A 55,873-nucleotide genomic window follows, 5' to 3' on the forward strand; every position below is an offset into this window, starting at 1 on the left:
ATGCCGCGTGCAAGCCCCGAGACCACAACGATGTCAGCCGCGCCCAGTTCGCGGGCCATCGTGCTGGCCATTCGGGTGCCAAGGCTGGAGGCGTTGCGCGCACCAACCATCGCCACCATTGGCCGTTTGAGAAGTGAGACATCCCCCATCGCCCACAAGATGGGCGGGGCGTCATCAAGATCGGTAAGGGCTGCGGGATAGTCAGGCGCACCGCGACACAGCATTTTTGCGCCGATGCGCCGCGCGTTGGCCAATTCGGCGCGCACAACGCCTTCGGGACAGATTTGATAGCCTTTGACACCTGCCGATTGCGCGATCTGCGGTAGGGCGGCAAGTGCCGCGTCGGCGCTGCCGTGTTCCGTGAGGAGGCGATAAAATGTGGAAATGCCGACGCGGCGAGAGCGCAAAAGACGGAGCCACGAGACCTGTTGTTCTTCCGTGGTGGGTGGGAGTGGGGGGTGAAAGGAAGAAAGAGTGGGGGTCTCTTCGGTCATCCGTGGCTCCGTCAGCTTGCAGAATCAGGAATACCGTATGGGTGGTTAACAGGGCGTTACGATCCGCCTCGCTATTTTGGGGGAGGGGCAAAGGCGCGGGGGGCAGTGCGGTAGCATTCGCGCCAGAAAAAACCGCCGTATCCCGCGCCCAGGATCGGCAGAATGATCCAGCCAAAGGCGTTTGTCCCGAGGTTGCCCTGATCCATCCAGAGGGCCGCCGCCAGCCCAAAGCCCGCCCCAAGCACAACGGCGTAGCCCCATCCTGCCACGCCCCAAAGGGCGGCAAGGCGTGCGGCAAACACCGCCACACCGAGGGGCAACCACACCACAAAAATGCCAAACGCCAAGACATATGCCACGGTGCCGACCAATGTGAACGCACCCCCAAAGCGCGGGCTGTCTTCCAGCGATGTGACAGCCGAGGCACCCACGGTGGCCAAAAGGATGGCAAAGCCGAAAAACGACGGGATGGTCCAACTGCGCAACGCGGCATGCCACAAGATACGCCAGCTGAGCGCGGATCGTGCGGCGGGATCGGTGCGCAAAACGGGAGGCATCAGGACTTTTTGAACGCAGCAGGCGCGAGGCGGTAGCAGGTGATCCAATAGACCAAACCCATCACGCCGCCGATTGCCGTGATCGCGGCGAATGCCATCAGGTTTTCGGGCGTTACAGGGTTTTGACCATCCATGAGGATAAAGACGATTGCGCCCATGATACAGCCGAAGCCCAATGCAACCGCCCATCCCGCTGTTCCGTTTTTGAGCGCAAACACCATCGCCACGCTGCCAAGCAAAACAGGCGCCCAAGACACCACAAACGAAAAGCCGATTAAGATCAGCGGTGTGAGCAGCACGGATATCGCGGCTTCCAGCATATCGGGTATAACCGCGTCAAGCCCCAGAAAGTCGAGCACGAACATACAGGCATAAAACACAGCCAGCGCCACGATAGGCACGCCAAGCCAGGTGATCAGCATTGCGGACAGGTAATAAATGGGCCGCATGGCGTAGCGGTGCTCGGGCGGGGTTTTAAGGGCGGGGGGCAGGGGCAAGGGGTTTTTCCAAACGACAACACAGAAGATCAAACGGCCCTGCAAGTGTTTCCACGGTTTCAGGGCCGCGTGCAACCTCGCGCCAGCCGTGCTTGGCGTAAAAGGCAAGGGCGCGGGCGTTGTCTGGGATGCAAATCAGATGCGCTGTGATTATGCCGCGCTGGTGCAAAGTGGCCTCTGCGGCGCGGATCAATTGGCTGGCCGCACCGCTGCCGTGGGCGCGGGTTGCCAGATGAAGCTGTTCCAGCTCTGCGCCATTGAGCGCCACAAAACCAAGGGGGCCGCCATTGTGCCAAACCAAGACGTCGCCGCGTGCAATGCGTGGGCCAAGGCGGTCTTGGAAGCTTTGCAGTGTGCGCATCGCCTCTAACGGGGCGGGCACTTTGCCTGCGTGCCCTGCCATCCAGGCCTCGTGCCAGATGGGGGCCAGTCCCGGGATGTCATCACTGGTGGCCGTGCGGATCACGCAGCAGAGCCCCCGACCGTCAGACCACCGATCATCAATGTGGGTTGGCCGACGCCGACGGGGACCCATTGGCCTTGCTTGCCGCAGTTGCCCATGCCGGGGTCCAGCGCCATGTCATTGCCGATGGCGCGGATATGTTTGAGGGCCGTGGCCCCGTCGCCGATCAGTGTGGCACCTTTGACGGGCGCGCCGACCTGTCCGTTTTTCACCTGATAGGCTTCGGTGCAGGAAAATACGAATTTTCCGTTGGTGATATCCACTTGCCCGCCGCCAAAGCCCACCGCGTAGATGCCGTCTTTGAGATCAGCAAGGATTGCCTCTGGGGCTGTATCGCCCCCAAGCATGTAGGTGTTTGTCATGCGCGGCATGGGGATATGGGCGTAGCTTTGGCGTCGACCGTTGCCCGTGGGTTCAACGCCCATCAGGCGCGCGTTCTGGCGGTCCTGCATGTAGCCCACAAGGATCCCATCTTCGATCAGGGTGTTTTTGCCTGACGGGGTGCCTTCGTCGTCGATGGTGATGCTGCCACGGCGGTCAGGAATGGTGCCGTCGTCCAGCACTGTGACACCCTTGGCTGCGATTTGCTGCCCCATGAGCCCTGCGAATGCGCTGCTGCCTTTGCGGTTGAAGTCGCCTTCCAGCCCGTGCCCGATGGCTTCATGCAGCAAAATTCCCGGCCAGCCCGGGCCAAGCACGACGTCCATCACGCCAGCGGGCGCAGGGATGGCGTCCAGATTGACAAGGGCGATGCGTAAAGCCTCTTGCGCCACCGATTGCCAATGGGCGGGATCCATCAAGCCGTTCATCAAATAGCGTCCGCCGCCGCCCGCGCCGCCGCTTTCGCGGCGTCCGTTTTCTTCGACGATCACGCTGATGTTCAGCCGCGCCATGGGACGTGCATCGCGGGTCAGGTGGCCTTCGGGGCGCAAGATCTCGACCTCTTGGAAGGAGGCAGAAAATGTGGCGCTGACCTGGATGACGCGTTTGTCCAATCCGCGCACGAAGGCATCAATTTCGCGCAATGTGTCAATCTTGACGCCGAACTCTACGCCCGACATGGGGTTTTGATCCGTATAAAGTGTTGTGTTGGTTGCGCGTGGCGCATCGGCCAGCGTGCCGCCCCCATCGCCTACGGCCAGACGGGCGGTATCAACGGCACGGCCAATAGCGGCTTCCGAAATTTCCGAGGAATGTGCATAGCCCGCCACATCGCCGCGCACAGCCCGCAATCCAAACCCTTCGGAGGCATTGTAGCTGGCGGTTTTGACGCGCCCATCGTCAAACACGATCGCTTCCATGCGGCTGCGTTCCAAAAACAGCTCTCCGTCATCCGCGCCTGCGGTGGCGCTGCGCAGCTGCGACAGGGCTGATTCCTGATCGAGGAGCGTGTCAAAGGGGCGAAAAGGGGTGTCGGTCATCATGTGCCTCGAAAAAAAATGCGAAATTTGATCTGGATCAAAGAAAAGCGTCAGTCTGCCGCAACGCGTAATCTTGAGGTGTTCTTAAGGATATGGTTTTAACGCGTCTGAATACAAATGGATTCCGTTTGGCGATAGCTTGCCAGATGGACGTGGATAAGCGGCACGGTTTTGCCGCAAGACATACGGGAAGCAATAGATGCGTAAATGGACCCTTTCGGCCGCCCTTTTGGGCGCTATGGCAACAACTGCAGCATATGCCCAAGAGGTGGTGGGTGTGCCTGTTGATCGCGGCACAGGTTTCCAACCTGCTGCGACTGAACTTGCACGCGACCTGCAATGGCTTGATGGTATGATCAATTACATCATCTTCGCCATCACCCTGTTTGTGACCGGTTTGCTGGTTTATATCATGGTGCGGTATAACCGCCGCTCGAACCCCAAGCCCGCAACATTCACACATAATTCACCGATTGAGGTGGCATGGACGATCATCCCGATTGTCATTCTGGTGTTCATCGGGGCGTTTTCGCTGCCAGTACTGTTCAAACAACAGGTGATCCCAGAGGCCGACATCAATATCAAAGTGACAGGCTACCAGTGGTATTGGGGCTATGAGTATGTGGACGAAGGCTTTGCCTTTGACAGCTACATGGTCGGCCATCCTGCGACGATGACAGATGCCGCTGACGAAAATGGTGCGCAGCCGTATATTCTGGATGCCGCAATGGAAGAGATGCTTGGTGAATATGGCTACAGCCGCAACGAATGGTTGCTGGCCACTGACACGCAAGTTGTCGTTCCTGTTGGCAAAACCGTTGTGATGACGGTGACAGCCGCCGACGTGATCCATTCGTGGACCATCCCGTCGTTCGGCGTAAAACAGGACGCAGTGCCCGGTCGTCTGGCGCAGCTTTGGTTCAACGCAGAACGTGAAGGTCTCTATTTTGGCCAGTGCTCCGAGCTTTGCGGCAAGGACCACGCCTATATGCCGATCACGGTGAACGTTGTAAGCCAAGAGGAATACGACGCTTGGCTGGCAGAGGCGAAAGCTGAATACGCAGGCATTTTGCCAGCGGACCAATCTTATCAAGTTGCATCGAAGTAATCTTGTAGGGCGGGTTCAAACCCGCCTTACCCCATCAGGGGACAATAGATGACAGACGTAAGCTATCAGACGGCAAAATCAGCAGGCCAAACAGGCGAAGCCCAGTTTGGCGATTATTTTGCGCTTCTTAAACCGCGGGTGATGTCGCTGGTTGTGTTCACGGCCCTTGTGGGTTTGCTGGTTGCCCCTGTGGGCGTGCATCCCTTTGTCGGGTTTTGCGCCATTTTGTTCATCGCTGTCGGGGCAGGGGCATCGGGCTCGCTGAACATGTGGTGGGACGCCGATATCGACGTTGTGATGAAGCGCACAGCCAAACGCCCGATCCCCGCAGGCAAGGTGACGCCTGACGAAGCTTTGGGAATCGGTCTGGCGCTTTCGGGCTTTTCGGTTGTGTTGCTGTGGTTGGCGACAAACGCTTTGGCGGCCTTCCTGCTGGCGTTCACCATCTTTTTTTATGCCGTTGTCTATTCCATGTGGCTCAAACGCTCGACACCGCAGAACATCGTGATCGGTGGTGCGGCAGGGGCGTTCCCGCCCATGATCGGTTGGGTCGTGGCCACAGGCTCGATCAGTGTAGAAGCCGTTTTGATGTTCATGTTGATCTTCATGTGGACGCCGCCTCATTTCTGGGCTTTGGCGCTGTTCATGAAATCAGATTATGACGATGCTGGCGTGCCGATGCTGACCGTGACCCATGGGCGCAAATCCACGCGCCGCCATATCCTTGCCTATACTTTGCTTTTGTTCCCGCTTGCGATTGGCACGGCGTTTACCTCGATCGGTGGGCCGATCTATCTGGTCACTGCCGTGGTCTTGAACGTGTGGTTCCTGAAAGGGGCCTATGACATCTGGCGCCGCGATGAAACACAGGCCGAAGCCGACAACTACAAGGTCGAAAAGTCGGTATTCAAAGTCTCGCTGCTCTACCTCTTCCTGCACTTCGGTGCGCTGCTGGTCGAGGCGGTGTTGCGCCCCTACGGTCTGGGAGGCTGGTAGAATGGGATATTTTCGCGCCGACCACGAATTGCACGACCGCCGCAAAGGCCGCAACCTTGGCGTGGCGGCTGTGCTGATCGGGCTGATCGTGATCGTCTTTGGCCTGACATATGTGAAAATCACCAGCGGCGGCAGCCTCGAAGGGTTTGACCACACAGTGCGCCCCGCGCTTATCACGGAGGACACCCAGTGAGTGACACCCCTGAAATGACACCCAAAGAGCCGCTTCACAAAACCGTTGTGAAGCTGGTCGGCGTTGTTGTGTTTATGGGTGGCCTCGCATGGGCGTCGGTCCCTCTGTATGATCTGTTCTGCCGCGTGACAGGCTATGGCGGCACGACAAACGCCAGCGCAGGCAATACCGACGGTGTGCTGGACCAGACCATCAAGGTGCGGTTTGATGCCAGCCTTGCGCGCGATATGCCGTGGGACTTCAAGCCCGAAGTGCGCCAGATGGAATTGAAGATCGGTCAAGACGGTCTGGCCTTCTTTGAGGCCTACAACCCCACCGACCGCCCGATTGCAGGCACTGCAAGCTACAACGTGACACCCTATTCGGCAGGCGCATATTTCAGCAAAGTCCAGTGCTTTTGCTTTGAAGAACAAATCCTGCAACCGGGTGAACGGATGCAGATGCCCGTAAACTTCTATGTCGATCCCGACATCGTAAACGACCGCGAAGCGCGGTTCGTTCACACCATTACGCTGTCCTACACCTTCCACATGATGGACGAGCAACCCGACCCGAACGCACAAGCGGCCCTGACCGCAGAGCCCAAGCCAACAGCCAACTATCAATAAGACCAAAGGGGAACCTGACAATGGCCCACGTAAAGAACCACGACTATCATATTCTTCCCCCAAGCGTCTGGCCGTTTATCGGCGCGGTCGCGGGTTTCGTCATGCTTTTTGGCGCTGTTTTGTGGATGCACGACAGCGGCCCGTGGATGTTCCTGATAGGGTTGGCCGGCGTGCTTTACACCATGTTTGCTTGGTGGGCTGACACAGTTGCCGAAAGCCACGCAGGCGATCACACACCTGTTGTGCAAATCGGTCTGCGCTATGGGTTCATCTTCTTTATCATGTCCGAAGTGATGTTTTTTGTTGCGTGGTTCTGGAGCTTTTTCAAACACGCGATGTACCCGATGGGCCCACAATCGCCTGCCGTTGATGGCGTCTGGCCACCCGTTGGCATCGAAACCTTTGACCCGTGGCACCTGCCGTTGATCAACACGCTGATCCTTTTGTGTTCGGGGGCCGCGGCCACATGGGCGCACCACGCACTGGTCCATGAAAACAACCGCGAAGATATGAAATGGGGCCTGATCCTTGCCATCGGTCTTGGCGTCATCTTCACAGGGTTCCAGGCCTATGAATACACCCACGCGGCCTTTGGGTTTGCGGGCAACATTTACGGCGCGAACTTCTTTATGGCCACAGGTTTCCACGGCGCGCACGTCGTCATCGGAACAATTTTCCTGCTTGTGTGCCTGATCCGCTTGCAGCGTGGCCACTTCACGCAAGAAAAGCATGTGGGTTTTGAGGCCGCGGCATGGTACTGGCACTTTGTCGATGTGGTGTGGCTGTTCTTGTTCGCAGCAATCTACGTCTGGGGCCAATAACCCCGCCGGTAAGGTGGATTTCAATCCACCTTGCTTTTTAAAAACCTACCTGTAAGGCGCGGGATGATCTCGCGCCTTTTGGCTTGTAGAGGGTGATATGGGCAAACTGATTGCACCACTGATCTTTGGCGCAGCAGGGGCTGCGATCCTGATATCGCTTGGCGTCTGGCAAATGCAGCGCCTTGAATGGAAGCAAGGCGTTCTGGCCGAAATCCAAGCGCGTATAAATGATGCGCCAGTGGCCGTTCCGGTGCAGCCTGATCCAGAGGGTGATCGCTTTCTTCCGGTGGCAGCACAAGGCGAGCTGACGGGCGAGTATTTGCGCGTGCTGGTCAGTCAGAAGCGCGTCGGTGCGGGCTATCGCATTATTTCGGCGTTCGAGACCGAAGGCCGCCGCATTCTGGTCGACCGTGGATTTATGCCCGTGCAATCAGATGACACGCCCGCAGCGCAGGGGCAGGTTGCCTATGTGGGCAATTTGCATTGGCCAGAAGAGGTGGACAGCTACACACCCGCGCCTGATTTGGCGCAGAACCTGTGGTTTGCACGTGATGTGCCCGCGATGGCCGATGCACTGAATACCGAGCCTGTTTTGCTGATCGCGCGTGCGGCCACCCCCGCTGATGCAGCCATCGCGCCATTGCCTGTGTCGACCGAAGGGATTCCGAACGATCACCTGAACTACGCAATCACATGGTTTTCGCTCGCGATTGTATGGTTGGGGATGACAGCGTTTCTGGCATGGCGTATCAGGCGGGAACAGACGCAAAAGGCGACCTAACATGCACTACCATTCGACCCGCGGCGCAGCCCCTGTTCTGACATTTGAACAAGCCATGCTGACGGGGCTGGCCCGTGACGGCGGGCTTTATTTGCCCGAAACCATTCCCACCCTCAGCCATGCTGATATCGCTGCGATGGCGGGATTGAGCTATGAAGAGATCGCGTTTCGCATCATGCGCCCTTTCACGGGCGATACGTTTACCGACGAAGAATTCGCAGATCTGATCGCCAAAGCCTATGCGGGCTTTGGTCATGCCGCCCGTGCGCCGCTGGTCCAGCTGGCGCCCAATCACTTTTTGCTCGAATTGTTCCATGGCCCTACGCTGGCGTTCAAAGACTTTGCCATGCAACTGATCGGGCAGATGTTCGAATTTGCGCTGAAACGCAATGGCGAACGGGTGACGATCGTGGGGGCCACATCGGGCGACACAGGCTCTGCCGCGATGGAGGCGTTTCGGGGGCTTGAAGCAGTAGATCTCTTTATTCTCTACCCCCATGGCCGCGTGTCCGAAGTGCAGCGCCGCCAAATGACCACCCCGTCTGAGGCAAATGTGCATGCCTTGGCCGTTGATGGGGATTTCGACACCTGTCAGGGTGCGGTCAAAGATATGTTCAACGATTTCGACTTCCGCGAAAGCGTGAAGCTGGCGGGGGTGAACAGCATCAACTGGGCGCGGGTTCTGGCGCAGGTGGTGTATTATTTTTCCAGCGCCGTCAGCCTCGGCGCGCCGCACCGCCCGGTCAGTTTCACCGTGCCCACAGGCAATTTCGGGGACATCTTCGCAGGCCATATCGCCAAACAGATGGGCCTGCCGATTGAAAAGCTAGTGGTTGCCACCAACCAGAACGACATCCTGCACCGCACGCTTGAAACGGGTGTTTACAAGACCGAAGATGTTCAGCCATCGATCAGCCCATCGATGGATATTCAGGTCAGTTCAAATTTCGAACGTGCGCTTTATTACGCTTATGACAGCGATGGCAGCGCGGTTGCGCAACAGATGAACGACCTTAAGACCACCGGTGAATTCACGATCAGCCAAGGTGCGATCAGCCATCTGCGTGATCTTTTCGCCTCTGGCCGCGCGTCCGAGGCCGAAACATCGGCAGCAATCACACGGTATGTCGAGCAGCATGGCGAATTGCTGTGTCCCCATTCAGCCGTTGGCACCCATGTTGCCGAAAGCCATCTGGGCACCACACCGATGATCACACTGGCCACCGCGCATCCTGCCAAATTCCCCGATGCCATGCAGGCGGCGACTGGCATTCATCCGCCCCTTCCCAAGCGCATGGCGGACCTTTATGACCGACCCGAACGTATCACCCGCGTTGCGGGTGATCTGGCCGCCATTCAAACCATCATTAAGGAACGCATCTAAGTGACCGTTCAAACCCACCGCCTGCCAAACGGCTTTCGCATCGTGACCGAACATATGGATGGCCTGAAATCGGCATCTATCGGGATTTGGGTTCAGGCAGGCGGGCGCCACGAGACGCTTGCCCAAAACGGCATTGCCCACTTTTTGGAGCATATGGCATTCAAAGGGACGGCCAAACGCAGTGCGCTGCAAATCGCCGAAGCGATTGAAGATGTGGGCGGCTATATCAACGCCTACACGTCGCGCGAGATGACAGCGTATTACGCCCGTGTGCTGGAAAACGACGTGCCGCTTGCGCTGGATGTGATCGGTGACATTGTCCTTAATCCTGTGTTTGATGAGGCAGAGATTGAAGTTGAGCGTGGCGTGATCTTGCAAGAGATTGGCCAAACCCTCGATACGCCTGACGATATCGTATTTGATTGGTTGCAAGAGCAGGCCTATCCAGACCAACCCATTGGCCGCACCATTCTTGGGCCGTCCGAACGTGTCAGCAGTTTTACCCGCGATGATCTGTCCGGGTTCGTTGGCCAGCATTACGCACCGGGGCAGATGATCCTGGCCGCTGCGGGGGCGGTGGATCATGATGCGCTTGTGGCCGCGGCCGAAGCAATGTTTGGTCATTTGCCCGCACAACCTGCCAGCGTGATTGAACCTGCGGCGTTTCAAGGCGGTGAACGGCGCGAGGTCAAAGACCTTGAACAGGTGCATTTCGCGCTGGCCCTTGAAGGCCCGAACTACCGCGACCCGATGATTTACACCGCGCAGATCTTTGCCACGGCCTTTGGTGGTGGGATGTCCAGCCGCCTTTTTCAGGAGGTGCGTGAAAAGCGCGGGCTATGCTACACGATTTTTGCGCAAGCGGGGGCCTATGCTGATACGGGTCTTACGACTATTTATGCAGGCACCAGCGCTGATCAGATCGGTGAATTGGCCCATATCACGATGGACGAGTTAAAACGCGCGGCCTGTGATATGTCGCCCGAAGAGGTTGCCCGCGCCCGCGCGCAGATGAAAGCAGGCATGCTGATGGGGCTTGAAAGCCCATCGGCGCGGTGTGAACGGTTGGCGCGTATGATCTCGATCTGGGACCGCGTGCCCGATTTGAACGAGGCGGTTGAGCGTATTGACGCTGTGACCACAGGCGATGTCAAAGACTACGCAGCCAATCTTGCAACCTCTGCAGGCAGTGCGTTGGCCCTTTATGGTCCTGTCTCGGCAGCACCCCACTTGGATGATTTAAAGGCGAGACTGGCCGCCTGATATGCTCCGAACCCGTCGCAAAGTGATAATCGAAACCGAGCGGATGACATTGCGTCCGCCGACCCACGCCGATTATCGCTTTTGGACGGCACAACGCCGCGACAGTCGTGACTTCCTTATGCCTTGGGAGCCGTCCTGGGCCGAAGATCACCTGACGCGCAAAGCCTTCACCAATCGGGTTTACTGGGCGCAACGCTCAATCAACCAAGGTTCTGCGATGCCATTGTTTTTGATCCGCCGCGAGGATCAGGCGCTCATGGGGGCGATCACGCTCGACAATATCCGCCGCGGCCCTGCACAGGCTGGCACGCTTGGCTATTGGATCGGCCAGAATTTCGCGCGTCAGGGCTATATGCGTGAGGCGATCCAGGCGGTCACGCACTACGGATTTCACCAGCTTGATTTGTCCCGTTTGGAGGCCGCGTGCCTGCCAGAGAATGCGGCGTCGCGCGGGGTTCTTGAAAGCTGCGGTTTCAAATATGAAGGTGTTGCGCAAAGCTATCTTCAGATCAACGGGCGCTGGCGCAATCATGTGCTATACGCAAATTTGCGCAGCGACCGGCGCGGCAAAACCGACGTTGGATAACCCGCGCCAAGGGGCGCTATGACCAGTAGATCGCGTTGTCCCAAACGTCGGGCAGCACAATCGCACCGTTTGGCAGATCTGTGGCGTTCAGCGCCAGCCCTTGCCACGCCATCTGCCATTCGGATGGCATAGCAGGGTGGGCGCCGACCGCATGGTTGGCATGAAACCCAAAGCGCCCGTATTAGGCGGGATCACCCAACACCATAACGCCCTGAACGGCGCGGTCTTTCATGGCGCTCAGGCCCGTTTTGATCAAGGCACTGCCATGCCCTGCCTTTTGGTGGTCGGGGTGAATGGCAAGTGGTCCGAGAAGCGCGATGGGGTTCGGCCCCACATGGCAAGGCGAAAAACAAATGTGTCCGATGATCTGCCCCTGTTGCTCTGCAACAAAGTGCGCTGTGTCCACCGTGGCTGCTACATCGCGTACCAACTGCGTCAGATCTTCGTCAGGAAATGCGAAGGCGTAGAGCGTTTGAACGCCAGCATCATCCTGAGGTCGCAGGGCGCGTATCATTCGTGTGTCCTTCATGTGGGTTCCCAAGGCTGCGGTGCGGTGCAGTTGACCTTGCCAGGCGGTGAAATATCTCATCCATCATGAGACAGATTTTTTCAGCTCTAATCGCCTTGGTCCTGGCCCTGCCAGCCGCTGCCCAAGATCGTCGTCCATCCCATTGTATCGCATTGGCTGACGCAAGCGGTGCAACATATTTGCATAAAGCAAGTTTTGGCCAACCCGTGCCAGAGTTTTCTGTCCGAATTCACTATATCCACCACGCCAGCTTTTTGATCCAGACACGTGGCGGCATTGACGTAGCCACAGATTTCACGGGGTTTTTGGGCCGCACCGAATTGATCCCCGATGTCGTGACCATGAACCACGCGCATGAAACCCATTTCACACAGTTTCCTGACCCTGCAATCCCGCATGTCTTGCGCGGGTGGGCTACGGCCGATGGCGGCAACGACCATCACCTTGATCTGGGAGAGATGCTGATCCGCAATGTGCCGACCGACATCCGCTCGCGGTTTGATGCGGGCGTTGAACGCAATGGAAACTCCATCTTCGTGTTTGAGGCCGAAGGTCTGTGCATCGGTCATCTGGGCCATTTGCATCACGAACCCACAGCGCAGCAATATGCGGCCTTGGGGCGATTGGACGTTGTTATGGCGGCTGTGGATGGCGGGATGACCGTTGATTTGCCCACGATGATCCGCATCTTGAAACGCCTGAAATCGTCGGTGGTGATCCCCATGCATTGGTGGGGTGAAAGCAATTTGCAAAGGTTTATCAATGGTATGACGGATGAATTTGATGTTATTGATACCCAAGGGCCGTCTATCGAAGTCAGCTTGCGCAGCCTGCCTGATCGCCCGACGGTCATGGTGCTTCGCCCACAGATGCTGCGCGATGAAACGGCAGACTAACTTGGCCTTTCGCGCTGGCCGTGGCATCACGGGCAGATGACATATCTTGCCCCTGCCAGTGCCGATTTTGAAGCAACCGCGCGCGCAATTCTGCCGCCCGACACGTTTGCGGAGGTTGGAGCCCAATACCTTGAAGAGCCACGTGGCCGCTATGCGGGATCTGCGGGGCTATTGGCCAAACCAAGAACAACCGAAGAGGTTAGCAAACTGGTTAAACTGGCCCATGATCACGGGGTTGCCGTGATCCCCTATGGCGGTGGCACGGGATTGGTGGGTGGACAAGTGGCCGAAGATGGACCCGCCCCGTTGATCCTGTCGCTTGAGCGTATGACAGCCTTGCGTGCGGTTTACCCAAGCGAAAACGCGATGGTTGTCGAGGCGGGCATGATCCTTGCCGATGTCCAAAGCAACGCCGCGGCTTATGACCGGATCTTTCCGCTGTCGCTTGCCTCCGAAGGATCGGCACGCATCGGCGGGGTTTTGTCTACCAATGCAGGCGGCGTCAATGTGTTGCGCTATGGCAATGCGCGTGATCTTTGTCTGGGGCTAGAGGTCGTCTTGGCCGATGGCACAATTTGGAACGGGTTGACGCGCTTGCGCAAAAACAACACGGGCTATGACCTGCGTCATCTGATGATCGGGGCAGAGGGCACTTTGGGGATCATCACGGCGGCTGCGCTCAAGCTGCATCCGGTTCCTGCCAGCGAAGGCACCGCCTTTATGACCGTCAAAAACCCCAAAGCGGCACTTGATCTACTTGCCTTGGCCCAATCGCACATGGGCGGCGGTGTTTCTGCGTTTGAGATTATTCATCGCCAAAGTTTTGATTTTCTGACCGAGACCTTGCCCGACATTCGCCACCCGTTCGCGCAGACGCCCGAATGGTGTGTTCTGACTGAGGTGGGTTTGCCAGCGGGCATGGCACCTGATGGGGCCCTTGAAGGATTGTTCCGCCAAGCGGTTGATGCAGGTCTGGCCGACGATGGGGTCATCGCATCATCGCTTGCACAGCGGCAGGCCTTTTGGTCGGTGCGCGAACATATCCCCGAAGCCAACAGGCGGATCGGGTCGGTCAGCAGCCACGATATCAGTGTGCCGCTGTCGGCCATTCCCGAATTTATAGAGCGCGCAAACGCGGCGATTGCGTCTTTGGGTGATTTTCGGATCAATTGCTTCGGGCATGTGGGCGATGGAAACTTGCATTACAATGTCTTTCCCGTGCCTGGAAAAACCCGTGCTGACCACATGCAAGATCGCGATATGATCAAGAAAACGGTCCATGACCTTGTGCATGACATGGGCGGATCGGTCAGTGCCGAACACGGGATCGGGCGGTTAAAGGTTGATGATATGGAGCGGTATAGCGACCCTGCCAAACTTGCCATGATGCGTAGTATCAAGGATGCGCTGGATCCCAAGGGGATCCTTAACCCCGGCGCTGTCATCCGCCCGCTGCGATAAAAATAACGCCCTGCGAGGGGGGATCGCAGGGCGTTGAAATGTCATGAGCGATGCCCATGGGGGTGCAAGCAGCCGATCTCCCAATCAGCTTGTAAGGTGGATAACGCGATTCCCGTTACCAAACGGTTATCAATCGCCCTCGAAAGCGCAAAGTGCATGGATTTCCACGCCCATCTTTTCCAACAATGCCCGCCCCCCCAGATCGGGCAAATCTATCACAAAGGCGCAGCCGATGATTTCGGCGCCCATGCGTTCCAACAGCTTGATGCCTGCTTCGGCCGTGCCGCCTGTGGCAAGCAAATCATCGACGACCAGAACCTTTTCACCCGGTTGGATCGCGTCATCATGAATTTCCATAACAGCTTCGCCGTATTCCAGCGTATAGGCTTGTTCGATCGTTTTGCCCGGCAATTTGCCTTTCTTGCGGATCGGCACAAAGCCCTTGGACAACTGATGGGCAATCGCACCGCCCAAGATAAACCCACGCGCTTCAAGCCCCACAATCCTGTCAATGTCGCGCCCGGCGTATGGATCAAGAAGTTGGTCAATCGCGATGCGAAAACCACGTGGGTCCGCAAACAGGGTGGTCACATCGCGGAACATGATCCCCTCATGGGGGAAATCGGGGATGGTGCGGATGTAGTCGCGGACGGTTTTGCGGGGTTCGGCCATAAAGGGCCTCCTTGGTAACGAAAGTTAAAGAACGCGGCCAGCAACAGTGCGCAGCTTGGCCAGAAGATCGGGATCGCGTGCATCGGGGGCGGTCATTATAGCGTGGGTCAGGGCGGTTGCGCAGCCCTCTTTGCACGGCGATGGTTTGGCGTTCAAAGCCTGCGCAAGGTGACCAACCATCGCTTTGGCCTTAGCGGAATTGCCATGTAGGGTTTCGATAATTTGGGTCACATCCACTTCGCCGTGATCGGGATGCCAGCTGTCGTAGTCGGTAATCATGGCCACAGACGCATAGCAAATCTCGGCTTCTCGGGCCAATTTGGCCTCTGGCATATTGGTCATCCCGATGACGTCGCAGCCCCAGACATCGCGGTAGAGCTTGCTTTCGGCAAGCGTTGAAAACTGCGGCCCTTCCATAGCCAGATATGTGCCGCCCATATGGGTCGTGGCACCCGCCTGTTGCGCCGCTTGGCCGGCAATGTCGCGCAGGTCACCACAGGTTGGATGCGCCAAAGACACATGGGCAACGCAGCCCGTCCCGAAAAAGCTGCTTTCGCGGCCTTTTGTGCGATCTATAAACTGGTCGACGATTACGAAATCACCCGGCGCAAGCGCGTCACGAAACGAGCCGCACGCACTGACACTCACCAGATCGGTCACGCCCATCTGTTTCATCGCATCGATATTGGCGCGGTAGGGAACGGTCGACGGGGAATGCACATGCCCGCGTCCATGACGCGGCAAAAAGACAAAGGGCAGCCCACCAATTCTGCCGCGCAATACGGCGTCGGACGGCGGCCCCCACGGGGTTTCAACCGCGACCCACTCAGGGGCTTCCAGCCCGTCGAGATCATAGAGACCGGAGCCGCCGATTATTCCAAGGGTGCGTTGGGTCATTCATTCCGTCCGTCTTAGTCAGCCAAGTGTTGCACGCTTCATTCTAGCCCTTCCAGCGCCGCGTTGCCGCATCTGGACAAGTCCGCACGTTCCGCCTTATTCCCCAGGTCGTTTGAGCGCAAAGACCGAGGTCACCTGGGTGTAGTCTTGATACCCCATCCGCGCCAAAGGTGTGAATGTCGTGATGTCAAAACGGCCGTCCTTGATACAGGCGTCGCGCATATGCACGCCTGTTACTTCGCCAAAAACCGTGAAATTGGCCTCGCCAGCCAGCTGAACAATCTGGGTTACCTGACATTCCAAGGCCGCGGGCGCATCGGCCACACGGCTGCAGGCGATTGTTTGGCAAGCCACCCGATCCAGCCCTGCGTGCGTGAACTCATCAGTGGTGGCATCCCAAGGCCCGCTGGTGTCATTCATCGCGTCACGTGCTGCATATTCAACGATATTGATGCAAAAGACGCCCGTTTCACGCGCGTTGGCCACAGTGTCCTTTGTGCCATCGCGGTCCGCTTTGGCGCTGGTTGAGGCAAACATGACCTGCGGCGGTGTATAGGCCACCGCATTAAAGAAGCTATAGGGTGCAAGGTTTTCAGAGCCATCAGCGCCCCGCGTCGAGATCCATGCAATCGGGCGGGGCGCGACAATCGCGTTAAACGGATTGAACGGAAGACCGCTTCCTGCGCCGACCTCGTCCTTGGGAATATAAAACATCACATGCTTTCAAGTGGTTGTCTTTGCCTGTGATATAGCGCCATGGTGTCGGCGAAAACCAGATCAATATTGCAAGTGGACAGTTGGGTTGCAGTTACGCGCGGAAACACCTCAAGATCGGTGGGAGGTCGAAGCCCTTTATGATCTGTGTTTTGCACCGGGGCGCGAGGCGCTGTCATCCTATCGTTTGCGCGATGGTGTGCCCCCTGTGGCGGGGCTGTCGATGGTGGCGCGTGATGCCGATGGTATTCTGGGCGGTGCGGTGCGGTTCTGGCCTGTGCAAATTGGCGGGGCCCAAGCGCTTTTGCTTGGACCGATTGCAGTGCATCCGACGCGGCAGGGCGAAGGGCTTGGTGGGTATCTGATGCGCACCAGCCTTGATGCTGCGCGGGCGCAGGGGGTGGCGCGGGTGCTGTTGGTTGGCGATGCGCCGTACTACGGCAAATTCGGATTTACCAAGCTGGACGATGTACGCATGCCGCCGCCCACGAACCCCGACCGCGTGCTTGGTCTGGCGTTGATCGACGGCGCATGGGACGCGGTTGCAGGCGATGTTTGCAAAGTAGGCACTTGAAACAATGCCGTGCGGCCCAAACATAGGCCTATGTCCAAACTGAACACCATCCAAAGCCGCACGCCGCCAAATCCTGACGAGATATTGGATCAACTTGCGCGCAAGCACAACGAAGCCCGCGGCGTCGGGATGCAAGTTGTCCAGATGGTGGGGGGCAAAGCGGAAGGGCTGTTGGACAGGCTGCCCGCACCTGTGCGCAATCAGTTGGATGGCGCAACCAAATCAGCACTGGAAGCGGCCCTGCGTGCAGCGCAGACAAGTCGCGGTGTGGTCAGTGACCAACCCGCTTGGATGAACACGGCTGTGAATACCGCGCTTGGCGCAGCGGGTGGTGTGGGCGGCCTGCCGTCGGCCATGGCTGAATTGCCTGTGACCACCACTGTGTTGCTGCGTGCCATTCAGGGCGCAGCTGCGGATTACGGCTTTGATCCTGCTGATCCCGATATTCAGCGCGACTGTCTGATCGTCTTTTCCAGCGCAGGTCCGCTGGAGGCCGATGACGGCACAGACACCAGCTTCTTTGCGGCGCGAATGGCCCTGTCCGGTTCGACTGTTCAGGGCATTATTGCCAAGGTCGCGCCTCGACTGGGCGCTGTATTGGGCCAAAAACTGGCGGCCCAAGCGGTGCCCGTTCTGGGGGCTGTGGCGGGGGCTGCGGTTAACTATACCTTTACCAGCTATTATCAGACGATGGCGCAGGTCCATTTCGGCCTCAAGCGACTGGCTTTGGAAACCGGACAGGATGGGGCCGATTTGATGGGGCGTTTGCGCCTAAAGATCGAAACACGATCCTAGCTGCCCAAGCTTCGAATATAGGCTGTCACATCTTCGCGCACCGATTGTTTGCCCGCGTCGCGGGCCGCTTCGATCACAGCGCGCAGATCATCCAGATTGACACGCATGAGCATGGATTTTACGGGGCCGATTGAGGCAGGGCGCATCGAAAGTGTGCGCAAACCCATTGCCGCAAGGCACGCCGCCTCAATGGGGCGGCCGGCATCTTCGCCACAAAACGACAGGCTGGTTTTGGTGGCATTGCAGCGCAAAACGATCATTTCGATAAAGCTAAGGAAGCTGACATTCAGTGTGTCATAGCGCTTGCGCACGCGCTCATTCTCGCGGTCGGCTGCAAAGAAAAACTGTTTAAGATCGTTGCCGCCAATGGACAGAAACTCGACCTCCTCAAAGAAGGCCTCGGGGGCAAAAGCAAGCGACGGGGTTTCCAGCATTGCGCCGACCTCCAAAGTCGCAGGCAGCAAATGCCCCAGTTTTTCCTCGCGTTTTACGGCCTTATCAAGTGCCGCCTTTGCGCCTTTATATTCTTCATATTGCGCAACAAATGGAAACATCACCGTCAATGGCCGCCCGTTGGCCGCACGCAACAGTGCCTGCAACTGCATGGTCAGAACGCCAGGCTTGTCCAGCCCCACGCGGATGGCCCGCCAGCCCAACGCAGGGTTTGGCTCGTCTTGGGGTTTCATATAGGGCAGAACCTTGTCAGACCCGATGTCCAGCGTGCGAAAGACCACACGCTTGCCCAAGGCGGCATCCAGAACCCGTGCGTAAAGGGCTGCAAGCTCGGACCGTTTTGGGACCTGGTTTCGGATCAGAAATTGAAGTTCGGTTCGAAACAGTCCCACGCCTTCGGCGCCCGAGCTTTCAAGCGATGGCAGATCGGCCATCAAACCCGCATTCATCTGAAGCGCAACTGTGGTTCCGCACCGCGCGGTTGCGGGTTTGTCGCGGATATCGGTATAGCGGTCCTGGGCCTTGGCCAGCATCGCGATCTTGTCTTTGAAGGCGGTCATCACCGTGTCTTCGGGTCGCAGATGCACAATGCCTTGTTCGCCGTCCACCAAAATCGGATCGCCATTGAGCGCGTCAGTTGTGATGCCTTTGGCCTGAATAACCAGCGGGATGGCCAAAGCGCGGGCGACAATGCCTGCGTGGCTACCCACGCTGCCGTCTTCCAGCACAATCGCTTTGAGGTTGCGGCCGTATTCGAGTAATTCGCCCGGTCCGATATTGCGCGCCACCAATACTGCGCGCTCTGGCACCTCGGCGCCGGTATCCTGGCCTTGGCCTGTCAGAATACGCAAAAGACGGTTCGACAGATCATCCAGATCATGAAGGCGTTCACGCAGATAGGCGTCATTTGCCTGACCGATGCGTGCGCGTGCAACCGATTGTTCCTTTTCTACAGCAGCTTCTGCGGACAGGCCGCGGCTGATGTCTTCTTCCATGCGGCGTAGCCAGCCCTTGGAATTGGCGAACATACGGTAGGCTTCCAACACCTGCATTTGTTCTTTGTCTGCCGTGCGGGCACCTGACAGCATTTCATCCACCGATACGCGAAGTGTTTCGACGGCCTCTTCAAGCCGCTGCAATTCGATCTCTGGATCATCGGCGACAGGATTGCTGACGACCACGCGGGGTTCGTGCAGGTACACATTGCCTTCGGCTGCCCCCTCCTGGGCGCTGGTGCCGCGAAACATTTTGGGTTGTTGGTGCAGCGCACTTAGCCCCGCTTCATCACTGACAAAGGCCCCCAATTCGGTCATTTCGGCCAGAACCATCGCAACAACTTCGAGTGCATAAACCTCATCCGCGGTGAATTTGCGGGCATCTTTGGATTGGACGACCAAAACGCCCATCGCCTCGCCCAATCGCTGAATAGGCACGCCGAGGAAGCTGGAAAAAACCTCCTCACCCGTTTCGGGCATATAGCGAAAGCCTTTGGTTTGCGGGGCGTCAGGGGTGTTAACGATCTGCGTGGTCTTGGCCACGCGCCCAACCAGCCCCTCGCCGCGGCGCAGGCGTGTCTGATGGACCGCATCGTCGTTCAACCCTTCGGTGGCACACAGCTCAAGCGTATCGGCATCACGGAAAAGATAGATCGAACACACCTCTGTTTGCATGCTTTGAGCGATCAGATGGGTGATTTCGTCCAGCCGTGCTTGGCCCGCGCTGTCGCTGGCCATGGTGTCGCGCAGGCGTCCAAGCAGTTTGCGGCTTTCAGATTCTCTTTTCTCGGGCACGGTCACCAGTCTCCTCTGGCACCAGCTATAGTGCCAAGCATACCCTAAGGGAAAGCCCGTTAAGGTTAACGGTCGGCGAGATTTTGACGCGCGGCGCCAGCGTCTAGAGGTCTATATCGTAGGTGACCCATTCGGTTGCGTCTGCACGATGGTCATAAAATGCGCGTGCACGGGCGTTGTCTTGTGCCGTAATCCAACGAATAACCGTGGCACCGCAGTCTTTTGCAACAGGTTTAAGCGCCTCGATCAAAGCCGCGGCAGCCCCTGTGCCACGTGCCGCTTCACTTACAAAAAGGTCATCAAGATAAAGACCTTTGGACGCCGCCAGCGGACGGGCGAAAGGTCTCACATGGGCGATACCAACCAGCGCACCATCCATGATCGCACACAGGCCACTGACCTCATGATCAGGGTCATTCAGCCAAGACCACACAGTCTCGCGCATCTTCTCGGTCTGATCGACTTCGTAAAAACGGGCATAGGCGGCATAAAGCGCCGACCATTCTGCCTTGTCGCCCTGTTCAATCGCGCGAACGGTGATTTGGCTCATGCGGCTTTATCAAGCTCAAATGCGTCGTGAAGCGCCTGAACGGCCAATTCCATATATTTGCGGTCGATCAATACGCTGATCTTGATCTCAGATGTGGTGATCACCTTGATGTTGATGCCTTCTTCACGCAAGGACGCGAACATCTTTGCCGCCACACCTGCGTGGCTGCGCATGCCGATCCCGACAACACTGACCTTCGCCACATCCGTATCAGCCACAAGATCATGGTAGTTGATCTCTCCGCTGGTTTTGGCCTCTTCCATCGCTTTTTCGGCACGCGCCACCTGATCCACGGGGCACGAGAAGGTCATGTCAGTGCGTCCTTCTTCCGATATGTTCTGGACGATCATATCGACATTCACGCCGGCATCGGCCAGTGGGCCGAAGATGGCAGCGGCGATCCCTGGGCGGTCAGCAACGCTGATCAGGGTCATTTTGGCTTCATCGCGGCTGAAGGCCACGCCCGAAACGGCATTGGATTCCATGAGTTCCTCCTCATCGCAAACAAGCGTGCCTGCGTCATCTGATTGTTCTTCAAAGCTGGATAGGACGCGTAGTTTAACCTTGTAGCGCATCGCCAGTTCAACCGAGCGCGTTTGCAACACTTTTGCGCCTAATGACGCCAATTCCAGCATTTCCTCAAACGCGATCTTGTCGAGCTTGCGGGCCTTGTCGCTGACGCGCGGGTCGGTGGTGTAGACGCCATCGACATCGGTGTAGATATCGCAGCGTTCGGCGTCAAAAGCGGCGGCAAAGGCCACGGCTGTGGTGTCTGATCCGCCGCGCCCAAGGGTCGTGACGCGTCCTTCGGGGCTGACGCCTTGGAAACCCGCCACAACCGCAACCTTCATACCTTCACCAAATTTGGCGTTGATGTTCTCGGTCGGGATATCTTCGATGCGGGCCGACGAATGCGCAGATGTGGTAAGCACTGGCACTTGCCAGCCTTGCCAGCTGCGTGCAGGCACGTCCATTTCCTGCAACGTCAACGCCATAAGGCCCGCTGTTACCAACTCGCCCGATGCTACAACGGCATCATATTCGCGTGCGTCATAAAGGGGCGAGGTTTCGTTGACCCATCCAACCAATTCATTGGTTTTGCCCGACATTGCGCTCACGATCACAATGACGTCGTAGCCTTTGGCCACTTCGACACCGACACGTTTCGCAGCGCGTTTGATACGGTCCAGATTAGCGACAGAGGTGCCGCCGAATTTCATCACCAAGGTGGGCATGATCAGGCCTCTTTTTGCGTTGATGGCCTGTTATGCGATACGCGCGTCTGCTGCAAGCAACACAGTCACGCCTAATTCGTTTTAGTCTTTGGTAAAAAGGGAAGGGGGGCCACAGGAATACCATCGTCGATCAGTTTTTTGGCGTCTTCCAGCTTGGCTTCGCCATAGATTGCACGATCGCTTGTTTCCCCGTCATGCATCTTTCGGGCTTCTTCGGCAAACCGCGGGCCGACGTAGTCCGCGTTTTCTTCAACCTGTTTTCGCATCTCTGCAACGGCTTGTTCAGCGGCTGATCTGGGTTGTGACAGGGGGCCTGCCGCCGGTTTGTCGCGCCCCGCCGCCACACCTGGCGCCATAAGTGACTTGCGCACTTTGGATGATCCGCAAACAGCACAGGCCAAATGGCCTGCCTGTTGCAGCTTTTCAAAACTGGCCGCATCTGCAAACCAGCTTTCAAAGCTGTGGTCTTGATCACATTGCAAGGCGTATTTGATCATTTCTGCCTCAATGGGGTTGGAACGTTCATTTTTCAACGGACCACAGATGGGGCGGCCAAGGGATAACGGCAAGCCTATCCATGCAGGTTTTTGGGATCAAACGCCTTCAGAATTGCGCGCAATTCAGGCTCATGCACCTTGGTTACGGCCTTTTTGATGCTGAACCATTTGCGCCGCCGTTCGTTTTTTTCGGGATAGTCGGACAGCAACCGCGTCACCTTGATTGGATAGACCATGGCGACACAGGGCAAATCCTCCAGATCGCCGCGGTCCTTTTGGTAGGAAAACAGCCCCACGCATTGCGGATAGGCTTTGCCTTCCACGCCTGCTTCCTCAAAAGCCTCTGTCGCGGCGGCATCCATGGGGCTCACACCTTCCATCGGCCAGCCTTTGGGCACGATCCACCGTTTGGTGCGTCGCGATGTGATCAGCAAAACCTGCAATTTGTCGTGCGACACACGGAACGGAAGTGCCGCAAACTGCGTTCTCACATCGGTTTTGTGCTTAACGGGCACCTTCAGGGGAAGTTGTTTCATTGCTCAATGACCATTGCGTTTTAGCCTGCTATTGGCGGGCGTCCGCTTTGTACTATTTTATATGTTTATAAGAACTAAATAGCTGTCTACACTTTGAAATTCAATGTTTTTCAGGTGTTTGGCCTCAGACGGGAGCGCGAAGATATGGAAAGACGAAGTTTCTTGGCAGGGCTGTGCATGGTGGTTCCAAGCCTGTCTTTTGCAGCGCCGCGCCTTCAGTTTTCATCCATTGATGGCGGCCAGATTGATTTTGACGCATGGCAGGGTCGGCCCGTGCTGGTGGTCAATACGGCGTCGCGTTGCGCGTTCACCAAGCAATATGATGCGCTCCAAGCGCTCTATGACAGATACCGCGCCCGCGGTCTGGTTGTGCTGGCGGTGCCATCTCAGGATTTTCGCCAAGAATTGGGCGATAACGCTGCGGTCAAAGAGTTTTGTGAGCTGAACTTCAATCTCGATATGCCCATGACGGAAATCACATCCGTCAAAGGGCCACAGGCGCATCCGTTTTACGCTTGGGTGCGGCAGGAAACGGGCTTTGTGCCGGAGTGGAATTTCAACAAGGTCTTGATTGATCCCGATGGCGCAGTCGCAGCCACGTGGCGGTCCCGCGTGCGCCCACTCTCGGGCGAAATCACCAAAAAAATCGAGGCGATGTTGCCTGCGTGACCTTGTCTGCCCCGCTTTTTCTGGGCTCAGAGATTTATCGCGGCTCAAGTTACGGGGCGTGGCATCCGCTTAGGGTGCCGCGCGTGTCCACCGTGATGGATCTGTCGCGCGCGCTTGGATGGTTGCCGCGCGATCAATACATCACCAGCCCGCGTGCCAAGCCCCAAGCCCTGCATATCTGGCATCGGCCCGACTATGTTGCAGCCCTTGTCAAAGCCGAACAGGACCAACAGGTCAGCGATGAGACGCGGCGCAAATACCATTTGGGCACGCCCTCGAACCCTGTATACCCAGAAGTCTACAGACGCCCTGCGACAGCCGCGGGCGCATCACTTTTGGCGGGTGAATTGCTGAAAGATGGCGGTGTGATCTATTCGCCCGCAGGCGGCACCCATCACGGGTTGCCATCGCGGGCCAACGGGTTTTGCTATCTCAATGATCCGGTGCTGGCGATATTGTCATTGAAGCGCAATGGGGCCGGACGCATCGCTTACGTGGACATAGACGCGCACCACCCTGACGGTGTCGAACATGCGTTTGCCAATGATCGTGATGTTTTGCTTGTCTCCACCCACGAGGTGAACCGCTGGCCGCGCACAGGAGGCATCGATGACAGGGGCCTGGGCAATGTGTTCAACCTGCCGTTGCCGCGCTCGGCCAGCGACACGGATATGCACGCGGCGCTGCAAGAGCTCGTTTTGCCAGCTGTGACGCAGTTCCGCGCGGATGCGATTGTTTTGCAATGTGGTGCTGATGCAGTGGAAGAAGATCCGCAATCAGGCCTGGCCATGTCCAACAACGCGCATTTCGGTGTCGTCAGCGCTTTGATGGGGCTTGCGCCGCGCCTTTTGGTTCTGGGTGGCGGGGGCTATAACCCGTGGTCTGTGGGACGTCTTTGGACAGGTGTCTGGGGGATTTTGAACGGAATAGAGCCGCCAGTGGGCTTGCCGCCAGAGGGCCAAGCCGTACTAAATGCGCTGAAATGGGATGGGCACCGCCGCGCCCGCAATCGCCCGGTCCATTGGGAAACGACCCTGCGTGATCAACCGCATGAGGCCCCATTGCATGAGATGACCCGCGCAGGCCTGACCACTCTGTCGGCGCGGCTTAAAGCGGTGGTCTGACAACCTCGATCAGGCTGTCGAACACATCATCACCCTGGGCCATATGAGCTAGGATCACGCGCGCCAGATCAGCCATTTTTGAGAATTGCGCGGCAGATGTATGCGCCAAAGCATCTGCCAAGTCATCGGCAGTGCGCACCTCGATCGCGGCATGTTCCTTGGCAAGGGCCGCATAAGAGGCGGTAAAGTTTTCCACATGCGGCCCATGCAGGATAGCACTGCCGAAATGCGCAGGCTCAAACGGTGTGTGGCCCCCCTTTTTCACGAAACTGCCGCACACGACGGTCGCGGATGCAAGCTGATACCACATCGCCATGTCGCCCATTGTATCGGCCAGAGTAACTTGCGTATCTGCGCTGCGCTGTTGGCGTTTTGAATGTTGCACAAACGAAAACCGCCCTGTGAGCATGTTGATAATCTCGTCACGCCGGCGCGGATGACGGGGGGCAAGGATCAGATGAAGGTGGGGGTTTTGCGCAGCGGCCTGCGCAAAGGCATCAAGGATAATCTGGTCTTCACCAATGTGGGTTGAGGCGGCCAGAATGGTCTGCCCCCGATCATAAAGCGGGCGCAAGGCCGCAAGATCGGTGGGCGGAGACGGCGGGGTATAAAGCGTTTTGAGGTTAAACACCCGCCTGACAGACGCGGCAGGAACCCCCAAGCTGACAAAACGTGCCTCGCTTGCGCTGTCCTGCGCGCTCAGCCATGTGATGTTGCTCATGATCTCTAACGCAAATTTTGGCAGGCGTTCCCATGTTCGGGCAGAGTTTTCGGACATGCGTGCGCCGACAACCGCGATCGGTAAATGCAATTCTGCGGCTGTCGTAATCCTGTTGGGCCACAGCTCATTTTCCACGATCACCAAAGATTGCAACTGCCACGTTTTGACCAGTCGCTTGATCACCCACCGCAAATCAATGGGGGCAAGTTGCGCCTCTATTTTCGGATCATTCCAGTCCCGCGCCATGTCGCGGCCCGTTATCGAATTGGTGGTGATCAAAAAGCGTGCCGTCGGGCAGGCCTGCTGTATCGCGTCGATCACGGGGCGCGCGGATGTAAGCTCGCCGTTACTTGCGGCATGCAACCAAATGCGCGGGCCGCGTTGGGCAGGGCCAACCAGACCTAGTCGCGCCGTCAGCCCGCCCATACGCAAAATGGCAAGCCCAAGAATAAACGGCGCGGCAAGGCTGATCAGAATTCGGTAGAGCGTCATCCCTCTGGCTTAGGCGGCAAAAGCCGCGCTCACAAGGGGTTAGTGACTCATCAACACAGGCAGCTTGGCCCGAAGCGCGATGTCATGGGTGACCCCCCCAATCAGACCTTCGCGGATGGGGGAATGTTCATATGCGCCCATCACCAAAAGGCTCGCGCCTGTTTTTTCGCAATGATCCACCAACGTATCGGCAATCGGTTGGCGGGTTTTGGGCAGTTCGGTCAGCGTGACATTCACCTCGTGACGGTCCAGAACCATACCCACATCAATGCCAGGCATGCTGTCGGCCAGCGGTGAACGGCCAACAGATACGATCTCAACCTCGGCTTCGGTTTCCAGAATTTGCATGGCATCTGCCAAAGCGCGTGCGGCTGCGCGTCCGCCGTCCCATGCCACGACCGCGCGGCCATCAAAGACACTGCCTTCGTAATTGGCAGGAAAAGTCATCACAGGCCGCCCGCTGTCAAACGCCACACGGTCGGGGTGGATTTCAAGATGGGTCAGTTGATGTTGATCTGCGGCTTCATGCATGCCCAAAACGGTGATATCAAACAGTCGGGCATACCGCGCAACCGTGCGCTGCACCGATCCGCCGCTATCAATCCAATGCAGCTTGTCATCAGGCACGGCTGCGCACGCCTTACGAAATTTTGCCTGCACATCCGCGGTGGGGCTTTCGGCGGCTTCTGTGATGGCCTGTTGGACTTTTTTGGGCATCCACGCGCGGTTTATCTGGCGCGACAGAAACGGATTTCCGTGGGCAAAAAGCCCCGTCAGGTGTGCGCCGAAATACTGCTGCATCAAAACAGCACCAGACAAGGCAGCTTCCGAACCTGGCAGACCGTTATAGGCGACAAGGATGTTTTTAATGCTCATCCGTATAGCCCCGCGCTGCGCCCGCGCAGTTTGATCAGCGCCAGCACCGTGTCGATCGTGGGGGTGGGGGTGTTGGTCACGCGGCCCAGTTCCTGCACAGATCCCACCAGCGCATCAATTTCCATCGGGCGACCTTGATCAAGGTCTTGCAGCATAGAGGTGCGGTGCGCCCCAACAGCCGCCCCCCCGTCAATGCGCCGGTCGACATCGATAGGGAACTTTACGCCAAGCTTTTCTGCGATTTGCTGTGCTTCGACCATCATCGCGCGCGCCACAGGACGGGTGCCTTCGTCGGTGCATAGAACGTCCAAGGTCGCATGTGTGAGCGCCGAGATCGGGTTGAACGACAGGTTTCCCCAAAGTTTTACCCAGATTTCATCGCGCAGCCGTGGCCGCACGGGGGCCTTTAACCCTGCCGCAGAAAGGGCCTTTGACAGGGCCATCGCGCGTTCGGATTTGGAACCACCGGGCTCCCCCAGACTAAAGCGGTTGCCCTCGATGTGTTTGATCACGCCGGGTTCTGGCACCTCTGCTGCGGGATAGACCACGCAGCCAAGCACGCGGTCCGGGCCAAAGCCGTCCCACTGGGCATTGCCCGGATCAACGGTTTCAAGGCGTGTGCCTTCCAGATCAGTCCCGATTTTGTGGAAATACCACCACGGCACACCGTTCACACCACTGACAATCGTTGTGGTGTCGCCAATCAGCGGCTGCATTTTGGGCACGACAGCTGGCACCGAATGGGCTTTGAGTGTGACAATCACATAATCCTGCGGTCCCAGATCGGCAGGGTTGTCGCTGGCTGTGACTTTGACCGTCTGTGGTGCGCCATCCTCTTCAATCAGGGTCAGGCCCCTTTCCTGCATCGCGGCCAGATGCGGCCCGCGCGCGACAAGGCTGACGTCCGCGCCTGCCTGGGCAAGTTTCACGCCCATGTAGCCGCCGATCGCGCCAGCGCCAAACACACAAATTTTCATGGTTCAGACCCCTTCAACCAGCCCAAGCTTTTCGGCCAGACCGATGCGTTGCATTTTGCCTGTCGCCCCTTTGGGGATCTCGTCCATGATGATCACTTTGCGCGGCACTTTGAAATCTGCCATGCGCGCGGTGGCGAAGCTGCGGATGTCCTGTTCGGATGCGCTTGCGCCTTCGGTCAGCACAACCGCGGCGGCCACTTCTTCGCCCAGTTTAGGGTGGGGCAGGGCAAAGGTGACGACCTGCGCGATTTCAGGGTGATCAAGCAGCACGCCATCAACTTCGAGCGGGCTGATCTTTTCGCCGCCGCGGTTGATGATTTCTTTCAGGCGACCTGTCAGGTGCAAATAGCCGTCATCATCAAACGCACCTTGATCGCCCGTGCGGAACCAGCGCGCGCCTTCGGCTTCAAAGAAGTTCTTGGCGTTGGCATCAGGGTTGCCTTCATAGCCCGGGGTGACATTGGGGCCGCTGATCACAACCTCGCCAGTGCCGTCGATCAGGTGGTTTTCGGTCTCATGAGCGATGCGCATTGCGGGGCCTGCGGGCACGCCGACAGCACCGGGTTTCTGTGTGCCCACGCCAAGCGGGTTGCAGGCCATCTGGTGGGCGGCTTCGGTCATGCCATAGGCCTCGACAACGGGGGCGCCGAAGGTCTCTTGCAATTGCACCATCACTTGCGCAGGCAGAGAGGCCGAGGACGACCGCAGGAAGCGCAGATTTGCGGCTTCAATCACATCGGCATTGCGCGACGCACGGCTGAGGATTGCTTGGTGCATGGTGGGCACAGCGGTAAACCACGTGGGCTGCGCTTCTTTCATCCAGCTAAAGAACTTCAGCGCGTCAAATCCCGGTGCGCACCAGATTGAACCACCCGCCGAAAGAGAGGCCGCAACAGCCGCGATCAGCCCGTGAATGTGAAAAAGTGGCATGACATTCATGCAGCGGTCATCGCTGGTCAGCTCAAGCGAGGTGCGGATGTGTTGTGCCGACGCCGCAACATTGGACTGCAACAATGGCACGATTTTGGGGCGCGAGGTGGTTCCAGAGGTGTGCAGGATCAACGCCACGTCGTCTGCCGATGGCATGCGTTCGGCGGGCGCCGCGGAAATATCAGAGCGGAGGTTGAAATACCCCGCAGCCGCGCCCTCAGGCACAGTCAGACGAATGATGCCCATGCCAAGTTTCTGGGCTGCGGCAAGGGCAGGGCCGTCATATCCGTCTTCGACCAGCAGCGCCTTGGCCTTCAGGTCCTCAAGGTAGAAGGCGTATTCTTCCTCGCGGTAGGCGGGGTTCAGGGGGGCGGTGGTGGCAGCTTGGGCCACGGTGACAAAGGCTGTGGCCATTTCGGGACCGTTGGGCAAAACGATGGCCACGCGGTGCGATGCGTCGATCCCCATGCCATTCAGGCTGGTGGCAACTTCGCTGGCCAGTCCGCGCAACCCGTCATAGCTGAGCCAGTCTCGGCCCGGGGCGCCGATGGCGGGAAGCTGTCCGTCATGCGCAGCGATCAGCGTTTTTAGCGTGGTTTCCATAGGTCTTGTCCCTTTTATCTTCTTGGTCTTGTTTAATTTGTGGCAGCTGTTCCGCGACCGAACCAGCGTTTGAAGTGTTTGAGCATGGGCAGCAGGAAGAACACCACACTTATCGCGATGAATGCCCCCGACAACGGCCGCTCAACAAAGGCCATGACGTTGCCTTGTTCGGAGATGAGTGTCTGGCGGAAGCTTTTTTCCATCAATGGTCCCAGAACGAGGGCCAGAACAAGGGGCGCCATCGGGTAATCTGCTTTGCGCAGGATGTAGCCAAAGACCCCGAAGCCGACGATGAGCCAGACATCATGCATCTTTTGGCTTGGGGCGAACCCGCCGACGATGCACAGGATAAACACGATTGAACACAGCACAGTGAACGGCATGCGCAACGCCCAGACAAACAAGGGGATCAGCGCGAGGTTCACCAATACGGCTGCCAAGTTTGCCGTGTAAAGAGATGAGATGAGACCCCAGACGAAATCGGGCTGTTCAATGAAGAGCATCGGCCCTGGCACCAACCCCCACATAACCATGCCGCCAAGCAGCAGCGCCGTTGTGGGTGATCCGGGGATACCCAGTGTCAGCATTGGCAAAAGCGAGCCTGTCGAGGCCGCGTTATTGGCGGTTTCGGGGGCAGCCACGCCTTCGATGGCGCCTTTGCCGAACTGGTCGGATTTCTTCGAGGTCAGCTTGGCGATCCCGTAGGCCATGAGTGCCGCGGGCGTGGCACCCGCCGCAGGCAACATCCCCACGAAAAAGCCCATGATGGATCCAAAGCTCATGGTTTTCCAAAGCTTGTTAATCTCTTTGATGCCATACCACAGATCAGTGAAGGTCAGCTTTGCAGGGGTGACTTGGGGGGCGGTTTTTTGGGTTTCGATCGTGTAGAGGATTTCACCGATCCCGTAGATGCCGATGGCAAGGACAAGAAAGCTGATGCCTGAATAAAACCCGGGTTGATCAAAAAAGATCAGGCGCGGTTGGCCCGAAATCAGGTCCAACCCGACGGTTGAAAGCGCCAGACCAAGGCAGATCATGATGATGGTTTTCAATACGTCATCCCCACCCAGACCGACGAAGGTGGTAAAGGCCAAAAGCACCAGCGCGAACTCTTCGGCCGGGCCGAAAGCAAGGGCGACATCTGCAAGTGGGGCGGCAAAAAGTGTAAACAAAATGACCGAGATTGTCCCCCCTACAAAAGAGGCACAGGCCGCAGCGATCAGGGCAAGCCCCGCCTTGCCCTGTTGGGCCATCGGGCGTCCGTCAAAGGTGGTGGCCACCGCGGTGGACGCGCCCGGAATGCCAAGCAGGATAGAACTGACCGCGCCGCCATACATCGCGCCATAGTAGATGGCCGCCAGAAGGATGATCGCAGATGAGGGCGGCACGATGAAGGTGATAGGCAAGACAATGGCCACACCGTTGACCGAGCCAAGGCCCGGCATCGCGCCGATGAACAGGCCCGCCGTAACGCCGATCAAAACGATGAACAGATTTAGCGGGGAAAGTGACGTTGCAAAACCGTCTGCAAGATGTCCGAGCAATTCCATAACGCGATCCTTTTAGAAAAACCGCGCGTAGAGCGGGATGAAATAGGGTTCGGTAAACCCCTTGGGCAACAGGATTTTCAGCGTGACTTCAAAGAAGAAAAACAAAAATGTCGGCGTTGCGATTGTCAGGATCATTGTGAGGGTCCAGCCGTGGTTGCCGAACACCTTGAGATACCAAAAAAGAAAAAGCGGCAGGGCGATATAGGCACCGGCCCAAGGCATCAAAGCCACGGTGACCACCAATGCGATGACCACCAAAACAACAGACCTGAGTGTGTCTTGATCAAAAAACGGCTCGCCCGTGTCGCGGCGTGCTTGCCCGAAAGAGCGCAGAATAATCGCGCCCGCCATCACAAACATAATCGCCGATAGCCAGAACGGGAAAGCCCCGCCGCCTGGCCCGCCTGTCATTCCGTTCCACCCGATTGGCAAAGCGGTGGCATGCCACATAAAATATGCGGAAAGAGCCATGAGGCTCGCAGCGATGATACGGTCGGCGGTCAGCATAGGCACAATCTTTGTCTAAAAAGGTTAATGAGTCGAAAATGGGGCGCACGGTGGTGCCGCGCGCCCCTTTAAGATGCCTTAAGATCAGGAGCTTTCGCCGTCCGCTGTCTTGAGCAGATCCGCGTGCTTTGCGCGCTCATCAAGGAAGTAGCTTTGCAGGTCGTCCCCTGTCAGGAAGTCAGGCATCAGCGCCTTTTCTTGTGTGTAGGTCTGCCATTCTTCCGAGGCGTTCAGTTTTTCGAACATTTCGGTGTAGTATGCCACGGCTTCGGGTGCCATGCCGGCAGGGGCGACAAACGACCGTTGCATCGAGTAAACCAGCTCGTGGCCCAATTCGGTCATTGTGGGTGTATCGGGAAAGACCTCGATGCGGTCAGGTGTGAAGGCCGCGATCGGGCGCAGCTTGCCAGCCTGATAGAACCCAAGCGCTTCGGACGGGTTGTTGACTGAACTGTCAATATGTCCGCCCACAAGGTTTTTGGCGACATCACCGCCCCCTTTGAACGGCACATATGTCACGTCGATGTCAAATTCGTCCTGCAGCATCGCCGTCACAAGGCTGTCTTCCTGCCCTGTGCCCGTGCCGCCCATCTTCCACGACCCACCAGAGGCTTTGACGGCTGCAACGTAGTCATCAAGGGTTTGAATATCGCTGTCGGCGTTCACCCAAAGAACGAATGTGTCCAGCGCCATGCGTGCCACGGGCGTAAATTCTTCGATATTCACGCCGATATCGGTGCGAAGTGGTGTTGTGTAGTAGCTGTTCAAGGTCGCCATAATGGTATGGTTGTCGCCTTGTTTGTCTTTGAGGTAGCGCAGCGCCTCGGCACCCGATCCGCCGCCCTTGTTGACGGGCAGGATTGGCATGGACGACAGGTTTTCCTTTTGAATGATCGACTGGAACAAACGTGCGAGTCTGTCAGCACCGCCACCTTGGCCGGCCATAATCACCATTTCCACAGGTTTTTGTGGCTTCCAGTTTTCTGCAGCGGCGGGCAGGGCCGCTGTCAATGCGAGTGAGGCAGCGGCTGCCATCGCAATCCGTCGTGTAAAGATGTTAGTCATATTCGCTCTCCCTTAGAGATGTTGAGATGCGATACCGCTTCTAACTTTGGCAGTTTTTGCACCTGATGCGATTAACAAGGTAGCAGTGCGTAATAAAATTCTATTTTTTTCGTGTGAAGGTGTTATTTATTACCTTAACAATTCGAATAATTGTAAAGTTGTAAGTAAATGGCAAAAACCCTGATCGGTCCGCAGCTGCGCAGCCTGCGCCAAGCGCACAATCAAACCCAGTCAGACATGGCGCGCAAACTTGGCGTCAGCTCTGCCTATGTGAATTTGTTGGAAAATAATCAGCGAAGTGTGTCGGTTAAGGTGCTGATGGCGCTGAGTGAGGCCTATGGAATTGATGCCCGAGACCTTGTGAAAGACAGCCCCGCATCGCAACTGTCCGAATTGCGCGCGCGGGTGCGCGATCCGATTTTTTCAGGTGACGAACCTGATTTGGTCGAACTACGCGCCGCCCTTGATCATACGCCCAAACTGGTCAGTTTTTTTCTGCAGCTGCACGAAAACCACCACAGCGTTTTGGAAACGATCCGGAAATTCAGTGCGGGCGATGTGCCCGAAGACGTGCAGGACCTGCGCCCCGAATCCGCAATTCACAACTTCTTTCGAGACCACAGCAATCATTTTCCCGTCCTTGAGGATGCGGCTGAAGCGGCGCGCGCTGCGGTTGGCGGGCCGCCCGAAGATCTTTTTTTCAGCCTAAAACGATATCTCAAGCACGCGTTCGGCATCGATGTGGTGGTCGCAGATGTTGACGTGATGGATCAGACCTTGCGCGAGTTTGATCGGCTACAGGGGCGGGTGATGCTGTCCGAGGCGCTTGATCCGGTGAACCGAAACTTTCAACTTGCGCATGTGCTGGCGTTTGTCAGCAGCGGTGAAGCTCTTAATGATCTGGTTGAGGGCGCCAAGATTACCACCGATCAGGGCCGCGAGCGGTGCCGCGTCGAGTTGGCCAATTATTTTGCGGCCGCCTTTTTGATGCCATATGACGCCATCTATCAAATGGCCGAAACCACCCGATATGATATCGACCGTATCGCCACGCATTTCGGGGTTTCGTTTGAGCAGGTCAGCCACCGCCTGACAACGCTGCAACGTAAAGGCGCCAAGGGTGTGCCGTTTTTCTTTTTGCGCATTGATACGGCGGGGAATGTGACGAAACGGTTCAATGCCACATCGTTTGCATTGGCAGAACAGGGGGGCGCCTGTCCTGTGTGGGCCATTCACAGCGCCTTTGCCAACCCCGATGTCATTGTCCCGCAATTTGTTGAAATGCCGGACAATGGCCAGTTCTTTACGGTCAGCCGCACCACCAATCGCCCCGTGGTGTCGCGCCATTCCCAAGCAAGGCGTCTGGTGGTGACACTGGGCTGCGCACGCGAACACGTCCGCCGCATCGGTTATGCCGCGCCTTTCAATCTGGATGATCTGACCGATATCGCAAAAATTGGGATCAACTGTCATATCTGCCCAAGACGGGATTGCAGCCAACGCGCCTACGAGCCACTGCACGTAAGGTTGCCACTAGACGCCAACCGCCGTGGATCAACGCGGTATCAGAGTTAGCGCAAAACCTTGGCCGCGCCGCGTGAATATTGGAAGAGGGTTTTTGGAGGCGAGTACCGGAATCGAACCGGTGTACACGGATTTGCAATCCGCTGCGTCACCACTCCGCCAACTCGCCGCCTTGTGGTTCGAACGGAGTAGCCGATGTGCAAAATGGCTGCAAGTCTTGAAATCACCGCATCAAACACCTGATTTGCGGTTATCGAGGGCGGATGGTCGCGTTTGCGATCTTCGTGTGTTCCAAGCATTGCTCATACCTATGGGCTATGGCACATAGAGCCAAATTCCCTCGCCAGGATACGGAACCACACTTATGAGCGATTATGCCACCCGCCGCCGTATGATGGTCGACACTCAAGTGCGCCCATCTGATGTGACAAAATTCCCCATCATTGATGCAATGTTATCAGTGCCGCGGGAAGACTATGTGCCAGCCGCCAAACGCGAAGCGGCTTACATGGACGGAAATATTGATCTTGGCGACGGGCGGGTGCTGCTTGAGGCGCGCAGCTTTGCCAAACTTCTCGATGCGGTCGTGATTGATGCGGATGATGTTGTTTTGGATGTCGGTTGCGGGTTGGGGTACTCGACCGCTGTGCTGGCGCATATGGCAGCTGTCGTCGTGGGCATTGAGCAAAGTAGCGATGCGGCCGAGGCCGCACAGTCGAACCTTTCGGAAAACGGTGTGGACAATGCTGCGGTCGTTGATGGTCCGCTGGTGGATGGCGCTGCACAGCAAGGCCCGTTTGATGTTATTTTCATCAATGGCGCGGTTGAGGTTTTCCCGCAGTCCCTGACCGATCAGCTGAAAGAAGGTGGTCGTGTCGCTTGCATCATGATGGAAGGTGCGTTGGGGCGTGCGATGGTCGGTCATAAGATTGACGGAGCCATCAACTGGCGGTTTGCGTTTAATGCGACAGCGCCGGTTATTGCCGGCTTTGAGCGGGCGGCTGCGTTTCAGCTTTGACTCGCTAAAAACTATACTAGATAGTCTAGTTCAGAAACGGGCGCGCTTTCTGCGTTCTCTTATATTTTTCGAAAAGGGTGCAAGGAATGATTGCGCAACGTTTGAACCGCCATTTTGCATCCGCAGTGCTGGCGGCAACGCTTTTTGTTGCGCCTGCCGCGCAGGCTGAAACTCTGCGCGATGCGCTTGTCGCGGCCTATAAGCATTCAGGTCTGCTGGATCAACAGCGCGCCGTTTTGCGGGCCGCTGATGAAGGCGTGGCGCAGTCAATGGCGTTGTTGCGTCCTGTGTTCAGCTACACGGCGCAGGTTACGGCCAGTGATGCCTCTGGCTCGTTCAACTGGGGCCGCACGTTTACGCTGAACGGTGAGATCACAGTCTACGACAACGGGCGTTCCAAAATCGCACAAGAGCAAGCCAAGGAACAGGTTTTGGCCGCACGCGAGGCTTTGTTGCGTGCAGAACAGCAGGTTCTGGGCAATGCGATCGCAGCCTATCTGGATGTGCGGACACAGACCCAGTTGGTCGGGCTGCGCCAGGCCAATCTTCGTCTGATTGGTCAGGAGTTGCGTGCCGCCCAAGACCGGTTTGATGTAGGCGAGGTGACCCGCACAGATGTGGCTTTGGCCGAAGCGCGACTGGCCAGCGCACGCGGCCAGTTGGCCGCAGCACAAGGTCAGCTGCAGATTGCGAAAGAAGCCTATGCAAATGCGGTTGGTCGCAGGCCCGGTAACTTGGCACCTGTCGCCGCCGTAAAAGGTTTGCCAAAAAGCAAGTCAGCGGCCGTGCGCATTGCAGAACGTGAAAACCCGCTGGTGCGTGAAGCACAGCGCAACGTTACGGTTCAACAGCTTGGCATCGCACGTGCAGAGGCGGCCCTTGGCTTGACGGGGACGCTGCGTGGGTCACTTGGGACCGACGATGACCAGGACACGACCACGTCACTTAGCCTGTCGCTGAACCAGCCGATCTATTCAGGCGGTCAGCTGTCGTCGCTGATCCGCCAGGCCAAAGCAAACCGTGATGCAGCGGCGGCCAATGTGCATGTCACCCTGCATAACGTGCGCGAAGGTGTCGGCAATGCCTATGCGCAGCTTGCGATTGCGCGTGCCCAGATCGAAGCGACCGACAGGCAGGTGCGTGCGGCCCAAACCGCGTTCAACGGCGTCAGGGAAGAAGCGACATTGGGCGCACGGACGACCCTTGATGTGCTGGATGCAGAACAAGAGCTTTTTGATGCGCGCAACCAACGGATCACCGCACTGATTGCCGAGCGTGAAGCCTCCTACGGCGTGTTGCAGGCGATGGGGTTGTTGACCGCCTCGCATCTGAAACTGGGCATTCGGACATATGATCCGACCGCCTATTACAATCTGGTCAAAGATGGCCCGACAGCCGGATCCAAGCAGGGCCAGCAATTGGACCGCGTTCTGCGATCGCTGAGCCGCGACTAAACCGTTTTGTTAGAATTTGGCCTATCTGTTGTCGGAATCGTTCGGCTGCGTTAACGTGTCGAATAAGAAGGCCAGAGCAGGTAGCCCAGATATGTCCGATCCCGTAAGCAATGTTGACATCGAAGATGTCTTGTCGTCGATCCGTCGGCTTGTGTCAGATGAACATCGCGAGACCGCGCCTGACGAACACGAGGATACGGCTGCGTCCGCCGAAGGATCACAGCCCGAGGAAATTGCGCCTGATCCAGAAGGGGCGCGGCTCCTTCTGACGCCTGCGCTGCGGGTGGATCTTGAACAGACCACCGACCAGCCAACCGAACTGAGTGCTGCCAACGATGATGGCGATACGGGCGTTGCAGACGATCGCTCTGATATGGTCGATACGATGGCGGAACAAACGGACGGCAGTGACGAACCATATGAAGCGCCCGAAGGGGACAGCTTTGAGATTGATCCTGACAAAGATCAAATCATGGAATGGTCAGACATCACCGAAGACGACAATGTAGTGGCCTTCTTTGCCAATTCACCAACCGTCGCAGCTGAGGCGCAAGCCCCTGCGCAAGACACTGACTACGAAGAAGATGCTGAAGTCGCAGTAGATGCGCAGGCTGCATCCGAAAAACCATCGGTGTCGGATGTGTTGATCGAAGAAAGTCAGGTACAGGACGAGATTGAAGCCGATCTTGAAGAAGACGCCGAGAATGCGTTTGACGCGGATGATGACAGCGACGCGGATTTTGAAGACGACAGCCTTTTTGAAGAGGCGGTTCTGGACGAAGACGCGCTGCGCCAGGTGGTCAGCCAGATTGTCCGAGAAGAGCTGCAAGGCGCTTTGGGAGAGCGGATCACCCGCAACGTGCGCAAACTTGTTCGCCGCGAAATCCAGCGCGCCTTGGTCAGTAAAGACCTCGAATAACGCTACACCTATTTGGCCAAGGTCAAGAGCGCGTCGATGTCCAGATGCGTTTCCAAATGATCTGCCAAAGCATCCAATGTGGCCTCAACATCTGCGGCATAGTTGGTTTGACGGCTCTCGCCCCCAAGCTCCTTCAGGTAGGCAGCCCGAAAGCTGTCTGCGCTGAACAGGCCGTGCAGATAACACCCTTTGATACGTCCATCATGGCTCTGTGCGCCTTCGGGACGGCCATCAAGGTCCAGCCATGCCCTGTCGCAATCTGGCCCTGTGGTTGATCCCAGATGGATTTCATAGCCTTCCACCGCCGCACCGCTGTCCGTATGCACTGCGTTGGACAGGGCAAGGCGTTTATGCGGGGTCATGACTGTTTCCACATCCAGCAAGCCCAGACCCTCGACCGAGCGGGGTGGCCCTTCGATGCCGTCAGGATCGCTGATGGTTGCACCGAGCATCTGATAGCCACCGCAGATCCCAAGAACAGCCCCGCCGCGTCTGACGTGGGCCTGAAGGTCGATGTCCCATCCCTGTGCTTTGAAGTGGGCCAGATCGCTGATCGTTGATTTGCTTCCGGGGATCAGAATGAGGTCCGCATCAGCGGGCAGGGGGCGCCCTGCTTCGATAATCTCAACACTTACATCAGGTTCGCTGGACAGCGGATCAAGGTCATCAAAGTTGGCAATGCGGGCAAGCCGCGGCACCGCAACCTTGAAGGCGCCACCCTTTTTACTTGCGATATCCATCACATCCTCGGCAGGCAGGCGCCACGCATCGGCAAACCACGGGATGACCCCCAAAGGCATCCAGCCTGTATGGTCAGCAATGGCTGTCATCCCATCGTCAAACAGGCTCACATCGCCGCGAAATTTGTTAATCGCAAAGCCCGTGATATGGGCGCGATCGGCGCTAGGCAAAATTGCATGTGTGCCCACCATCTGTGCAATAACCCCACCGCGATCGATATCGCCGATCAGGACGACAGGCACTTTCGCGGCCTCGGCAAAGCCCATGTTGGCAATGTCACCCGCCCGCAAGTTGATTTCGGCAGGGCTGCCTGCGCCTTCGACGACAACCAAATCAGTGCCTTCAGACAGCCTTTGGAAACTGTCCATAACCGCCCCAAGAAGTTTCGGCTTGGCTTTGGCGTAGTCCCGCGCCTTGAGCGTTGCCGTGCGTTTGCCCTGCACAATGACCTGCGCCCCGATGTCTGTTTCGGGCTTGAGCAAAACTGGGTTCATATCCGTATGGGGCGGCACACCGCAGGCAAGCGCCTGGAGCGCTTGTGCGCGTCCGATCTCTCCGCCGTTTTGTGTGACGGCCGCGTTGTTAGACATGTTTTGTGGTTTGAAGGGCCGCACGCTCATTCCGCGCCGCACGCAGGCCCGCGCCAAGCCCGCGACAATCATAGACTTGCCCACATTTGAGCCTGCCCCTTGGATCATGATGGATTTCGCCATTGCAGCCCCCGCCGTTTTGCCTTTCCTATAAGCGAACCCAAAGGGACACCAGAATGAACACACCTGCACATCTGATTTTTGGCATGGCCGCCTTTGGAAAACCGGCTTCGCGTGCCGTAACCCTTGCTGCATTGGCAGGAGCCTTATTGCCAGATTTGTCCCTATACGTGATGGCCGGTGTGTCGCTGTTCATCTTGCAGATTGATCCACGTGTGGTGTTTGACGAGCTGTATTTTTCCGATGCGTGGCAGTTGGTCTTCAAGATCGACAACAGCTTCGTGCTTTGGGGGCTTGGCCTGGCGCTTGCACTCTGGCGGCGCAGCGCCTGGGGCATTGCTTTATGTGGCGCAGCTTTGTTGCATCTTGCGCTGGACTTTCCGCTGCATCATGACGACGGGCGCGCGCATTTCTGGCCGATCACCGACTGGATTTACCAAAGCCCATTTAGCTATTGGGACCGCGCCCATCACGCAGGGATCATCGCACCGATTGAGGCCGCCTTGTGTTTCATCGCCGGTGTGTGGGTGTGGCGGCGCTATTCGGGCGTGACCTGGGCGAAGGTGTTGATTGTCACACTCGTCGCCTTGCAACTGGCGCCGGTTATCATGTGGACGTTCATCTTTGATCGGGCCTGATGGGGTGGTGGCATAAAAAAACGCAGCCCCGAAGGACTGCGTTTTGAAGTGCTTTTGGTTGGGTGACTACGCAGCTTCTGCTTGGGCTGCGTTGCGACGTTCGCTTTCTTCGCGGCTCAGCGCGACCGATGTGCGAACACCTTTTCCAACAAATTCCATCAATCCAGAAACAACACGCTCGTTCGGGTCGATCCCCGCACAGCTGAGGACTTCACGACCGTCGCGCGAGCGTGCCCAACGTGCAATCTGTTCCGGACCATTGCCATATTTTTTATCGTCAGCAATTGCGTCATCCAACGCGGCAAGTACAACAGCGGCAAATAGTTTGCGCGCGCGGTTGCCTTGTTCGTTGTTAAACGCTGTGCCATCAACGAAATCTCGCATCTCGTCTCCTTGATTTTGTTCTCTTTTGGCGTAGGGCTGGTTATGACCTAAACCATCCGATTCGGGGAAGCGATTTCTGCATAGCTGCTATGTAAAATTCACATAGCTTTTTCGGAAACCCCCCAGTTTGCTCTGCTTGCCATGCATTCCACTACCAGATATAGGGGCGAACACATTTTCTTCAACCTTTTGACAAGGTTTTGCCATGCCCAAAATCAACGGAAACGAAATTCGCCCCGGAAACGTGCTTGAACACAACGGTGGTTTGTGGGCGGCTGTAAAAGTCGACCATGTAAAGCCCGGTAAGGGCGGTGCTTTCGCGCAAGTGGAAATGAAAAACCTGCGCAACGGGTCAAAGCTGAACGAACGGTTCCGCAGTGCCGACAAGGTCGAGCGTGTGCGTCTTGAACAAAAAGACCAGCAATTCCTGTTTGAGAGCGATGGAATGCTGACGTTTATGGATACCGACACCTACGAACAGATCGAGTTGCCAGCCGATATTCTGGGCGACCGCCGCCCGTTTTTACAAGATGGCATGACAATCGTGATCGAATACCATGAAGCCGAAGCCTTGAGCGCGACACTGCCTCAAAAGGTGATCTGCAAAGTCGTTGAGACAGAACCTGTTGTTAAAGGCCAAACTGCGGCCAATTCCTTTAAGCCTGCGGTGCTGGACAATGGCGTCAAAGTGATGGTGCCACCTTTCGTCGGCCAAGATGAAGACATCGTGGTGAACACAGAAACGATGGAATACGCAGAACGCGCCTAGATCCCTTTCTGGATGAGCGTGAGCGCAACACCGTCTGCGTCCATGCCATCCGCGCGATCAAACCGCAGGTAGGCCAGCCCCTTATCGCCATGCACCGTGTGCAAATGGCCTGCGGGCTTGCCGTTGTTGGTGATGGGGGTGTCGGGTGCCGCGCTGCCATCATGGGCGACTTGCACCAGTCCTTTTTTCAACTCGGTTTTGTGTTTCATCCGTGCGACGATTTCTTGGCCAACAAAGCAGCCCTTTTTGAAATCAACGCCGTTCAGCCGTTCAAACCCCAGTTCCAGGATATAGCTGTCGTTCGTCAGTTCCTGACCTGTTTCAGGGATCATGTTTTCAACGCGCAGGGCGGTCAGATCGGGCTTAGCGTCTTGCGGCTGCTCAAGATAGCTGCGCGCGGGAAGGGCGGGGTGGCGCGGGTCTGCATCGCCGCCCTGACCCAGATGCACATGCAGCGGGCTTTCGGCAATCTGCACGTCCGCGCGCAACTTATACATGCCAAGCCGTTGCGCCAGAACGGCTGCATGGCTCTCGGCCACATCAATCAGGATTTCGTCGCCTTGGTTGCTGAGGAAAAAATCAGCCACATACTTGCCCTGTGGTGTCAGCAGCGCGGCATAGGTCAGGGGGCTGTCGGGTGTGAATTGATTGGTGATCAACCCGTCCAGAAGGCTATGTTTGTCAGCGCCCGTCAGGGCAATCACAGTGCGATTGGTCATGCGGTGTCCTCGCTGAATTGGGCGGCATGCAGCGCGGCATAAGCGCCGCCTTTGGCCAATAGATCGGTATGGCTGCCTTCTTCGACAACCCGGCCTGCATCCATGACGATGATTTTATCGGCTTGCTGGATGGTCGACAGGCGGTGTGCGATGACCAGCGTGGTGCGTCCCGTCGATAGCTTATCAAGCGCCGCCTGCACCATCTGCTCGGACCGTGTATCAAGGGCCGATGTGGCTTCATCCAGCAGTAGGATAGGTGTGTCGCGCAGCAGTGCGCGGGCGATGGCAACCCGCTGTCTTTGGCCCCCGGACAGGGCAGAGCCGCGTGGGCCTGCCTGCGTATCAAGCCCGCGTTCCAAACTTGGTAAAAAGTCGGTGACAAACGCGGCTTCCAGCGCGGCCTGAAGCGCCTCTTCGCTGATGTCTTTGCGCCCCAACAGAATGTTCTCGCGGATGGTTTCGTCAAAGAGCATCGCATCCTGTGTCACCACCGAATACAGGCTTCGCAAAGTGCCAAGATCGACCGAGGTGATATCTGTTCCACCGATGGTCACAGCCCCTTTCACCGGGTCGTTCAAGCGCGTCAAAAGATTAAAGACCGTCGATTTACCCGCACCCGAAGCCCCCACCAGTGCAGTGGTTTTTCCAGCCTCCGCCGTAAAGGAAAGCCCATTGAGCACAGGCGCATCACCATAAAGCAGATCAACATCGCTGAGGGTGATGTTGCCGATGGCATCTGGCAAATCGGTAATGGCGTCCGCGCGACTGATCTGGCTTGCGTCCGTCTCAAACAAATCCTGCAACCGCTCGATCCCGGCGGCGGCCGTCTGCCAAATACCAGCAAGCCCTGCAAGGCGGCGCAACGGCTCAAATGCGAAACCCATCGCAGTAAAAAACGACATGAACTGACCGATGGTTTTTTCGCCTGAAATGATATCATTCGCGCCGTAGATCAGAACGGCAAAAAAACCGATGCCCGCGATCAGATCGGCCAGTCCGGACATCATTGCACGGCCAATCGCGGCTTCGACCTCTACCCGCACGCGGGTGGTGATCAAACCGCGATAGCGTTGGTCCTGATAGTCCTCTAATCGGTTCAATTTGATCGGGGCAATCCCGTGAAAAATCTCGTCCAGTCGTGTTGACATAGAGGCGGCCACTTCCCGCGCGTTCGTGGATTTGCGGCGCACGAACTTTTGCATCAACTGGCTTGGGACAATCATCAACGGCAACCCGATGAGCGCCACAAGTGTCCAGACCCAGTCGATGGACAGAACGACAGCCAAAAGGGCAATCAAGGCCACCGCGTCGCGGCCAGCCCCTGTCACCAATGCCATCCAGACTTGGTTAACGCCCAAAACATCACCTTGCACACGTTCGATCAGATACCCGGGTGGGTTCTTTTGATGAAACCCCATATCAAGGCGCATCAGATGTTGCGCCAGATCGGATTTGATCTGCCCCTCGGTTTTCTGTGCAATCTGGGTCAGCAAAGCGCGTTGCCCCACGGTGGTCACCGCGCGCACGGCGAAAATCCCGAAAATCACGCCGCCAACCCAATAGGCGGCCTGTCTATCACCGCCGACAAAGACCGTATCGAACATAGGTTGCAGCATATAGCTTAACAGCCCAAGCATAGAGCCTTCGATCGCCATAAGGATAAAAGCAATAATCAGCTTGCCGCGATGCTGACGCAGAAAACGCCCCCACAGCCAGCCGAATAGTTTGCCATCAGACTGGGTGCGCACAGGGGTGGCTTGAACGGCCGGATCAGATGGGGTGTTTTCAGCCACGCGCGGTTGGCTCCTTTAGCAAGGCATGTCACTTACTTACGGTGCAGCGCGGGGCGGTTCAAGCGCAGGCGCGCATTGATGCAAAGCATCACCAACCGTGAATTGACGCTTTAGGCGCTGCGGTCTACCTCTGGGCTTGTGACAGCAGGAGCGCAGCGCATGACCAACCTATCCCACGGCCGACACTACCTTGCGATCCCGGGCCCATCTGTCATGCCTGACCGTGTGTTGCAGGCGATGCACCGCGCCGCCCCGAATATCTACACAGGCGAGCTGTTGGAGATCACGGCCTCGCTGACGCCCGACCTGCGTGCATTGGCCAAAACACAGCACAACGTCGCCATGTATATCGGCAACGGTCACGCCGCGTGGGAGGCTGCACTTTTCAACACCCTCAGCGCGGGTGATGAGGTTCTGGTGCTTGCCACGGGGCTGTTCGGCATCGGCTGGAGCGATATGGCAAAGGCGATGGGGGTCACCTGTCACATTCTGGATTTCGGACGTGCTGCGAGCATTGACCTTGACTTGGTGGGGCAAACCCTTCGGGACAATGCCAAGATCAAAGCTGTTTTGATGGTGCAGACGGATACCTCGACCTCTGTCAAAAATGATGTGGCCGCTGTGCGCCGCACGATCGACGCGGTTGGGCATTCGGCGCTCTTTATGGTCGACTGCATTGCCTGCTTTGGATGTGACGACTTCCAGATGGATGCTTGGGGCGTCGATGTGATGGTTGCGGGGTGTCAAAAGGGCCTCATGGTCCCGCCTGGCATGTGCTTTGTGTTTTACAGCGACCGCGCGGATGCTGTGCGCGAAACCAATGGCTGTGCCTCATCCTACTGGGACTGGCGTCCGCGCACCGAACCAGAGCTGTTTTACAAGCGCTGGTGCGGCACTGCGCCCACCCATCATATCTATGGTCTACGCGCGGCTTTGGACATGATTTTGGAAGAAGGGTTTGAAAATACACTGGCCCGCCATGCTATTCTGGCGCGGGCTGTTTGGGCGGCTTGCGATGCGTGGGGGCAGGGCGGTCCGCTTCGACCCAATATCACCGACCCGTCTTTGCGCTCTCATGCGGTGACAACGCTGCATCTGGGCAAGCCACATGGCACGGCCCTGCGTAATTGGGTCAGTGATCAGGCGGGGCTGACCCTTGGGATCGGACTTGGCATGGCCACGCAGGACGACCCCAATTCCGATGGCACCTTCCGTATCGGCCATATGGGGCATGTAAGCGGCCAGATGATTATGGGCGTTTTGGGAACGATCCAAGCAGGTTTGGCAGCGATTGATATTCCATTCGGGGATGGCGCATTGGATGCAGCGGCCAAGATCATCGCGGGACGCTAGGCGCGTTTTCGGATCTTTTCAGGCACTTTCTGGATGACCAACCGATCTGTCAGATAGGCAAATGCCGCCGCGCCCAAAATGCCGTAAAACACAAACACGGTGACCAATGCGCAAAACAACAAAACACCTGCCATGCAGATGAAGGCATTGGTGAAATTCGGGGCTGACGGGCGCTCTGACATATCGGCTCCTTAAATCGGGATACAGAAAATGTTAGCGCGGCTTTGGGGTCGCGCAAGCCCTATTTCTTTATGCGTTGCAGGGCGGCCTCAAGGAGATCCATCTGTGCATCCGTGCCGCAAGATATGCGGATGCAGCGGTTCTGCGGTGCGGCGAATGGCATGCGCACAAAGACACCTTCCTGGATCAATGCCTCCAGCATGCGTTTGGCGTAAGCCCCGTCTCGCCCACAATCAACTGCGACGAAATTGGTGGCCGAGCTTAGTGCACGCCAGCCCCAAGCCTCGCTTATCTCAGCAATGCGCGCCTTGCTGGCTGCGATCTGCTCCAATGTCTTGTGCAGGTAGGGCTGGTCTTGCAATGCGGCCAGCGCACCCGCTTGGGCGGCTCTGTTCATGCCAAAATGGTTGCGCACCTTATGAAACGCGTTGATCAGGTCTACAGGGCCAAGCGCATAGCCAACGCGCGCGCCTGCCATGCCGTAAGCTTTTGAAAAGGTGCGCATTCTTATCACATTTGGTGTATCAATCGCGATAGAGGGCAGGTCCGCGCAGGTGTCTGCGTAGGCTTCATCGAGGACCAGAAGAACACCTTTGGGCAGGCGGGAAATCGCATTTTCGATGGTGGCCGCGCTATGATGGCTGCCCATTGGGTTGTCGGGGTTGGCAAGGTAAATCAGCTTGGCACCTACCGCCTCTGCCTTGGCCCAAAGTGCGTCGATATCCTCATAATCATCACGGTAAGGCACAGAATGCAGCGTGCCGCCATAACCGTTCACATGATAGTTGAACGTCGGATAGGCCCCAAGGCTTGTGACCACTGCATCCCCTGCGCCGACGAACAAGCGCACAAGATATCCAAGCAGCCCGTCGATCCCTTCGCCGACCACGACATTGGCGGCATTCACATCGTGGTGAGCGGCCAGAGCATGACGCAAATCGTGGTTTTCAGGATCCGCATATTGCCAGATGTCGGCTGCGGTTTGGACCATCGCCGCAATGGCCTTGGGCGAGGGACCAAAGGTGGATTCGTTGGCGCCGAGACGCGCGTCAAAGCGGCGGCCAAGCTGGCGTTCCTGCGTTTCGGGGCCGACAAACGGAACGCTTGAGGGCAAGGTCGCGGCGATATCTGTAAAGCGGTATTGGGTCATGCCACCTGTCTGACGGGTTGTAATTCATGCTTCAAGACATAAATGAGAACCATTCGCAAAAACTGGGAGGTCCCAATGCCCCTGACCCGGCGTTCTTTTCTTGCAGCAAGTGCTGGAGCCGTCGCTGTGCGCGCCGTGCCTGTGGTGCAACGCGCCCCAAAAGCGCGTGTTGTTCTTAAACTGGTTTATGACAAATCGCTCGGGGCGATGCGCGCGGTTGAACGCATCGTAAGATAGCCCCGAACGTTTTTTATATTTCGGCCAATCGCGCCAAAGCGGTACGCACCACGTCGGCTTCGCCCAAACGGTCGGCCAGGTTGGCTTTGGCTTCGTCTACGACCTCAGGCGGGGCGGATGCGGCAAACTTGGGATTGTTCACCCGTCCTTCCAAGCCTTTGATTTCCTTTTCCAATTTGCTCAGGTTTTTTTCAAGGCGGCCCTTTTCCTTGTCCACATCGATGACGTCTTTAAGCGGCAAAGCAAAGCTGGAGGTCCCCGCATTCACGGCGATTGCGCCTTTGGGGGCGTCGTCCATTGCAGTGATGCTATCGATCCGCGCCAGACGTTTGATAAGCGCTTCATTGGCGTCCAGTGCGGCTTGGGCATGGGCGTCCACATTGACAGAAACCACAGGGATATAGAGGCCGGCAGGCACGTTCATTTGCGCCCGTGCAGAGCGGACAGCCTCGATAAACGTGATCACCCAGTTCAGTTCGGCATCAGCATTTTCATCAACCAAATCAGTGCTATAGCTTGGCCAGTCGGCATGGATCAGCATTGTTTCGCGCTGGCCTGACGTGTTCCATAGGTCTTCGGTGATGAAGGGCATCATGGGGTGTAGCAGGATCAAGCACTGATCAAGGACCCATGACATTGTGGCTTGGGTTTCGACCTTCAATTCCAAATTATCCCCTTGTAACAAAGGTTTGGACAGTTCCACATACCAGTCACAGACCTTGCCCCAGACGAATTTATAGAGCGCGTCGGCGGCGTCGTTGAAACGGTAGTTTTCCAGCGATGCGTTCACATCGGCCAGCGTTATGGCGGTTTCGCCCATGATCCAACGGTTAACGGCTGCGGACGGTGCGGGCTGTTTGTGCGCAACACCAAAGGCGTCGTTCATTTCGGCAAAACGGCAGGCGTTCCAGAGTTTCGTGCTGAAATTGCGATAGCCCGCAATGCGTTGTTTATCGAGTTTCAACGCGCCGCCAAGAGAGGCCATGGCCGCGTTGGTAAAGCGCAAAGCATCGGCACCAAATTCGTCGATAATGTCCAGCGGATCGATCACGTTGCCAATGGATTTCGACATCTTCTGACCTTTGGCATCGCGCACCAGACCGTGCAGATAGATCGTGTCGAAGGGAATTTCATCCACCACGGCAAGCTGCATCATCATCATGCGCGCAACCCAAAAGAAGATAATGTCCTGGCCCGTGACCAATGTGCTGGTTGGAAAATAACGCTGCAATTCTGGGGTGTTATCGGGCCAACCTAATGTGCCGATGGGCCAGAGGCCCGACGAGAACCAAGTGTCTAGGACGTCGATATCCCTGTAAAGGGTAACAATTTTTTTGTTTGTTTCTGGATCGGTCGAAAGAGCCGTCCCTCTACCAGGATAGAAATTTCCATAGAGATGGTTTTCGATATATGCCTCTTCGAACGTTAATAATTTTACGATAACGTCTTCCCCAATGATGGAAGCGTAATAAGCTCTCGCCGCCTCTACTACATCGGTTTCGTTTTCTAGACAAAAAACAACCGCATCACCGATCTGGTCCTCGAAACCGGTCTCGGAGTTTGTAATATCTACCAAGCCTCTGTAGTAATCCTCCTCGATGTGCGAGCCATACCAAACGGGGATCTGATGGCCCCACCACAGCTGGCGCGAGATGCACCAGGGTTCGATATTTTCGAGCCAGTTGAAATACACTTTTTCGCCCGAGTCAGGCAAAATCTTAACTTTTCCGTCGCGCACAACATCGAGTGCGGGGCCGACAATTTTGGCAGCGTCCACGAACCATTGGTCGGTCAACATCGGCTCAATCACCACCTTCGAGCGGTCGCCGAAGGGCTGCATGATCAGTTTGTTTTCGACCATCGGAACCCACATTTTACCCGTCGGACAATGGTGTCTGCTTTCCGTATGGTTTTGCGTCTGACGGGCGTCAGACGTTTCGGCGTTTTCGTCGCCGTCAAAATCGGGATCATCGACCAATTCCATGACCGCCAGACCTTCGGCGGTGATATCGGCGACAACGGCTTTGCGGGCCTCGAAACGGTCCATGCCGCGGTAGGCGTCAGGAACAAGGTTGATGTCGTCAATCCTAACACCAATCGATAGTCCTTTTTCCAAAATTTCCGAAGCAAATATCGCTGACATTTCGTAACTAAACCCATCGCTGCGCATCGCGCCGCGCCTGTTCATCAGGCGGTAACAGGGGATGTTTGCGCGTTTTGCGACGCCGTAATCGTTAAAGTCATGCGCGCCCGTGATCTTGACCGCGCCCGAGCCGAAATCGGGATCGGGGTATTCATCGGTGATGATCGGGATGAGGCGGCGGTGTTCTTTGGGGCCGACGGGGATTTCGCACAGCTGGCCGACGATGGGCGCGTAGCGTTCATCATCGGGATGGACGGCCACGGCGCCATCGCCAAGCATGGTTTCGGGGCGTGTTGTGGCAATCGAGATGTAGTCGCGTTCTTCTTCAAGCGTGATATTCCCGTCCTCGTCCTTTTCGACGTAGGTGTAGGTCGCGCCACCCGCGAGCGGGTATTTGAAGTGCCACATATGACCCGGCGTTTCGATGTTTTCGACTTCCAGATCGGAAATCGCGGTTTCAAAGTGGGGGTCCCAGTTAACCAGACGTTTGCCGCGATAGATGAGGCCTTTGTTATACATTTCGACAAAGACTTTGATGACGGCATCGTGGAAATTGGGGCCTGCGTTCGGGGTGCCTTTGTCAGGATCGCCCGCAGCGCCGCCCATCGTAAAGGCCTCGCGCGACCAATCGCAGGACGCGCCAAGGCGTTTAAGCTGGCCGATGATCGTGCCGCGGCTTTCGACTTTTTGCTGCCAGACGCGGTTGATAAATGCATCACGGCCCATTTCGGCGCGGGTTGGCTCGCCTTTGGCGGCCATGTCACGTTCGGTGACCATTTGCGTGGCAATGCCTGCGTGATCGGTGCCTGGTTGCCACAGCGTGTCGTAGCCCTGCATGCGTTTCCAGCGCACAAGGATATCCTGAAGCGTGTTATTGAACGCGTGCCCCATGTGCAGCGAGCCTGTCACATTGGGCGGCGGGATCACGATAGAGAAGGTTTCGGGGCGGCTGGCGTTGGCACCTGCTTTGAAGGCACCTGCGTCTTCCCATGCCTTGTAGATGCGGTCTTCGGCTTCCGCCGCGTTGAAGGTCTTTTCCATCGCCATTGGTCTTGTTCCTAGCTGGTTTGGAGGATCAGATAACGCGGGTGGCTGGCAAGGGGAAGGGGGCGTTTGAATTGTGCTCTCGACAGGGGCATGGTTGCCGCTAGGTTGCAGTGAGACAACAGGAGGGCGCGTGCCATGAACAAACAGGTGGAAAAATTCGGCAAGGCGCAGCCGGTGGCGCGCGTGGAAGATGTGAAGTTTCTGACGGGCGCGGGCCGGTATGTCGAGGACATCGCGCCCCAGGGGGCGTTGCACGGGTTTGTTCTGCGGTCGGCGGTGGCCCATGCGCGGATTGCGGTAGATGTGGCCGAGGCGCGCCGCGCGGATGGTGTGGCACTGGTGTTGACCGCGCAGGATTTGGCGGATGCGGGGATCGTCAATGATATCCCCGCGTCGATTGTGCGCAATGCCGATGGTAGCAAGGGTGCGGCCCCTGCGCGGCCCATTCTGGCCCAGACCCATGTGCGCTTTGTAGGCGAGCCGATTGCGATGATCTTTGCCCACACGCTGGATCAGGCACGCGATGCGGCCGAGTTGATCGAGGTGGATTACGACGAACTGCCTGTGAAGGTGGATGTGGCGGTGGGTGGTCCTGCGATCCATGAAGAGGCGCCTGACAATCTGGCGTTTGATTATGCCAAGGGCGACCGCGCGCGGGTCGAGGCGGCGTTGGACGGGGCCGCGCATACCGTGGAGGTGGTGGTCGAGGACAATCGGATCATCTGCAATTCGATGGAGCCGCGGGGCTGTTGGGCGCAGATGGAGGCGGGGCGCTTGCATTTCAGTGTGAACGGGCAGGGCGTCTGGGGCTTTAAGGCGCGTATTTCCAAAGCACTTGGCATGGAAGCCGATGATGTGCGCGTCACCAACCCCGATGTGGGCGGCGGGTTCGGGATGAAGGCGATGACCTATCCCGAGAATTATCTGGTGGCACATGCCGCGCGGGTGTTGAACCGCCCTGTGCGGTGGATGTCGGAACGCACCGAAGCGATGCTAAGCGACAATGCCGGCCGCGATCTGGTCAGCACGGTGCGCATGGGGTTTGATGCGGGCCACAAGCTGGTGGCCTATGACGTGCAGACGGTGGCCAATATGGGCGCCTACAATTCGCAATTTGCGCAAAACATCCAGACCGAGCTGTTCAGCAAGGTTTTGATGGGGGTCTATGACTGCCAGGATGCCTTTATGGGCGTCAAAGGCGTGTTCACCAACACCACCCAAGTGGACGCCTATCGCGGTGCAGGACGGCCAGAGGCGATCTACGTACTAGAACGTGCGATGGATTATGCCGCACGGGATTTGGGCGTTGATCCTTGGGAGCTGCGTCGCCGCAATTTCATTCGTGCCGATCAGTTTCCCTATGTCAGCGCGACAGAGCAGCCTTATGACGTTGGTGATTTCCACGCGGTTCTGGCCAAGGTTGAGGCCGCTTGTGACAAAGCGGGGTTTGAGGCGCGTCGAGCCACCTCGGCCCGTGCCGGGCGTCTGCGCGGGATGGGGCTGTGCTATTACATCGAAAGCATTCTGGGCGATCCAAGCGAGACGACGCGCGTTGATTTCGTGGACGGGCGCGCGGTGATGTATGTGGGGACACAAAGCAACGGGCAGGGACACGAAAGCGTCTATCGTCAGTTTTTGAGCGATCAGACGGGCATTCCCGTTTCGGCGATCGAGATTGTGCAAGGCGACAGTGACTTGATCCCTGTGGGGGGCGGGACCGGCGGATCACGCTCTGTCACGGTGCAAAATACGGCCACCCTTGCCACCGTTGAACAGATCATCACCGATTTCAGCGCCTATCTGCGCGACAAGGAAGGTGCGCAGGTGCGGTTTGAAGATGATCGCTTCCGTGTTGAAGGATCGAACATGGCACTGACCATGCTGGAGGTGGCGGACGCGGCCAGGGCCGATGGGCGCGAGGATTTGCTGAGCCATGCCCAGACCATCACCTTGGATCAACGCAGCTTTCCCAACGGCGCCCATGTGGCCGAGGTGGAGATTGACCCTGATACGGGTGTGCTGGAGGTTGTGCGCTATACGGTGACGGATGACTTTGGCAATCTGATCAACCCGATGCTTGTTGAAGGGCAGATCCACGGCGGCGTGGCCCAAGGCATCGGGCAGGCGGTCAGCGAACGGGTTGTCTATGACGAAGATGGCCAGCTTTTGACCGCGACGTTCATGGACTATGGGATGCCGCGGGCCGATGATGTGCCGTTCATGGCGTTTTCTACCCATTGCACCCCATCAAAATATAACCCCATGGGCATGAAGGGCTGCGGCGAGGCGGGCACGGTTGGCGCATTGGCGGCGGTTGCAAATGCGGTTCAAGATGCTGTGGCTGCGCGTGGAATTCAGCGCGTTGACATGCCGTTTACGCCAGAACGGATGTGGCGGATGTTGGGCGCGTAAACCGATTGTTTCAGGCCTGTCACGTCGGATTGTCTGGCATGTCACGCATGGACGCGACAAGATAGACCCATGGGTATTTTTGATCGCATTCTGGACAGCCTGAGGATCAGGCCGCAACGCGAACAGTCAGACGAGGCTGTGCGGCGTGGTCCGGTGGATCACGTGATCATTCTGGATGGAACGATGTCGTCGCTGTCGGTCGGCCGCGAGACCAACGCAGGGCTGACCTATAAACTTCTTAAAGACGTCGATCACGGTCCGCAGGTTGATTTGTATTACGAGGCCGGGCTGCAATGGCGCGACCTGCGATCCAGTTTTGATGTGATGACGGGACGCGGGATCAACCGCCAGATCAGGCGGGCGTATGGCTGGCTTGCCACGCGGTATCGGCCCGGTGATCGCATATTTCTGATTGGCTATTCGCGCGGGGCCTATGCGGTGCGGTCGTTGGCGGGGGTAATTGACCGAGTGGGGCTTTTGCGGGCGGACTGCGCCACCGTGCGCAATATTCGCACGGCTTATCGGCATTATGTCTCTGGGGGCGCGGGCGAGACGGTTGCCGCCTTTCGCGCTGCCCATTGCCACGGTGAGGTGCCCATCGAGATGATCGGCATTTGGGATACGGTGAAAGCCCTTGGGCTGCGCCTGCCTATCGTTTGGCGGTGGGCCGATGTGCGCCATGCGTTTCACCACCACCGTTTGGGCCAGACCGTGCGACACGGCTATCATGCTCTGGCGCTGAACGAAACGCGTGCGGTTTACAAACCCATCATGTGGGAAACGCGCCCCGATTGGCGGGGGATCGAGATGAAGCAGATGTGGTTTCGCGGCACGCATGGCGATGTGGGCGGGCAGTTGGCGGGCTATATCAATGCGCGTGGATTGGCGAATATCCCGCTGGTGTGGATGCTTGAAAACATTGAGATGTGTGGGATCCGCTTGCCTGAACACTGGCAAGGGCGTTTTCCGCAAGACGTTGAGGCGCGATCAACTGGTAACTGGTGGGGGATGGGCGCGTTTTTTCTGATCCGCCGCAAACGCGTGGTGGGTCGTGATCCGTCAGAGCAGGTCCATCCCTCGGCGAAGGTTTTGGCGGCGCGATCATTCCCCTTGCGGGGGGCAAAATCACTACCGTAAACTAGGGGCCAGTAGGTTTCTGGTGAAAGGGTGTGTTATGCGCAGGTTTTTGATTTCGGTGGCGATGGTTTGCGGCTTGGCGGCGTGTCAGGTGGGCACAACCGCCACAACGCCTTTGCCCCCCGTAGACCAGCGCAAGGTGCCGCAAAACCCGCAACAGGCGATGGATTTCATCGGACAGGTGATGGAAAACGGCGGCTGCCGCATGTCGTTTTTGCAGCTTGGGCGGGCCAGCCGTTTGCCGGGTGGGGCGAATGCTTGGGATAATTTTTGGGGGCAGGGCGCGCAGCACAGTACGCCCAACGGGGGCTATCTGGCCGATGCGATACGTATTCTGAACGACCGCGGCTCGCTGCTGTTTGGTAAAGCGGCGGGGGGGCATCCTGCCAATCGCACGCTGATCTATCAATCGGGGGGCTGCTACAAGGGGCCCGCGGGGGCCAAGCCCTTTGCCAGCGAAGCGGCGGCGGCGGCTTATGTGGCGGCCAAGTTCGAGGCGGCGGGCTGTCGGTTGCACATCAAGGATCTGGGTGTGCAGGTCGCAGGTGACGGTCATGCCAATGTGTTCACGCCCGCGTTTTTCCGGCCCGTCATCGGGTTTAGCAATAACAGGCTTGAGCGGTATTACGACACGCGCGAAAAGATGCAGCTTGGCTTTGCGATCGACAGGCTGGTGCAGAGCCGCCAGTTGCGCGCGTTGGATGGCAGGAAATATGGACGCTGGCAGTATCGCGGCGGGGCCTGCGCGCGTTAACGGTGGGCCATGATGATGCAGGTGGTTGAGCCTGTGGCATAGAGTTTGCCGTCCTTTAGCCCCCGTATTTCGCCCGTAGCCACGCCTGTGGAACGCCCTGAATGGCTGACGGTGCCGATGGCCTGAATGGGCGTGCCAAGGGGGATGCCGCGGGTAATATTTACCTTATATTCCAAGGTCGTATAGCTTGATCCCTTTGGCACGCGGGTCATGACGGCACAGGCCATACAGCTGTCCAGAAGCGTGCCATACCAACCACCGTGGACGGTGCCCATCGGGTTGGTATGGGCGAATTCGGGGGTTCCGTGGAACACCACACGCCCGTCCGCGACCTCCGTGACGGCATAGTTCAGGACACCGCCAATGGGCGGCTGGCTGATGCGCCCGTCTCGGATGGCTTGCATAAATTCAAGCCCCGACATGGACAGCATGTCATCGAAACTGGGCAGGTCAGAAGGGCTTTTTGCAATCATGGCCGCGACGGTAGGCGGCTCAGGCGACCTTCTCAAGTGCGGATTTCTGGCTGAGGCCCAGGGCGCGGCAGACATCGCGTGTCAGCTCGGGTTTGTTGAGCGTGTAGAAGTGCAAATCTTCAACACCTTCGCTGGTCAGCGTATCGCACATTTCGGCGCACAGTGCCGTGGCCAGCAAATCCTCGCGGCCGTCCCGCGCGGCCGTGCCAAAGGCATCGTTCATCCAAGCAGGAATGGGGGTGCCGCAGCTTTGGGCAAATTTCGTCACACCTGTCCAGTTTTCAATCGGCAGGATGCCCGGAATGATTTTCGCAGTGATGCCAGCGGCTGCGGCGCGGTCACGGAAGCGCAAGAAGGTGTCGGCTTCAAAGAAAAACTGGGTGATCGCCTCGTCCGCGCCTGCATCGATCTTGGCCTTGAGCCAATCCATATCCGCTTGCGCACTCCGGGCTTCGGGGTGGGTATCGGGGTAGGCGCCCACGCGGATGGTGAAACCGCCTGCGGATTTAAGGGCGGTGATCAGCTCGCAACTGTTTTGAAACCCATCAGGGTGGGGGACAAAGCCGTCCGCCCCTTTTGGCGCGTCGCCGCGCAGCGCCACGATATCGCGCACACCGGCGTCTTTGTAACGGGCGGCAATATCGAGTGTTTCGGCGCGGCTTTGTTCCACGCAGGTCAGATGCGCGGCCACGCGCAGCCCTGTTTGATCGCCGATGGCCGTTACCGCCTCGTGGGTCAGGGTGCGGGTTGTACCGCCCGCACCATAGGTGACAGAGACAAACCGCGGCTCAAGCGGGGCAAGGGTTGTGACGCAGTCCCAGAGCCGAAAGGACGCGTTCACGGTCTTTGGCGGAAAGAATTCAAAACTTACGGTCGGGCTGGTCATGATCTGGTCCTTGATTTTTCAACGTTAGATGTGGCATCTGCAGGTGTGTGAGGCAAATTCATAAATCTCACCTTCATTATGAGGATTGCATGCATATTGAGTTTCGCCACCTGCGCACCATCAAAGCCATCCACGAGGCAGGGGGGCTATCGGCGGCTGCGGATCGGCTGAACATCACCCAATCCGCGCTGTCCCATCAGATCAAAGGGCTGGAGGATCAGGCGCAGGTCGAATTGTTTGTGCGCCGGTCCAAACCGTTGAAACTGTCTGCGGCGGGGATGAAACTGTTGGCGCTGGCCGAACAGGTTTTGCCGCAAGTGGCGGCTTTGGAGGCCGAGTTTACAGGGATCGAACAGGGCCGCGCGGGGCGGCTTCACATCGCGATCGAATGCCACGCCTGTTTCGAGTGGTTGTTTCCCGTCCTAGAGCAGTTTCGCAAGGCCTGGCCTGATGTGGACGTTGATATTTTGCCGGGGCTTGCCTTTGATGCCATGCCCGCCTTGCAAAAGGAGAAGGTGGATCTGGTCGTCTCAAGTGATCCCGAAGAGATGGCGGGCGTCGATTTCACGCCGCTGTTTGATTATGACGCGGTGTTTGTGGCGTCCAGCCAGCACCCCTTGGCGCAAAACCCCTATATCGAGGCGGCTGATTTTCGGGGTGAGACCCTGATTACCTATCCCGTAGAGCGCACGCGGCTGGATGTGTTCAGTCAGCTTTTGATCCCTGCCAAGGTCGAGCCTGCCCAAATCAGGCAGGTGGAATTGACGGCGGTGATCTTGTTGCTGGTCGCGTCCAACCGCGGTGTGGCGGTGTTGCCTGACTGGGTGGTGCGCGAGGTGAAATATTCCTCGGATTATATCACACGTCCGCTGACGTCCGGTGGGATCACGCGCCGCCTTTATGCCGCCACGCGCAGTGACGAGACGACCAAGCCATATATGGCGCATTTGCTGAAGTTGGCGGGGATCGAAGCGGTTAAACTTCAGCGTCAATAAGCCGTTCAACGGCCGCAATCGCCGCGTGAATGGTGTCTGATGTGGTGCGGTGATTGACGATGGCCGCGCGCAGGCAGGTTTGCCCGTCCAGCGTGGTGGTTGAAAACACCACCTCGCCCGATATCTGCAAAGCGGCCGCGATCTGGGCGGCG

58 protein-coding genes and 1 tRNA gene (2 of these 59 running past the window's edge) are annotated in these 55,873 nt (G+C 57.4%); 27 read left to right on the forward strand and 32 right to left on the reverse strand.

What is annotated here, in order from left to right:
• From dprA to tldD, 5 genes are all read right to left on the reverse strand, one after another.
• Positions 1-494, reverse strand: partial view of a DNA-processing protein DprA gene (gene dprA / locus L1065_RS09775; RefSeq protein WP_237095294.1) — the start only. It extends 652 nt beyond the left edge of the window; the window shows 494 of its 1,146 coding nt (coding positions 1-494); the start codon lies at positions 492-494; the stop codon falls past the left edge of the window.
• Between the two features lie 71 nt (positions 495-565).
• Positions 566-1,051 (reverse strand): hypothetical protein, encoded by a 486-nt coding sequence (locus tag L1065_RS09780; RefSeq protein WP_237095295.1) that lies wholly within the window; start codon positions 1,049-1,051, stop codon positions 566-568.
• Positions 1,051-1,548: a hypothetical protein gene (locus L1065_RS09785; protein WP_237095296.1), complete on the reverse strand. Its 498-nt coding sequence runs from the start codon at positions 1,546-1,548 to the stop codon at positions 1,051-1,053. The genes L1065_RS09780 and L1065_RS09785 overlap by 1 nt, the downstream gene beginning before the upstream one ends.
• On the reverse strand, positions 1,526-2,014 hold the full coding sequence (locus tag L1065_RS09790) for a GNAT family N-acetyltransferase (protein WP_237095297.1): 489 nt from the start codon (positions 2,012-2,014) through the stop codon (positions 1,526-1,528). The genes L1065_RS09785 and L1065_RS09790 overlap by 23 nt, the downstream gene beginning before the upstream one ends.
• Complete coding sequence (gene tldD, locus L1065_RS09795; RefSeq protein ID WP_237095298.1) at positions 2,011-3,432, reverse strand: metalloprotease TldD; 1,422 nt, start codon at positions 3,430-3,432, stop codon at positions 2,011-2,013. Before tldD ends, L1065_RS09790 begins: the two co-directional genes overlap by 4 nt.
• A gap of 199 nt (positions 3,433-3,631) precedes the next feature.
• Between tldD and coxB the strand changes: the two genes are divergently transcribed.
• From coxB to L1065_RS09840, 9 genes are all read left to right on the forward strand, one after another.
• Entirely contained in the window at positions 3,632-4,540 is a 909-nt protein-coding gene (gene coxB / locus L1065_RS09800; protein ID WP_237095299.1) for a cytochrome c oxidase subunit II, read from the forward strand.
• 48 nt (positions 4,541-4,588) lie between these two features.
• Positions 4,589-5,536: a heme o synthase gene (gene cyoE, locus L1065_RS09805; protein WP_237095300.1), complete on the forward strand. Its 948-nt coding sequence runs from the start codon at positions 4,589-4,591 to the stop codon at positions 5,534-5,536.
• Position 5,537: 1 nt separating this feature from the next.
• Positions 5,538-5,729, forward strand: coding sequence for a hypothetical protein (locus tag L1065_RS09810; protein WP_237095301.1), 192 nt, complete (start codon positions 5,538-5,540; stop codon positions 5,727-5,729).
• 14 nt (positions 5,730-5,743) lie between these two features.
• Positions 5,744-6,337: a cytochrome c oxidase assembly protein gene (locus L1065_RS09815; RefSeq protein WP_237095694.1), complete on the forward strand. Its 594-nt coding sequence runs from the start codon at positions 5,744-5,746 to the stop codon at positions 6,335-6,337.
• Positions 6,338-6,357: 20 nt separating this feature from the next.
• Positions 6,358-7,158 (forward strand): cytochrome c oxidase subunit 3, encoded by an 801-nt coding sequence (locus L1065_RS09820; RefSeq protein WP_237095302.1) that lies wholly within the window; start codon positions 6,358-6,360, stop codon positions 7,156-7,158.
• A 97-nt stretch (positions 7,159-7,255) separates the two neighbouring features.
• Positions 7,256-7,939, forward strand: a complete 684-nt coding sequence (locus tag L1065_RS09825) for an SURF1 family protein (RefSeq protein WP_237095303.1) — start codon at positions 7,256-7,258, stop codon at positions 7,937-7,939.
• 1 nt (position 7,940) lies between these two features.
• Positions 7,941-9,323 carry a threonine synthase gene (gene thrC, locus L1065_RS09830; RefSeq protein ID WP_237095304.1) on the forward strand — a complete coding sequence of 461 codons (1,383 nt, stop codon included), beginning with the start codon at positions 7,941-7,943 and terminating at the stop codon, positions 9,321-9,323.
• The gene (locus L1065_RS09835; protein ID WP_237095305.1) at positions 9,324-10,586 is read left to right on the forward strand and encodes an insulinase family protein; all 1,263 of its coding nucleotides are present in this window, start codon (positions 9,324-9,326) and stop codon (positions 10,584-10,586) included. It abuts the gene before it with no gap.
• Between the two features lies 1 nt (position 10,587).
• Entirely contained in the window at positions 10,588-11,172 is a 585-nt protein-coding gene (locus L1065_RS09840) for a GNAT family N-acetyltransferase (protein ID WP_237095306.1), read from the forward strand.
• A 181-nt stretch (positions 11,173-11,353) separates the two neighbouring features.
• On the opposite strand, the gene L1065_RS09845 is transcribed toward L1065_RS09840, so the two are convergent.
• A complete protein-coding gene (locus L1065_RS09845) occupies positions 11,354-11,686 on the reverse strand; it encodes a GNAT family N-acetyltransferase (RefSeq protein WP_237095307.1) in 333 nt (110 codons plus the stop codon).
• Between the two features lie 80 nt (positions 11,687-11,766).
• On the opposite strand from L1065_RS09845, the gene L1065_RS09850 reads away from it, so the two are divergent.
• Together L1065_RS09850 and L1065_RS09855 are read left to right on the forward strand one after the other, a co-directional pair.
• Complete coding sequence (locus L1065_RS09850; protein ID WP_237095308.1) at positions 11,767-12,597, forward strand: MBL fold metallo-hydrolase; 831 nt, start codon at positions 11,767-11,769, stop codon at positions 12,595-12,597.
• Between the two features lie 36 nt (positions 12,598-12,633).
• Positions 12,634-14,058: an FAD-binding oxidoreductase gene (locus tag L1065_RS09855; RefSeq protein WP_237095309.1), complete on the forward strand. Its 1,425-nt coding sequence runs from the start codon at positions 12,634-12,636 to the stop codon at positions 14,056-14,058.
• A 129-nt stretch (positions 14,059-14,187) separates the two neighbouring features.
• Here L1065_RS09855 and L1065_RS09860 read toward each other — a convergent pair whose 3' ends face one another.
• From L1065_RS09860 to L1065_RS09870, 3 genes are all read right to left on the reverse strand, one after another.
• A complete protein-coding gene (locus tag L1065_RS09860; protein WP_237095310.1) occupies positions 14,188-14,730 on the reverse strand; it encodes an adenine phosphoribosyltransferase in 543 nt (180 codons plus the stop codon).
• Positions 14,731-14,754: 24 nt separating this feature from the next.
• On the reverse strand, positions 14,755-15,627 hold the full coding sequence (locus L1065_RS09865) for an S-methyl-5'-thioadenosine phosphorylase (protein WP_237095311.1): 873 nt from the start codon (positions 15,625-15,627) through the stop codon (positions 14,755-14,757).
• 96 nt (positions 15,628-15,723) lie between these two features.
• A complete protein-coding gene (locus tag L1065_RS09870) occupies positions 15,724-16,341 on the reverse strand; it encodes a flavin reductase family protein (RefSeq protein WP_237095312.1) in 618 nt (205 codons plus the stop codon).
• Positions 16,342-16,429: 88 nt separating this feature from the next.
• Here L1065_RS09870 and L1065_RS09875 point away from each other — a divergent pair, with 88 nt between their 5' ends.
• The gene (locus L1065_RS09875; RefSeq protein ID WP_237095313.1) at positions 16,430-16,915 is read left to right on the forward strand and encodes a GNAT family N-acetyltransferase; all 486 of its coding nucleotides are present in this window, start codon (positions 16,430-16,432) and stop codon (positions 16,913-16,915) included.
• 30 nt (positions 16,916-16,945) lie between these two features.
• Positions 16,946-17,710 carry an EcsC family protein gene (locus tag L1065_RS09880; RefSeq protein ID WP_237095314.1) on the forward strand — a complete coding sequence of 255 codons (765 nt, stop codon included), beginning with the start codon at positions 16,946-16,948 and terminating at the stop codon, positions 17,708-17,710.
• Here the strand turns inward: L1065_RS09880 and ptsP are convergent.
• From ptsP to L1065_RS09905, 5 genes are all read right to left on the reverse strand, one after another.
• Entirely contained in the window at positions 17,707-19,953 is a 2,247-nt protein-coding gene (gene ptsP, locus L1065_RS09885; protein ID WP_237095315.1) for a phosphoenolpyruvate--protein phosphotransferase, read from the reverse strand. The two genes, L1065_RS09880 and ptsP, sit on opposite strands and share 4 nt — an antisense overlap.
• Positions 19,954-20,056: 103 nt before the next feature.
• Positions 20,057-20,503 carry a GNAT family N-acetyltransferase gene (locus L1065_RS09890; protein ID WP_237095316.1) on the reverse strand — a complete coding sequence of 149 codons (447 nt, stop codon included), beginning with the start codon at positions 20,501-20,503 and terminating at the stop codon, positions 20,057-20,059.
• The gene (locus L1065_RS09895; RefSeq protein ID WP_237095317.1) at positions 20,500-21,738 is read right to left on the reverse strand and encodes an aspartate kinase; all 1,239 of its coding nucleotides are present in this window, start codon (positions 21,736-21,738) and stop codon (positions 20,500-20,502) included. The genes L1065_RS09890 and L1065_RS09895 overlap by 4 nt, the downstream gene beginning before the upstream one ends.
• A 71-nt stretch (positions 21,739-21,809) precedes the next feature.
• A complete protein-coding gene (locus L1065_RS09900) occupies positions 21,810-22,235 on the reverse strand; it encodes a DUF1178 family protein (RefSeq protein ID WP_237095695.1) in 426 nt (141 codons plus the stop codon).
• Positions 22,236-22,309: 74 nt separating this feature from the next.
• Entirely contained in the window at positions 22,310-22,771 is a 462-nt protein-coding gene (locus L1065_RS09905) for an NUDIX hydrolase (protein ID WP_237095318.1), read from the reverse strand.
• Positions 22,772-22,915: 144 nt separating this feature from the next.
• On the opposite strand from L1065_RS09905, the gene L1065_RS09910 reads away from it, so the two are divergent.
• Positions 22,916-23,440 carry a glutathione peroxidase gene (locus tag L1065_RS09910; protein WP_370641169.1) on the forward strand — a complete coding sequence of 175 codons (525 nt, stop codon included), beginning with the start codon at positions 22,916-22,918 and terminating at the stop codon, positions 23,438-23,440.
• Positions 23,437-24,564: an acetoin utilization protein AcuC gene (locus L1065_RS09915; protein WP_237095319.1), complete on the forward strand. Its 1,128-nt coding sequence runs from the start codon at positions 23,437-23,439 to the stop codon at positions 24,562-24,564. The genes L1065_RS09910 and L1065_RS09915 overlap by 4 nt, the downstream gene beginning before the upstream one ends.
• Here L1065_RS09915 and L1065_RS09920 read toward each other — a convergent pair.
• The 7 genes from L1065_RS09920 to L1065_RS09950 form a co-directional block, all read right to left on the reverse strand.
• Positions 24,548-25,777 (reverse strand): 3-deoxy-D-manno-octulosonic acid transferase, encoded by a 1,230-nt coding sequence (locus L1065_RS09920; protein ID WP_237095320.1) that lies wholly within the window; start codon positions 25,775-25,777, stop codon positions 24,548-24,550. The genes L1065_RS09915 and L1065_RS09920 overlap by 17 nt on opposite strands.
• Before the next feature lie 39 nt (positions 25,778-25,816).
• Positions 25,817-26,653: a universal stress protein gene (locus L1065_RS09925; protein WP_237095321.1), complete on the reverse strand. Its 837-nt coding sequence runs from the start codon at positions 26,651-26,653 to the stop codon at positions 25,817-25,819.
• A complete protein-coding gene (locus L1065_RS09930; protein ID WP_237095322.1) occupies positions 26,650-27,630 on the reverse strand; it encodes a 2-dehydropantoate 2-reductase in 981 nt (326 codons plus the stop codon). The genes L1065_RS09925 and L1065_RS09930 overlap by 4 nt, the downstream gene beginning before the upstream one ends.
• A 3-nt stretch (positions 27,631-27,633) precedes the next feature.
• Positions 27,634-29,163, reverse strand: coding sequence for an acyl--CoA ligase (locus L1065_RS09935; RefSeq protein ID WP_237095323.1), 1,530 nt, complete (start codon positions 29,161-29,163; stop codon positions 27,634-27,636).
• Between the two features lie 32 nt (positions 29,164-29,195).
• Positions 29,196-30,713: a tripartite tricarboxylate transporter permease gene (locus L1065_RS09940; RefSeq protein WP_237095324.1), complete on the reverse strand. Its 1,518-nt coding sequence runs from the start codon at positions 30,711-30,713 to the stop codon at positions 29,196-29,198.
• A gap of 12 nt (positions 30,714-30,725) precedes the next feature.
• Positions 30,726-31,220 (reverse strand): tripartite tricarboxylate transporter TctB family protein, encoded by a 495-nt coding sequence (locus L1065_RS09945; RefSeq protein ID WP_237095325.1) that lies wholly within the window; start codon positions 31,218-31,220, stop codon positions 30,726-30,728.
• Between the two features lie 84 nt (positions 31,221-31,304).
• Positions 31,305-32,285: a tripartite tricarboxylate transporter substrate binding protein gene (locus L1065_RS09950; protein ID WP_237095326.1), complete on the reverse strand. Its 981-nt coding sequence runs from the start codon at positions 32,283-32,285 to the stop codon at positions 31,305-31,307.
• A gap of 168 nt (positions 32,286-32,453) precedes the next feature.
• On the opposite strand from L1065_RS09950, the gene L1065_RS09955 reads away from it, so the two are divergent.
• A complete protein-coding gene (locus L1065_RS09955) occupies positions 32,454-33,860 on the forward strand; it encodes a short-chain fatty acyl-CoA regulator family protein (protein ID WP_237095327.1) in 1,407 nt (468 codons plus the stop codon).
• Positions 33,861-33,904: 44 nt separating this feature from the next.
• On the opposite strand, the gene L1065_RS09960 is transcribed toward L1065_RS09955, so the two are convergent.
• Positions 33,905-33,978, reverse strand: a tRNA-Cys gene (locus L1065_RS09960).
• A gap of 195 nt (positions 33,979-34,173) precedes the next feature.
• On the opposite strand from L1065_RS09960, the gene L1065_RS09965 reads away from it, so the two are divergent.
• From L1065_RS09965 to L1065_RS09975, 3 genes are all read left to right on the forward strand, one after another.
• Positions 34,174-34,827, forward strand: a complete 654-nt coding sequence (locus L1065_RS09965; RefSeq protein ID WP_237095328.1) for a protein-L-isoaspartate O-methyltransferase — start codon at positions 34,174-34,176, stop codon at positions 34,825-34,827.
• 86 nt (positions 34,828-34,913) lie between these two features.
• Positions 34,914-36,281 carry a TolC family outer membrane protein gene (locus L1065_RS09970; RefSeq protein ID WP_237095329.1) on the forward strand — a complete coding sequence of 456 codons (1,368 nt, stop codon included), beginning with the start codon at positions 34,914-34,916 and terminating at the stop codon, positions 36,279-36,281.
• Between the two features lie 91 nt (positions 36,282-36,372).
• Positions 36,373-37,200: a hypothetical protein gene (locus L1065_RS09975; RefSeq protein WP_237095330.1), complete on the forward strand. Its 828-nt coding sequence runs from the start codon at positions 36,373-36,375 to the stop codon at positions 37,198-37,200.
• 8 nt (positions 37,201-37,208) lie between these two features.
• On the opposite strand, the gene L1065_RS09980 is transcribed toward L1065_RS09975, so the two are convergent.
• The gene (locus L1065_RS09980) at positions 37,209-38,654 is read right to left on the reverse strand and encodes a cobyric acid synthase (protein ID WP_237095331.1); all 1,446 of its coding nucleotides are present in this window, start codon (positions 38,652-38,654) and stop codon (positions 37,209-37,211) included.
• Positions 38,655-38,707: 53 nt separating this feature from the next.
• Between L1065_RS09980 and L1065_RS09985 the strand changes: the two genes are divergently transcribed.
• Complete coding sequence (locus tag L1065_RS09985) at positions 38,708-39,289, forward strand: cobalamin biosynthesis protein CobQ (RefSeq protein ID WP_237095332.1); 582 nt, start codon at positions 38,708-38,710, stop codon at positions 39,287-39,289.
• Positions 39,290-39,355: 66 nt separating this feature from the next.
• Here the strand turns inward: L1065_RS09985 and L1065_RS09990 are convergent, their stop codons facing one another.
• Positions 39,356-39,673: a DUF6280 family protein gene (locus L1065_RS09990; RefSeq protein WP_237095333.1), complete on the reverse strand. Its 318-nt coding sequence runs from the start codon at positions 39,671-39,673 to the stop codon at positions 39,356-39,358.
• 205 nt (positions 39,674-39,878) lie between these two features.
• Between L1065_RS09990 and efp the strand changes: the two genes are divergently transcribed.
• Complete coding sequence (efp, locus tag L1065_RS09995) at positions 39,879-40,442, forward strand: elongation factor P (protein ID WP_237095334.1); 564 nt, start codon at positions 39,879-39,881, stop codon at positions 40,440-40,442.
• On the opposite strand, the gene L1065_RS10000 is transcribed toward efp, so the two are convergent.
• Positions 40,439-41,161: a folate-binding protein YgfZ gene (locus tag L1065_RS10000; protein ID WP_237095335.1), complete on the reverse strand. Its 723-nt coding sequence runs from the start codon at positions 41,159-41,161 to the stop codon at positions 40,439-40,441. The genes efp and L1065_RS10000 overlap by 4 nt on opposite strands.
• On the reverse strand, positions 41,158-42,954 hold the full coding sequence (locus L1065_RS10005; protein WP_237095336.1) for an ABC transporter transmembrane domain-containing protein: 1,797 nt from the start codon (positions 42,952-42,954) through the stop codon (positions 41,158-41,160). Before L1065_RS10005 ends, L1065_RS10000 begins: the two co-directional genes overlap by 4 nt.
• 159 nt (positions 42,955-43,113) lie before the next feature.
• On the opposite strand from L1065_RS10005, the gene L1065_RS10010 reads away from it, so the two are divergent.
• Positions 43,114-44,307 (forward strand): alanine--glyoxylate aminotransferase family protein, encoded by a 1,194-nt coding sequence (locus tag L1065_RS10010; protein WP_237095337.1) that lies wholly within the window; start codon positions 43,114-43,116, stop codon positions 44,305-44,307.
• Here the strand turns inward: L1065_RS10010 and L1065_RS10015 are convergent.
• Both L1065_RS10015 and L1065_RS10020 read right to left on the reverse strand, forming a co-directional pair.
• Positions 44,304-44,489 (reverse strand): hypothetical protein, encoded by a 186-nt coding sequence (locus tag L1065_RS10015; RefSeq protein ID WP_237095338.1) that lies wholly within the window; start codon positions 44,487-44,489, stop codon positions 44,304-44,306. The two genes, L1065_RS10010 and L1065_RS10015, sit on opposite strands and share 4 nt — an antisense overlap.
• A 59-nt stretch (positions 44,490-44,548) precedes the next feature.
• A complete protein-coding gene (locus L1065_RS10020; RefSeq protein ID WP_237095339.1) occupies positions 44,549-45,637 on the reverse strand; it encodes a pyridoxal phosphate-dependent aminotransferase in 1,089 nt (362 codons plus the stop codon).
• A gap of 75 nt (positions 45,638-45,712) precedes the next feature.
• Here L1065_RS10020 and L1065_RS10025 point away from each other — a divergent pair, with 75 nt between their 5' ends.
• Positions 45,713-45,874, forward strand: coding sequence for a Tat pathway signal protein (locus tag L1065_RS10025; RefSeq protein WP_237095340.1), 162 nt, complete (start codon positions 45,713-45,715; stop codon positions 45,872-45,874).
• 13 nt (positions 45,875-45,887) lie between these two features.
• On the opposite strand, the gene L1065_RS10030 is transcribed toward L1065_RS10025, so the two are convergent.
• Positions 45,888-49,064 (reverse strand): valine--tRNA ligase, encoded by a 3,177-nt coding sequence (locus tag L1065_RS10030; protein ID WP_237095341.1) that lies wholly within the window; start codon positions 49,062-49,064, stop codon positions 45,888-45,890.
• A gap of 147 nt (positions 49,065-49,211) precedes the next feature.
• Here L1065_RS10030 and L1065_RS10035 point away from each other — a divergent pair, with 147 nt between their 5' ends.
• From L1065_RS10035 to L1065_RS10045, 3 genes are all read left to right on the forward strand, one after another.
• Positions 49,212-51,476: a molybdopterin cofactor-binding domain-containing protein gene (locus tag L1065_RS10035; RefSeq protein ID WP_237095697.1), complete on the forward strand. Its 2,265-nt coding sequence runs from the start codon at positions 49,212-49,214 to the stop codon at positions 51,474-51,476.
• Between the two features lie 69 nt (positions 51,477-51,545).
• On the forward strand, positions 51,546-52,613 hold the full coding sequence (locus L1065_RS10040) for a DUF2235 domain-containing protein (protein ID WP_237095342.1): 1,068 nt from the start codon (positions 51,546-51,548) through the stop codon (positions 52,611-52,613).
• A gap of 37 nt (positions 52,614-52,650) precedes the next feature.
• The gene (locus L1065_RS10045; protein ID WP_237095343.1) at positions 52,651-53,367 is read left to right on the forward strand and encodes a hypothetical protein; all 717 of its coding nucleotides are present in this window, start codon (positions 52,651-52,653) and stop codon (positions 53,365-53,367) included.
• Here L1065_RS10045 and L1065_RS10050 read toward each other — a convergent pair.
• Together L1065_RS10050 and metF are read right to left on the reverse strand one after the other, a co-directional pair.
• Entirely contained in the window at positions 53,364-53,840 is a 477-nt protein-coding gene (locus tag L1065_RS10050) for a PaaI family thioesterase (RefSeq protein ID WP_237095344.1), read from the reverse strand. The genes L1065_RS10045 and L1065_RS10050 overlap by 4 nt on opposite strands.
• Positions 53,841-53,859: 19 nt before the next feature.
• Entirely contained in the window at positions 53,860-54,726 is an 867-nt protein-coding gene (metF, locus tag L1065_RS10055; protein ID WP_237095345.1) for a methylenetetrahydrofolate reductase [NAD(P)H], read from the reverse strand.
• An 89-nt stretch (positions 54,727-54,815) separates the two neighbouring features.
• On the opposite strand from metF, the gene L1065_RS10060 reads away from it, so the two are divergent.
• Positions 54,816-55,721, forward strand: coding sequence for a LysR family transcriptional regulator (locus L1065_RS10060; protein WP_237095346.1), 906 nt, complete (start codon positions 54,816-54,818; stop codon positions 55,719-55,721).
• On the opposite strand, the gene L1065_RS10065 is transcribed toward L1065_RS10060, so the two are convergent.
• A protein-coding gene (locus tag L1065_RS10065) for a pyridoxal-dependent decarboxylase (protein ID WP_237095347.1) crosses the window boundary here: on the reverse strand, positions 55,702-55,873 show its final stretch. It continues 1,229 nt past the right edge of the window; the window shows 172 of its 1,401 coding nt (coding positions 1,230-1,401); its start codon lies beyond the right edge, outside the window; its stop codon occupies positions 55,702-55,704. The genes L1065_RS10060 and L1065_RS10065 overlap by 20 nt on opposite strands.

Source organism: Nereida sp. MMG025, assembly GCF_021654165.1.
In the GTDB taxonomy this organism is placed as follows: Bacteria; Pseudomonadota; Alphaproteobacteria; order Rhodobacterales; family Rhodobacteraceae; genus Nereida.

Excerpts from the sequence above, each read along its gene's own strand:
- L1065_RS09780 (WP_237095295.1), bottom strand. The coding sequence starts at position 1,051 with ATGCCTCCCGTTTTGCGCACCGATCCCGCCGCACGATCCGCGCTCAGC.
- tldD (WP_237095298.1), bottom strand. The coding sequence starts at position 3,432 with ATGACCGACACCCCTTTTCGCCCCTTTGACACGCTCCTCGATCAGGAA.
- coxB (WP_237095299.1), top strand. The coding sequence starts at position 3,632 with ATGCGTAAATGGACCCTTTCGGCCGCCCTTTTGGGCGCTATGGCAACA.
- cyoE (WP_237095300.1), top strand. The coding sequence starts at position 4,589 with ATGACAGACGTAAGCTATCAGACGGCAAAATCAGCAGGCCAAACAGGC.
- L1065_RS09810 (WP_237095301.1), top strand. The coding sequence starts at position 5,538 with ATGGGATATTTTCGCGCCGACCACGAATTGCACGACCGCCGCAAAGGC.
- L1065_RS09815 (WP_237095694.1), top strand. The coding sequence starts at position 5,744 with ATGACACCCAAAGAGCCGCTTCACAAAACCGTTGTGAAGCTGGTCGGC.
- L1065_RS09820 (WP_237095302.1), top strand. The coding sequence starts at position 6,358 with ATGGCCCACGTAAAGAACCACGACTATCATATTCTTCCCCCAAGCGTC.
- L1065_RS09825 (WP_237095303.1), top strand. The coding sequence starts at position 7,256 with ATGGGCAAACTGATTGCACCACTGATCTTTGGCGCAGCAGGGGCTGCG.
- thrC (WP_237095304.1), top strand. The coding sequence starts at position 7,941 with ATGCACTACCATTCGACCCGCGGCGCAGCCCCTGTTCTGACATTTGAA.
- L1065_RS09840 (WP_237095306.1), top strand. The coding sequence starts at position 10,588 with ATGCTCCGAACCCGTCGCAAAGTGATAATCGAAACCGAGCGGATGACA.
- L1065_RS09845 (WP_237095307.1), bottom strand. The coding sequence starts at position 11,686 with ATGATACGCGCCCTGCGACCTCAGGATGATGCTGGCGTTCAAACGCTC.
- L1065_RS09850 (WP_237095308.1), top strand. The coding sequence starts at position 11,767 with ATGAGACAGATTTTTTCAGCTCTAATCGCCTTGGTCCTGGCCCTGCCA.
- L1065_RS09855 (WP_237095309.1), top strand. The coding sequence starts at position 12,634 with ATGACATATCTTGCCCCTGCCAGTGCCGATTTTGAAGCAACCGCGCGC.
- L1065_RS09860 (WP_237095310.1), bottom strand. The coding sequence starts at position 14,730 with ATGGCCGAACCCCGCAAAACCGTCCGCGACTACATCCGCACCATCCCC.
- L1065_RS09865 (WP_237095311.1), bottom strand. The coding sequence starts at position 15,627 with ATGACCCAACGCACCCTTGGAATAATCGGCGGCTCCGGTCTCTATGAT.
- L1065_RS09870 (WP_237095312.1), bottom strand. The coding sequence starts at position 16,341 with ATGTTTTATATTCCCAAGGACGAGGTCGGCGCAGGAAGCGGTCTTCCG.
- L1065_RS09880 (WP_237095314.1), top strand. The coding sequence starts at position 16,946 with ATGTCCAAACTGAACACCATCCAAAGCCGCACGCCGCCAAATCCTGAC.
- L1065_RS09890 (WP_237095316.1), bottom strand. The coding sequence starts at position 20,503 with ATGAGCCAAATCACCGTTCGCGCGATTGAACAGGGCGACAAGGCAGAA.
- L1065_RS09895 (WP_237095317.1), bottom strand. The coding sequence starts at position 21,738 with ATGCCCACCTTGGTGATGAAATTCGGCGGCACCTCTGTCGCTAATCTG.
- L1065_RS09900 (WP_237095695.1), bottom strand. The coding sequence starts at position 22,235 with ATGATCAAATACGCCTTGCAATGTGATCAAGACCACAGCTTTGAAAGC.
- L1065_RS09905 (WP_237095318.1), bottom strand. The coding sequence starts at position 22,771 with ATGAAACAACTTCCCCTGAAGGTGCCCGTTAAGCACAAAACCGATGTG.
- L1065_RS09910 (WP_370641169.1), top strand. The coding sequence starts at position 22,916 with ATGGAAAGACGAAGTTTCTTGGCAGGGCTGTGCATGGTGGTTCCAAGC.
- L1065_RS09920 (WP_237095320.1), bottom strand. The coding sequence starts at position 25,777 with ATGACGCTCTACCGAATTCTGATCAGCCTTGCCGCGCCGTTTATTCTT.
- L1065_RS09925 (WP_237095321.1), bottom strand. The coding sequence starts at position 26,653 with ATGAGCATTAAAAACATCCTTGTCGCCTATAACGGTCTGCCAGGTTCG.
- L1065_RS09930 (WP_237095322.1), bottom strand. The coding sequence starts at position 27,630 with ATGAAAATTTGTGTGTTTGGCGCTGGCGCGATCGGCGGCTACATGGGC.
- L1065_RS09935 (WP_237095323.1), bottom strand. The coding sequence starts at position 29,163 with ATGGAAACCACGCTAAAAACGCTGATCGCTGCGCATGACGGACAGCTT.
- L1065_RS09940 (WP_237095324.1), bottom strand. The coding sequence starts at position 30,713 with ATGGAATTGCTCGGACATCTTGCAGACGGTTTTGCAACGTCACTTTCC.
- L1065_RS09945 (WP_237095325.1), bottom strand. The coding sequence starts at position 31,220 with ATGCTGACCGCCGACCGTATCATCGCTGCGAGCCTCATGGCTCTTTCC.
- L1065_RS09950 (WP_237095326.1), bottom strand. The coding sequence starts at position 32,285 with ATGACTAACATCTTTACACGACGGATTGCGATGGCAGCCGCTGCCTCA.
- L1065_RS09955 (WP_237095327.1), top strand. The coding sequence starts at position 32,454 with ATGGCAAAAACCCTGATCGGTCCGCAGCTGCGCAGCCTGCGCCAAGCG.
- L1065_RS09965 (WP_237095328.1), top strand. The coding sequence starts at position 34,174 with ATGAGCGATTATGCCACCCGCCGCCGTATGATGGTCGACACTCAAGTG.
- L1065_RS09970 (WP_237095329.1), top strand. The coding sequence starts at position 34,914 with ATGATTGCGCAACGTTTGAACCGCCATTTTGCATCCGCAGTGCTGGCG.
- L1065_RS09975 (WP_237095330.1), top strand. The coding sequence starts at position 36,373 with ATGTCCGATCCCGTAAGCAATGTTGACATCGAAGATGTCTTGTCGTCG.
- L1065_RS09980 (WP_237095331.1), bottom strand. The coding sequence starts at position 38,654 with ATGGCGAAATCCATCATGATCCAAGGGGCAGGCTCAAATGTGGGCAAG.
- L1065_RS09985 (WP_237095332.1), top strand. The coding sequence starts at position 38,708 with ATGAACACACCTGCACATCTGATTTTTGGCATGGCCGCCTTTGGAAAA.
- L1065_RS09990 (WP_237095333.1), bottom strand. The coding sequence starts at position 39,673 with ATGCGAGATTTCGTTGATGGCACAGCGTTTAACAACGAACAAGGCAAC.
- efp (WP_237095334.1), top strand. The coding sequence starts at position 39,879 with ATGCCCAAAATCAACGGAAACGAAATTCGCCCCGGAAACGTGCTTGAA.
- L1065_RS10000 (WP_237095335.1), bottom strand. The coding sequence starts at position 41,161 with ATGACCAATCGCACTGTGATTGCCCTGACGGGCGCTGACAAACATAGC.
- L1065_RS10010 (WP_237095337.1), top strand. The coding sequence starts at position 43,114 with ATGACCAACCTATCCCACGGCCGACACTACCTTGCGATCCCGGGCCCA.
- L1065_RS10015 (WP_237095338.1), bottom strand. The coding sequence starts at position 44,489 with ATGTCAGAGCGCCCGTCAGCCCCGAATTTCACCAATGCCTTCATCTGC.
- L1065_RS10020 (WP_237095339.1), bottom strand. The coding sequence starts at position 45,637 with ATGACCCAATACCGCTTTACAGATATCGCCGCGACCTTGCCCTCAAGC.
- L1065_RS10025 (WP_237095340.1), top strand. The coding sequence starts at position 45,713 with ATGCCCCTGACCCGGCGTTCTTTTCTTGCAGCAAGTGCTGGAGCCGTC.
- L1065_RS10030 (WP_237095341.1), bottom strand. The coding sequence starts at position 49,064 with ATGGCGATGGAAAAGACCTTCAACGCGGCGGAAGCCGAAGACCGCATC.
- L1065_RS10040 (WP_237095342.1), top strand. The coding sequence starts at position 51,546 with ATGGGTATTTTTGATCGCATTCTGGACAGCCTGAGGATCAGGCCGCAA.
- L1065_RS10045 (WP_237095343.1), top strand. The coding sequence starts at position 52,651 with ATGCGCAGGTTTTTGATTTCGGTGGCGATGGTTTGCGGCTTGGCGGCG.
- L1065_RS10050 (WP_237095344.1), bottom strand. The coding sequence starts at position 53,840 with ATGATTGCAAAAAGCCCTTCTGACCTGCCCAGTTTCGATGACATGCTG.
- metF (WP_237095345.1), bottom strand. The coding sequence starts at position 54,726 with ATGACCAGCCCGACCGTAAGTTTTGAATTCTTTCCGCCAAAGACCGTG.
- L1065_RS10060 (WP_237095346.1), top strand. The coding sequence starts at position 54,816 with ATGCATATTGAGTTTCGCCACCTGCGCACCATCAAAGCCATCCACGAG.